Below are 57671 nucleotides of genomic sequence, written 5' to 3'. Positions count from 1 at the left end.
GAACGGTCGCACCGGCCGGCGACGCCCCTGCGGCGCCGGGCCGTCCCAGAGGCGAAGGGAACGTGAACGGCGGCCGCCTCCGACAGGCCGGTGCACGGGCGCCGCTGCCGGGCGGAGGGGCGGTCCGGCCGGCGTCCCGAGGCCCCGTTGCCTCCACCGGCCGCCGACCCGCGCACCTGGCGGCCCCACGCCGGAGAGGCAACGGCCCCCGGGGCGGCGTGGCCCGGCCCGCTCGCGTTCCCCCGGTGGCGACATCGCCGCTGCCACGCCGAGAGGCTCGGCGTGCCCGGATACGCCCCGCTGACACCGGCGACGTGCGAGGCCGCCCGACCGCGTCCCTCCGAAGGGGGACGACGGCCCGGCGGCGCGGTCGGCTGCTACTGCCAGGTGTCACTGATCGTCAGGAGGCCGCCGGTCGGGGTGACCACGGCGCGGTTGGCGCCGCCCTCCCAGGCGAGCGTGCCGTCCGGGTTCTTCTTCAGGTACTTGTACTGGACCGCCGTGTTGGGCGGCAGCGGGATGCTGCCCGTCCAGGTCGGGTAGGTGCCGGTGTCGGTACTCAGCGAGACCGCCTTGGCCGGGTTCCAGCCGCCGAGTTCGGCGATGTCGCCGACCACGTAGACGCCCTGGCCGTAGGCGGTGGCCGCATTGACGTGGAAGACCGTCCCGACGGTCGCGCCGTTCACCGTGTTCCAGCGGTCGCCGGTGGTCGCCGTGCCGACGGTCGGCGCGCTCACCGTGCGGTCCGGGACGCCCTCCCAGGTCACCGTGCCGCTCGCCGAGCGGATCAGGTACTTGTACTGCACCGTCGCACCGAGCGGCAGCTGGACGGTGGCGGTCCACCGCGGGTACGTCGTCGAGTTGGTGCTCAACGGCACGGCGGCGGCCGGGTTCCACGACCCGAGCTGCGCCACCCCGCCCGAGACCAGGACGGTGTCGCCGTACGCGGTGTTCGCGTCCACGTCGAAGGTCACCGCGGCGAAGGCGGCGGCCCGTGCGGTGGCGCCGGCCGGGACGGGCGCGGCGAACAGGCCTGCCGCCAGCGCCATGACGAGCAGCAGCGGACGCCACAGCCGCTGCGGGCGGAAAGAGGAGTACGACACGTTCGAGCCTCCTGTCGGGGACTGACACTGGTCGATCTGGCGGGCTCCGGTGATCGGCTCCCGCGGCGACCATCAGATCATGAAGTGAAGCCAACTCCCCGGGCGGGAAGCTCCGTTGCTTAAGATTCGGCCACTCCGCGCAGGCACCGACGGGACGGCCCGTTCATCCTGTGGAGCCAGGAAGCGGTGGTCGCACTGCGGTGATCAGCGGCTGCGCACGCCCCGCGCCGCTGCTCTGCCCTGCGGACATGTCGGCGCCATCTCGGTGAAACCCAGGGTCTCCGCTGACTGCGGGGAGCGCCTTGCGAAAGATGACGAAAAACCTTGCATTCAAGTCTTCAAGGAGGGCGTCGTGGGGAGACCTTGTTGGGAGTCCCATGAACAGTCTTTATGGCTGGGGCAAAAAACAAGCCTTGGACTCATCCGTGCGGTGGGAGCGAAGGTTGTGGTTGCCCGGCGGGCAGCAGCCGGCACCGATGACGACTCGAAGGAGTTCTCCGCATGTTCGAAGCACATCCGTGATGCCCGTCATCGGCACGGACGGCCCGGCCGCGATGCCGGCCCGGGTGACGGCCCTGCCGCCCGCCGGACGGACCCGTTGTCACTGAAGAGGGCCCTCGCCCAGGGCGCCGGTGCCGAAGGCACCGCCGACGACGGTGCCCGGCACCGGACCTGACACCCCGTCACTCAGTTCTCACCGGCCGGTCGAATTGACCGTCCGGCAACCCCGGCCTGCCCTGCAACAGGGCGTGGCCGGCCGACCCGAGGAGCAACTCCCATGCGCTCGCACACGTTCACCCGCACTGCCGTCCTCGGCGCCGCCCTGGTCTGCCTGGCCGGCGGCACCGTGGCCGCGGCCCGGGCCCACGACAGCAGCCGCCCTCAGGGCTCCCACGCCTGGCCGCAGCGCCTGATCGACCACTCGGCCGACCTGGTCCAGCCCGGGGCGATCACCGTCGACCGCTCGATCGGGGAGAAGCGCGCGGCCCAGGAGGTCCGCCTGGCCCAGCAGTTGTACACCTTCTGGAACACCGGACAGCAGAAGTACCTGGACGCCGCCGTCAGCCCGCAGTTCAAGGACAACACGCTGCCCGCCGGCCGCCCGCAGGGCCCCACCGGGCCGGTCTTCGCCTCGAAGAACTTCCGCGCCGCGGTGCCGGACCTGACCTGTGAGCTCTCCGATCTGCTGATCACCGGCGACAAGATCACTGCCCGGCTGGTCTTCCGCGGACACTTCACCGGCACCTTCAACGGCGTCCAGGGCAAGGGCCAGCGCGTCGACTTCAACGCCATCGACATCCAGCACGTCGGCACCGACAGGATCGTCGAGGACTGGCACATCGAGGACAACGCGACCCTGCTGACCCAGCTGGGCGTCAACGGCTGAGGGCTGTCCCGTCCACCCAGCCGGGGCGGCCCCGACGGTCGCGGTACCGGGAGCCACCCGGCCGGCCACTCCGCCGACCCGGTGCTCCTCGACACCGCGACCGTCGTCCTTGTCGACCTCCGCGATGCGCGCCGGCGAACGGATGGGCTCACGGTCCGACGGCGCCGGGTGGGGCGCAAGGGCGCTCGACGTCGGGCGGGCCCAGCCGGGAGCGGTGGGGCGGGGCCCCACGGCGGGGCCATGGCCGTGGGCCGGGCCGTTGGGCGGGTCAGGCGGCGCGGAAGGTCCGGGCGGCGTAGTCCCGGAGCCGGTCGGCGGCCTCGGGTCGAGGGCGTGGGCAGCCTCACCAGCACCGCACTGCGTCGCTCCGACGACCGGTTGGACGGTACCGCCCGGGTCAACAAGGCTGCCCGGTTCGGGCCCGAAGCCGCCGTCGGTGCGGGACACTGGCCCCTCACACCACCGCCCGCCCCGGGAGGAGCGCGTGCCCGCACAGCCCGACCCCGTCGCGTTCGAACGGGTCGCCCCAGTGGTTCCGGTCCGCGACCTGGCCGCCGCCCTGGCGCGCTACCGACGGCTGGGGTTCACGGCCGAGTCGTACGCGGGCGGCGGCGGGTACGGCTTCGTCTCGCGCGGTGCCGTGGAGCTCCACCTGACCGAGTGGGCGGAGCACGACCCGCTGCGCACCGGCGCGGTGGTCTACCTGTACGTGTCGGACGCGGACGCGGTGCACGCCGAGTGGAGCGCGGCCGATGTGCCCGGGCGGCTGACCGATCCGGCCGACACCCCTTACGGGTTGCGCGAGTTCGGCTATGTCGATCCGGACGGCACCTTGCACCGGGTCGGCTCCCCGGGCCCGTCCGGAACCCCGGCCGCGGCCTGACCGCGGGGAGTGCCGGCGGGCACCGGAGGCGGGCGGTTCGACGTCGTCGGCGGAGCGGTCGCGTGCACCGTGCCGTGCGGGCGGGGTGAGGCGCCGGGATCAGCGTGGACGGTACATCCGGTAGCGGATGTACAGCACCGCGCAGGTGATCGCGCCGACCGCGCACACCGGCAGGCCCAGCCCGACCGCGACGGTCATGCCTTCGCTGACGTTCTGCGCGTCCTCGTCGGCATGGCTCACCAGGAAGGCGACGAGCGAGGCGCCCACTGCCAGGAACAGCGCCGCGCCGGCGAGGTACCAGCCGCCCGCCCGTTCCTGCCACTCGTCCCCCTGCAGGCGGCGGGCGCGGGGACAGTGCTCCACCACCGCACGTCCGAGGCCGGAAGCCCCCGCGGTGTGCCCGTCGATGTGCAGGCGGGTGCCGTCGTCGAGGGCGAGGCGGCAGCGGTAGTCGTTGCCCAGGCGGCGGGCGAGGCCGTGGATCCTCGGGGCCTCCGGCGTCGTGATCGACACGACCCGGCTCCACTCCCAGCCCGCCTCACCCCGGCGGGAGCCGTGGACCAGGCCCCGCTCACGGACCTCGAAGTACTCTCCCGACCCGCCCCGCACCGCGCGCCACGCCTGCGTCGCGGCGATGTACAGCGCACCCAGGGACAGGCCGATCACCAGGCCGATCGCCCGCCCGCCGCCCGGGCGCCCGTCGTCCGCGCCGAGCAGGGCCCACAGCCCGAGCCAGCCGGTCGGCACGGCCACCGCCAGCGCCCATGCGGTGTTCCGCCATCGTGCCCCGGTGTCCACCCGATGGGTGCTGAGCCTCGCACCGAACAGCCTTGTCATCTCAGCCTCGCCGCTCATCCGCACAGTGAAGCACCGCCCCCTGCGTCCGCTCAAGTGCGGCCGCCCGCCGCCCGATCGGGTCCGCTGCGCGCGAACACCGCTGTACAGCAGGGGAGTTGCGGCTGCGGGGATCCTCGCCGAGTCGGCGGGCCGGCCGGCACACCCCCCATCGGACCGTCAACTCGCTGCCCGGTCAGGTGAGACAGGCGGCCGCGGAGCGCCCGGCGCCCCCGGCCGCTCGTCGGCGGGCGGGAAACGGGGGATCCGGCGACAGCGGGGCCGCTCATACTGAGATCCGGAGTGTGCGGGGAGCGGAGCTGGGGAGGCGGACGATGCGCACCGCGGGACGTGCGGCCTGGAACGCGGCATTGGCGGCGCTGTTGGGAGGAGCGGTGTTCTTCGGCGACCGCAAGCTGGCCGACTTCGCCCACCGCACCCACGGTCAGGCGGCGGTGCCACTGCTGGTGTTGCTCGTCCTGATCACCGTCCATCTCACCTGGGTGGTGCGGCGCGACGACCCGGCCCTGTTGATGACCCTGCTCGGCGCCATCGCCACGGCCATGCTGTTCGTCCACATCTCCGTGCTGGACTCCCGCGCGCTGCGCGAGCACGGCCTGGAGCAGCACGCGCGAATAACCAGGGTGCAGACGAAGTTCAACGCCGACAACACCGACTACCAGGTCTACACCCTGGAGGCCCTGGACGGTCCGCCGATCACCGGGACGGCCACGGGGACGCTCGGAGGTTCGAGGCGGGTCGGCGAGACCGTCACGGTCACCACCGACCCGTCCGGCCAGGTCGCCCCCACGCTGGGCGGACTGCCGAGCGCGGCCGAGCAGCTGTGGATGGGCCGGCTCGACACCGCCCTCGCCGTCCTCCTGGTGCCGGTGCTGATCGGCTGGACGAGGGAACGCACCAGGAAGCACTCCGGCCGGCAACAGGACTGACACGCCGTCCGCCTGCCGGGCCTGCCCTGCGCGGCGAGGCCCTGATCGCCCGTCAGGGGCGGTTCCTGCCGTCGGAGGCGGCGGGGCGCACCCCGGACCACGGGTGTGCAGCGCGCAACCGCCGCACTCCCGTTCCCCTGCCGCCGGCGGAAGGCTCGTGACGACGGGGCAGACCGGGCCCACGGCCATTTGCCGCCGGCAGCCGTGCCGTCACGGTCCGCCGTCAGGGACCAGCGGCCGGCCGGCTCCAGCCGGGCCATCCCCATCCTGCACGCCTCGTCCGGTGCCCGACCCCGCCTCGGCCCGGACCGGGCATCGTCGCTCGACCCGTTGACCCCGTCGGATTGCCAAGTGATCTCGACCAACGACCGGTGGCTTGCCATTCCCTGTCTGCTCCGGGGATTTTCGGGTGCAGTGGTGGGCGCGGTGGGGCTAGCGTGGCGGCTTTGCGGAGCACGGGAAAGGGGGCGGCGGTGCTCGTCATGCCTGGGCGGCGGACGTCGACGATGGAGCTGTTGGCCGTCGAGGCGGCCGGCCGGGGGATGCCGGTCCGGGCGGCGGAGGAGCCCGGCCTGGCGGGCCCCGCGTACTGGTACGGCGGGCCGGTCGCGGGGGCGCGGCTGGCAGGCCGGCTCGGGTTCGCTCTGCTGGAGCCGACGGACGGCTGGCTCGCCGAGCTGCCGGAGGAGTTCACCGGCCGCGAGGTGCGGGCGGGGACCGTCGCGGACGCATGGGCGATCGACCGGCCGACGTTCGTCAAGCCGCCCCGTGAGAAGTCCTTCCCGGCCGATGTCCACACCGACGGGTCCCGGCTGCCCTCCTCCCTGGACCCGGCGGCACCGGTGCTGCTGTCCGACGTGGTGACCTTCGCCGCCGAGTACCGGTTGTTCCTGCTGGACGGTCAGATCGCCACGGCGAGCCGGTACGCGGTCTTCGGCCGGCTCGACCCCCGCCCGCTCGGCACCGACCGGGCGGACCGGGCCACCGCCGCGCAGATCACGGAGTTCGCCGACCGGCTGGCCGCCGCAGCCGGACACACGCTGCCGAGCGCCGTCGTCGTGGACGTCGGAGAGCTGCTCGACCCCTACCGCCCGGGCCACCGCTGGGCCGTGGTGGAGGCCAACATGGCCTGGTTCTCGCACGCCTATGCGTCCGACCCGGAGCGGGTGCTGGACGTGGTCCTGCGGGCGGCGGGACCACGCGAGTACGTGCAGCCGCGAGATCTCGCATTCGAACGGCACTGATCCGCACTCCGCGAACCGGGCTCGCCTTGCGGCCGCCCGGAGCTGGACCGCTTCGCGCTGATGGCCCGTCACGGCCGGGGCGTGGAGGTGCGGCGTCGACGGCCGGTTCCCCGCCGAGGCACTGACGGGCCGTCAGTACCGCGCCCGTTCGCTCTCGTGAGGGAGGCCGCGGGCGGCCGACTCGGCCGCCCGCGCCCAGTACACCCGTCGTTCGCCGGTTGCGGCATGTCACAGCGACAGGGAATGCGGTGCGCCGCCTGCGTGACGCCCGGTCAGGACCGGGAGCGTGGTCCCAGTCACCCGTCCATCGGCGGGTGAGGCAAACCCCCGGGGCGATCGGGGGGCGCAGCGGATGGTGCGGGGTGCGCCGGGGCGGCGAAAGTTGGTTTCATGATCACTCAGAAGGCCCTGATTGCCGCTCTGCTCGTCCCGCTCGGTGCCACCCTGGCCGCCGCTCCCAGCGCTTCCGCCGGCACCCCGTCCGCCCCGCCCGCCGCGTCGGCCTCCGTCGACGCCGCCGCGTTCCGCTCGCCCGAGGCAGCCCTCGACCGGGTGGCGCACCCGTTGCGCACCACCGAGCCCCGGGGCAGCCTGGCCGACCTGCGCCCGTTCGGGCGGATGGTCGGCGACGCCAAGGTGGTGGGCCTGGGCGAGGCCACTCACGGCTCGCACGAGTTCTTCACCGTCAAGCACCGCGTCCTGCGCTACCTGGTCGAGGAGAAGGGCTTCCGGGCCTTCGCCCTTGAGGCCCCGTGGAGCACCGGTGTACGGCTGGACGGCTACGTCCTGCGCGGGGAGGGCGACTTGAAGCAGATCATGGACGAGGAGTTCCAGGGCACCTACCGGTGGTGGAACAACGGCGAGTACCGGGACATGCTCCAGTGGATGCGCGCGTACAACGTCGAGCACCCCAAGGACCCGGTCCGCTTCGTCGGTGACGACAGCGGTTTCGCCGGGGCGGAACTGTACGACAAGGTGAACGCCTACGCGGCCTCGGCGCTCCCCGAACTCCTGCCCCAGCTGGCCGAGTTGTACCGGGGCCTGCGGCCCGCCACCGACGCCGCGACCTACGTCGACGACTACCTGGCGAAGCCGTTGGCCGAACGCAAGGAGCTCGCCGAACGGACCGGCCGGGCGGTCGAGCTGCTCAAGCAGCAGCCCGGCGCGGACGCCGACGCGCACGCCTGGGCCGTCCAGCACGCCACGGCGATCCACCAGATGACCGCCCAGTTCGCCTTCGACCTGGACAACGACCCCCAGGGCCCCGCCGAAGCCATGATCTACCGCGACCGGGTCATGGCGCAGAACGTCGCCTGGTGGCAGCAGCGGACCGGCGACAAGATCCTGCTCGCCGCCCACAACAGCCACGTCGCCCTCAAGACCTACGCCCCCGCCAGCCACCCGAAGGCCCAGGGCGACTTCCTGCGCGAACAGTTGGGCGCCGACTACCTGAGCGTGGGCCTCACCTTCGACCACGGCTCCTTCAACGCCTTCGACCAGGCCGGTGCCGTCCAGCGCTTCACCGTCGGGCCCGCCGAGCCGGGCACCGCCGAGCACACCCTCGACAAGGTCCGCTACCGCGACTTCGTCGTCGACCTGCGCAACACCCCGGAGCCGGCCCGCGCATGGCTCGCCGCGCCGCACACCGTCAAGAACATCGGCACCACCCACCCCTGGCCCGGAAGCGCCCCGCAGATCCGCCTCACCCAGACCCACGACGTCCTGATCCACCTCCAGCAGGTCGAGGCGGCCCGCATGCTCAACTGACAGCGCGCAGCCCGCCCGGCTCCTACGCCGCGGGTGCGTGTCGCGGCTGCGACGGCCGAGCCGAACCGCTTCGGGCGGTCCGGTGGCTGGCGGTGTGCTCGGTCCCGTTCAGTCAGCCGCGGACGTGAGCGTCGGCCCGCGTTGCCCCCGGAACGGTTGGCGGAGACGAGGGGAGCCGATCCGGGGCTGCTGCCGTGCCGTGCCGTGGCCCCGGCCGGGTCTGTCCAACACCTCGTCCGGTCCGTTCCGTTGGGTCCGTTTCCCTCGGGACCGGGACCGGGGACGGCGGGCGGCTCTGCGGGTCGGCGGGTCAGCTGTCGGTGGTCTTTTCGGGGTCCTTGTCTGTGGTTTCCTCCGGGTCGAGGTGTCGGCTTCTGCTCGGATCGGCAGTGGTGGCGTCGCCCTGTTCCTCGGTGTCCGGTTCGGTGTCCGGGTTGAGGGGGTGTTTCTGGTCGGTGTCGTGGAGTGGGGCGCCACCGGCTCCGCCCTGGGGTGTGTCTTCCACGGTTCTTCCTCCTCCGGTTCGCCGGGTGGTCGGCTGTCAGCGTGTACCCGCCCGGCGGCGGTGAAACCCGGGTGGGCGGGTCGGGGCTGGTGCCGGTGGCCTGGGCGGCGAAGGAGGGCCGGGGACGTTGTCCCCAGTCTGCGGGTGCGCCAGGAGCGCCCAGGCCGGGGTGCGGGCCGACCGACCGGGGAGCCCGGATCCGCGTTGTCACCTCGGTGAAGGCGGGTGCGTCGCGGAGCTGGCCGGGCGTGGCGGGGAACGCGAGCGGACGGCTGCGCCCGTCGGCGGCGAGGTGCGCCTTCGTCGTCAGTCCGCCTCGGGGCGTCCGAGGGCGTGGCCGGGGGGTTCGGCCGGGCCCCGGCGGCGCGCTGGTGCGCGCACGATCGCCGAGTCGACCGACACCCACCCGGTCAAGGTCACGGCGTCCGCCTGCGCGAGCAGCACGGTGACGCCTTCTTCCGCGACCGACGGGGTGTCCGGTCCGGCACCAACGGCTCTGCCCGTGCCCGCTGCGCGTCGGTGAACGGCCCATCGGCTCCAGCGATCTGATGGCCCGAAAGGCGCGGCCTACTGGGTCAGGTGGTGGAGTTCGTTGGTGTAGAGCTCGGCGGGGTCGAGGCCCATGCCGGTGAAGTGGCCGGCGAGTTCGAGGGAGAGGATGCCGTGGAGGCGGGTCCAGAAGTGGAGGGCGCGGCGTAGGGCGGCCGGTGGGGCGGGGTGGTCGCCGGTCTGGTGGGCGTGTTCGGCGAGGTGGGCCTCCAGGTGGGCGTCGGGGTGGCCGTCCGGGCGGTCCCGGGGGGTCGGGGTGCGGGCCGCGCCGAGGAGGGCGTCCATGATTTCGGAGGCGATCGCTGTGGTGTCGTCGGGCGCGCGGTAGCCGGGGACGGGTGTGCCGTAGAGGAGGAAGTAGCGCTGGGGGTCGGCGAGTGCCCAGCCGCGTAGGGCGTGTCCGAGGCCGGTGAGGTCGGCGCCGGAGTCGGCGGCGGCGCGGATGGTGTCGGCGAGGCTGCGGTAGGCGTCGCGGATGAGTTCGGTGATGAGTTCGTCGCGGCCGGCGAAGTAGCGGTAGAGGGCGGGGCCGCTGACGCCCATCTGCTTGGCGATGGCGTTGAGGGACAGTCCCGCGGCGCCGGCGGCGGCGATCTGCTCCCAGGCGCGTTCCTTGACCTCGGTGCGCAGTTGGGCGCGGTAGCGCTCGCGCGGGGTCTCCTTGCCGGGAGTGGTCACGTGCTGGTCCCTTCGTTCCGATCGGCTGCAAGTTAGAGGGTATTACGGATGCGCTTGACTGTCACGGACAGGAGTAGTTATAACTTCTAACGGAAGCGCTACCCGCTAACAGGGCAGGTGGCAGTCGAGGGAGGCCGTGATGGGCACCGAGGAACTGATCGAGGTCGTACTGCCGGGCAAGGTCGAACCCGAAGGCCTGCAGGTGCGGCACGGAGACGTCCCGGCTCCCGGCCCGGGACGGGTGGTGGTCCGGATGGAAGCCACCGGCGTCTCCTTCGCCGAACAGCAGATGCGCCGCGGCCGCTACTACGACCAGCCGCCCTTCCCCTTCGTCCCCGGCTACGACCTGGTCGGCACCGTCGCCGCGGTCGGCGACGGCGTCGACCCGGCGCTGGCCGGCACCCGGGTCGCCGCGCTGCTGAAGGTCGGCGGCTGGGCCAGCCACGTGGCCGTCGACGCCGCCGACCTGGTCCCGGTCCCGGACGGGATCGACGCGTCCGAGGCCGAGACGGTGGTCGTCAACGGCATCACCGCCTGGCAGATGCTGCACCGCAGGGCCCGCGTCCGACCCGGCCGGACCGTCCTCGTGCACGGCGCGAACGGAGGCGTCGGCTCGATCCTGGTCCAACTCGCCCGCGCCGCCGGCGCGACGGTGATCGGCACCGCGTCCGCCCGCCACCACCAGACCCTGCGCGCACGGGGAGTGATCCCGGTCGACTACCGCACCGAGGACGTCCCCGCCCGGGTGCGCCACCTCGCCCCCCACGGCGTGGACGCCGTCTTCGACCACATCGGCGGCCGCAGCACCGTCGACTCCTGGCGCCTGCTCGCCCCCGGCGGCACCCTCGTCGCCTACGGCAGCGCCTCCACCCGCGACGACGACGGCTCCAAGCAGTGGCCCGTCCTCAAGCTGCTCGGCCGCGTGTGGCTGTGGAACGTCCTGCCCAACGGCCGCCACGCCTGCTTCTACAACGTCTGGGCCGGCCGGGCGACGAACCGCGACCGGTTCCGGGCCCGGCTGCGCGCCGACCTCACCGCCGTGTTCGAGGCACTGCGCAGCGGCGAGATCACCGCGACCGTCGCCGCCGAACTCCCCCTGGTCCGGGCCGCCGAGGCGATGCGCCTGGCCGAGTCCGGCACCGTCGCCGGGAAGGTCGTCCTGCGCGCCTGATCAGCCGGGCGCCTCTCCCCGCACCTCCGCGGCGCCGTCCGCTCCCGGACCGCGCCCACCGGCTGCCCCGGCCGGCCCTGCCGGCCCATCCCGTCGAGGTCGATGCCCTCGGGCGGCGTGCCGCCTGCCCTGATCGCGCAGTCCACCCTTCGGGGCGGCCGCGAAGGCGACGGCCACGGCAGGTCCTGCGGTCCGCCCTGCGTCCGGGACGCCACCAACCCGCGCCCTGACCACCCGTGACCTGCCCGCATTCCGGCACCACCTGCACCGACTGACACCCCGTTCGCTCCCGCGAACCACTGCCACCGACAATCGAGGAACCGTCATGACCACCGCCCGCCGTGCCCGCCTGCTCGTCCCCGCCGCCGCCGTCGTCCTCGCCCTCGGCGCCACCACGGCCGCCACCACCGCCACCTCCTCCGCTGCGGCTGCGCCGTCCGCCGCCGCCCACGACCACCGGGCGGCGGCGAAGAAGCCGAAGGCCATGATCGACGCCTGGCTGAACGTGTGGAACGGCGACTACACCCAGGCCCCTGCGATCATCTCCCCGGACTTCACCGTCCACGCCGCCATGCTGGACGGCGGCGACGGCAGCAGCATCCGCGGCGCCGAAGCCCTGGTCGGCTGGATCGCCCAGACCCGCGCCGCCTTCCCCGACCTGCGCTTCTCCGTCCAGACCGGCCCGCTGATCGCCGACGGCCACGCCTCCCTGCGGTGGACGGCCACCGGAACCTACGCGGGCGGCTTCCCCGGCGCCAAGGCCCGGCCCGGCACCACCGTCACCTTCACCGGCACCGACACCCTGCGCATCAGCAACGGCAAGTTCGTCGAGTACTGGCTCAACTCCGACACCCTCCAGCTCCTCGCCCAGCTCCAGGCGCTGTAGGCACCGCGCAACGGCCCGCGGCCCCGAGCAGCGTGGCGCTGCCCGGTGGGGTCGAGGGCGGCGAGGCTTCACCGCAGCCGTGGCTGCTCGGCCTTGCCACGACCACTGCCCGCAATCAGGCGCGCGGCGACCGCCGTGCCGTTTGCGCCGTGACCTGCTTGTGGAGCAGTGCGGGCTCGGTGCGGTGAGCGGCGCTGTCCGGGATGTCGGGCGGGGTCGCCCGATGGCCGGGCCGAGTGAAGGCCTGCTCGGCAGGTGTCAGGTCGTCCCGCCGTCGCAGGACGGCCGCGCGGTGTCGAGTGCGTCGCGCAGCGCGTACAGGTCGGCGATGGTGGCCAACTCGGCGAAGCGGGCCAGTAGTCGACGGACGGTGCGGTCGTCACCCTCGTGCACGGCTTCGGTGATCGCCTTGATCAGGGCCGTCTGCCCGTCCCGGACCGTCTCCGGTGCCGCGGGCGCCGGGTGTCCCACTGCCGCCTCCCTGCGCGGTGTCGCTCGTCTCTGGCGGCGCGGCCCGGGGGGTCCCCACCACCGCGCAGCGGGAGATTACCTCAGCCGTAGGCGCTACGAAATCTATGCTCGCCAAAGTAGACATTGCGTGCGGGCGGAGCTAACGTTTCTCTCGAAGGCAGAAGTCGGCGATACCGGCCAGACACGAACTGGCAGGGGTTGTTGAACAGAGTTCGCAGATCGGTCCGGCAGTGGAGTTCCGAGGCCAGGCAGGTGCAGAGGGCAACGGGACTGGCTGCCGGACCGGGCGGCCCGCAGGTATCAGGGGCCGCCACCGGCCGTACGCAGGACAGTGCGGGCGGTACCGGCAGCCGTGAGAAAGGCAGGACCCGGCAAAGGCGCCAGGCTGCGGCGCGCGTGCCGGGGGTCCGACAGCGGGGTTCCGACGCCGAGCAAGTGAGCAGGACGGGCGGCGGAGCCGGCCGGCGGACCGAACGGCCCGTCAGGGCCACAGCAGTACAGAATGATCGCTTGACAGCAGTACCAGTCCGTTGAAGAGGAAGAACGGAGGGACAGAGCGCCATCAGGATCGCCCGGCCCGTGATGCATTCACCCGGGCGGACACCGCAGACCCCCTTTTTTGAGCAAGAGGACGGTGGTTTCCGGTCACGCATACGCGATCCCCGCAGGTCCCCTCCCGAGGGGCAGAGCGGAACAAGGAACCCGGCCAAGGCCGGTAGATGGTGTTGTTTCCCCTTCGGGGCCCCGGAGCCGCCACGGCGCCGGGGCCCCTCGACGCGTTCCTCGGGAACCAAGAGAGGTGCAGTGACTAAGACGACCGACAAGCCCCACACCCCAGACCCCGTCAGCTCGCTCGACGACGACGACTACCCCGCGTACACGATGGGCCGCGCCGCCGCGATGACCGGCACCACCCCCGGCTTCCTGCGAGCCCTCGGCGAGCACCGCCTCATCACCCCGCTGCGCTCCGACGGCGGCCACCGTCGCTACTCCCGCTACCAGCTGCGCATCGCCATGCGCGCCCGCGACCTCGTCGACCAGGGAACTCCCATCGAGGCCGCCTGCCGCATCATCATCCTCGAGGACCAACTCGAGGAAGCGCTGCGCATCAACGAACAACTCCGCAGCTCCCGGCGCGCCGAAGAGCCCTCGGCGGAGACCTGACCCGCCGTCCGGCCCACCGCCGGGGGTGAAGGGGCGGCCCGCGCCGGGCCGCTTCGTCGCCGGTCGCGGGTGGCCCGCAGGCCGGTCCGTACGTCGGGCGGTGGAGGGGGTTCGGCCGGTGCGCCAGGTCGCCCCTCCGTGTGCCTGTCGACGGCGGCGGGCGGCAGCGACCGCGTCGCCGCGGACCCGGCCGAGGCCGACGATGCCGGGGCGGCGGGGAGGACCGCGGCCGACGTCGACATCGAGGTCGGCTCCTTCCGCGCCGTTCGGCGGGTCCGACGCGCGCGCTTTCGGCGCAGAGGGCCCGGGTGGTCGGCCGGGTCGCCGCGGCGCGTGGCGTGCGTCGGCAGGGCACGGAGCACGCCACCGTGGACGTTGCCGAGCCGCAGGGTGCCGGGGTGGGAAGTAGTCGGCTCCGGCCGACTTGGCCGTCGAGTTGCTGAAGGTCAACGCCCGTCGGCGCGCTGCCGGGACACACAGCACGGGCGTCCCGAGTGAGATCGCCTGGCCGAGCGGCGTCAGGGACCAGGACGTCCACCACCGCCAGGGCCAGGCGATCGCGGCCATCACCCGCATCCTGCGCGCGCCCGGCGTCCGAAGGACTGCGGCGTGTGCCCCGGAGCCGCCGATTGGGATCCCAGAGCGAAGAGGAGGCCCGGGCGAAGGCCCCCGGCTGGAGCCCAAGGCCCGACGAAGGTTGTTCCGTCGCCTGACGTGCCTGTCGCGTCCCGCCCGGGCGGTGAGACTTCAGGCCCCGTTTCCGCAACGGCCGGGGCCGTTGCAGGCAACGCTGCACCGGGCCGTCCAGTCGTCCGGCTGTGTCCTGCCGAACAGCCCGCCGGGCTCGGCCGGGCGGATCGGGCGGTGTACGGCCGCGTGCTCGCGCAACTGGCGCTGCCTGGCACGGCGGTCGGCCGGCCCCGCCCTGGTCCTCCCACCGCACAACCCGACAGGTCTGCGCCGCTGGCTCTGCGACTGTCAGCCCGCCCGGGCTGCGTGGTGGCTTCCTTCGGATTCGGTGTCCCGTACCCGCGTAACCGCTGACGGCGACGACGGCGGTCGATTGCGCGCGTCGGCGCACTGCGCCCCCACCGGAGGCGGGTTCTTCGCTGGTCAGCCGCTCCGCTTGCTGAGGATGCAGAACTCGTTGCCCTCGGGGTCGAGGAGGGTCACCCAGTGCTGGTCGTCCTGCACGGTGTGGGCGCGCCGGGCGCCGAGGGAGAGCAGCCGGGCGACCTCTGCCTCCTGGTCGTCGGGTCGGAAGTCGGGGTGGAGCCGGTTCTTCGCTGTCTTGCCCTCGGGCACGGGCACGAAGAGCAGTCCGGGCATCCGGTCCGGCTCGGGCCGGATCTCGATGATCTCCTCGGTTTCGTCGACCACGACCCAGCCGAGGGCCTCGGCCCACCAGCGCCCGAGAGAGACGGGGTCGGAGGAGTCGACGATGATCTGTTCCCATTCCAGTGCCATGAGCGTGATCTTAAACAGGGGCGGCCGGCTGTTCCGGGGCAGGGGGGGGCTGGCGTCGAGCGTCGATCCGCAGAGCCGTGCTCCGCACGAGTATCGGCCTCCCACTGGTATCGGGGGGCGGCCACGTCTCGTTGCCCCCTCGGTAGTGGCCTGAGCCGGCGTGCTGCGGTACCCGGGCTGCGCGGTGGTCGCCGGCCTGTGCCCGCGTTGGACGTGGCGGGGCTCGATCGGTGGGAAGGCAGGCTGGTTGCCGCTGCGGGCCCGGCCAACACGTGAACAGGAGCGCGCTGCCGAGGACTTGGGGCCGCTGGTGCTGCCTGCTCCCGATCCGGCGCGCGCGGGCGGCGGGGGTGCGGGTGCTGCACGTCGAGTTCTTCCCGCCGAAGGCACGGGTGTGACCTTGGGGGGTGTCCGGGGGTGTCTCGTGGGACGCGGGGGACGACGGCCCGGACGGTCCGCGAAAGCTGCTCGCCGGTGGCTGAGTCGGGCTGCCACCACCGGGCCGTGGCGACGCTGTTCCTGATGGCACCAGCTGCAAGCCGGGGCCACCGGCACGACGGACCGGGTGCCGTCGGCTCGGGCGGCGTAGGCCGTGCCGGCCCACGGAGGGGTGAGCCAGTGCTGTGCGGCGACGCGCCGGCGTGCCACGCGGAACTCCGTGGGCTCAGACCAGCCCGTGTTCGGCTGCCCACCCGATGATGGCAACGAAGGCCTGATCGAGACTGTTGGCGCGGCCCAGACGCACGCCGTCACCGTCACCGCTCCGCCCGTATGCGCCCCACCCGCCGGCGTAGTTGATGGCCCATCCGATGGCCATGAACCCGTCGTGGTAGGCGGGATGCCACAAGAAGATCGTCTCTTCTCCGGATTCGACTTCTCTGGTGGTCCGATAGCCGGCCCGAGACAGTTCCTTCTGCATCTTCCGCGACGGCTCTGTCACATCTCCCCCTGAGTAGACAAGCGATCCCAGATTAGGCGCTCGATGCGAGCCGGGAAAGAGAACGCCCTTCGCTTCATGACTACGCCTCAGCCTGCCGGTGCCGGCGCGAGCAACGGGACACCCGGCTCCCTGACCACTCCGTGCGGCAGCTCCCGGGTCGAGAGCAGTGGCAGGAGCGGTTCGTGCACCGGGCAAGCACCAGTCGTCTCCGTCCGTGGGGGTCGTGGTGAGGTGGCGTGAAGGAGGTCGGACAGCCACCCAGCGGGCGGAACCGCTCGGGTCGCTGTTCGAGGCGTTCCTGACGCCGGCGAATACCGGCGGTATTCACCGTGCACCGCTGCTCAGGGAAGTGCCCCCGGCACGGGGCGGGCCCTCGGTGCCGGACCCCGCGTCGGCTGATCGGCGACCGAATAGTGCGCGAACTCGTCCGCCGTGGCCTACCCGTGGGCCCTGCCACGGAACGGGGCGATCACGACAGGCAGCCTTGCCGTACGGGCCATGCGGGTCACGGGTGGATGTGGGAGTGCCAGTAGAGGGCGATGTCCAGGTCTCGGGCGGTCCAGGTGGCGGGTTGGGGGCCGGTGGCGAGCAGGTGGTCGAGCAGCGCGATGTAGCGCGCGTAGCGGCCGGGGGAGTTGGTGAGGTGCAGGCCGATCCGATGCAGGCTGCGGTGGGTGTGACGGTCATAGACAGCCATGCGGCTGGGGGCCGCGGCGGTGAGTAGCGCGGAGGCAAGGGCGTCTCCGTGCCCGAAACCGGGAAGGGAGGTCAGCGCCCTCCGCCCATTGCGGGCGGCCGTGCTGCGGTCGACCGAGGTGTCGTGTACGGCGGCCACCGCTTCGCCGGTGATCGCGCGTACCTCGGCGTCGGACAGAGCCATGAGGTCACCGACCCAGGATGCGTCGGCGCGCAGCCGCTTCCACAGCAGCAGCGCGCCGATGTCGGCCTTGCCGATGGTGCCGTTGGCCCGGACGCGGTCGGTGATCTCGTGCAGGACCTGGTCGTAGTACTGGCTGACGGCAATCGAATAGGCGCCTCTGGCGGCGATGAGCTCCGCCCAGGCATCGGCATCCGGCGCGGAGGTGGTGGTCGCGGTCACGGGTGTCATCTTGGCCGGTCCTGCCGACGGCAATGTGCTGAAGGAGGAGACTGCCTGCGTTCACGTGCTCCGGCCGGCCTGGCGCCCGTCGGCGGACGGTACCTGTCGGAGACGTTCACCTGCGGCCGGTAGCCTGGGCGGACCGCGGACGTTTCGACAACCCGGGCGTCGTCACCGGGATAGATCCACCTGGTGGACGCCGTCTCAAGGCGGCGCTCAGATCCAGGCCCGCGGCCCCGTGCCGGTTCGAGTCCGGCGGCGGCGACGGTTCGGCCCGTGGGACTCCCCGCTGGCCGGGGCAGACCCGTCGACGGCGAGGCGACCGCCCAGCCGCTGCGCAGGCGAGAACCGGGCCCAGCCCAGGCCGATCTCCCGATTGACGCCCCGTCTGGCGGACCCAGGGGCGGCCTTCTCGACGGCCTGCTGCAGTTCGTTGTGGGGCATGGTCGACCGGTTGGGCGGTCTCGTACTCGGTGGCCTGTTCTACAGCTGCATTGCCTCCGGCTCGGCTGTCCGGGCTCCTTCCGGCTCGACGTGGTGGTCCTGGTCCGAGACGGCCGCCAGGGGCTCATGGCCGAACAGCGGAGCGGAGCCGGTGCCCCCGCGAAAGCTTCGGTGCGCACAGGTCATGCCGCAGGGTGCCGGTAGGTGGTGACGCGGCCGGGTGAGGGCAGGGGAGCGGTGGTGACGGGCTTGCCGCGGCCGGGGGCGTGGATGACCTGGCCGTCGCCGATGTACAGCTGGACGTGGGCGCCGCCGTTGGTGATCACCAAGTCGCCGGGGACGAGGCGGTCGCGGCCGGTGGCGGTACCGGTGGTGCGCATCGCCCAGGTGGTGCGGGGCAGGGTCAGGCCGGCGGCCTGCCAGGCGCGCAGGACCAGGCCGGAGCAGTCGAACGCGGCCGGGCCGGTACCGCCCCAGGCATAGGGCTTGCCGAGCTGTGCGCGGGCGTAGGCGACGACCGCCTCGGCACCGGAGCTGCTGGTGGTCCCGGGGTGCTCGGGGTCGCCGCCGGCCGGGGTGCTCGGGGCCGGATCCGTTTCCTCGGCCGTCGGCTTCTCGCCCTTCTCGGCCTCCGGCTGTTCGGTCCTCTCCTCGCCCGCGGGGGCGGCGGGGACGCGCAGGGTGGTGCCGGCGTAGATGAGGATGGAGTCGCCGAGGCCGTTGAGTTCCTGGAGGGCCTGGACGGTGGTGCGGTGGAGCTGGGCGAGGTGCCACAGGGTGTCGCCCCACCGCAGCACCACCTCGCGGGTCCCGGTCTTCGGCACTGCCGGCGGCGGGGTCGTACCGGTGGGGTCCGGCTCGCCGGGCGCGACCGGAGCCGGTGCCGGAGCCGGTGCCGGAGCCGCGGCCGTCGGCTCCGAGGACGCCGACGGCGCGGGCACCGGGCTGGCCGGAGCGGAGGGGGCGGCCACCGGACCGGCCGGCACCGAAGGGGCGGCCGCAGCGGCCGGGAGCTGCGCGGCGGTACGGGTCTTCGGGGTGTCCCGCAGGAGGTCGGCGGCACCGGCCAGGACCGCGCAGACAACGGCGAGCACGGCCGGCGCGACCCACCACCGCACGCCCCGCCCGGGGCCGATCCCACGTCGCGGGGAGGAGAGCCTGCGCACCGGTGGCAGCTCTACCACCGCCGGACCGGCACCGGTCGGCCCGCTGCCCCTCGGCCGGGGGGCCAGGCTCGTCCGGGCCGAGGGCCGGCTCGGCGCCACCCCCACGCCGCGGATCGTGCCGAGGCGCACGCTCGCGTCCGGGACCGGGAACTGACCCGCCGTCATCCCGCCGGCGATCCCCGCCACCAGGTGACCCCGTGACACGAGGTGGGCCGCCGGACCGAACTGCTGCTCCCACCAGAGCCGCTCCGCGATCTCGGCCCACTCCTCCTCCGCGCCCTCCACCGGGCCTCGCCGCGCCACCGCGGTCTCCTCTCGCTTCCGTTCGGCCGCGGGTGCGGCCCCTGCCGGAAGGCTCTCGGGCGTGCGGGGTGTCCGGCCAGGCTTCAGGGCGTCCCGGACTGTCCGGACCCGTCCGACAGCCACTCCTGCTGACGGAAGGTCAGCCCCACGAGCCTGCCGGAGGCTCCCCGGCCGGCCGGGTGCGGCCAGGTGAACAGCGCCCTCGCGGGAGCCGTCCCCGGCCGGGCGGATCGGACGGGCAGCTCTCGGCTCCCCGCCGACCCGACTCACCCCGGACACCCCGCACTCCGTGGCTGCGCCCGTCGGCGGACCGACGGACGAGAACGGCTGTGAGCTGGGCGGACATCGCCGGACAGTCCGGGACGGCGGACCTGGTTGCCGGACGCCGCGGCGGGTGGCGAGGCTCTTGGCCACCGCCCGAACCGCTCGCCCGGCGCCGCAACGAACGCCGCCGGCCGAGCGCGGGCCGGATCGTCGGGCAACCCCGTGCCGAACCCCTCCCGCCAGCCCCCGGCTGCGGGCTGCCGGGGACGGGGCCGTGGCCGGCCGGTCCCTCAGCCCACCCGTCCGAAGGAGACGACTCGTGACCAACCCCGTGGGGGCGCTGCGCCCCACCTCGGCGGAGGAATCCGTGATGAAGGAACCCGTCGACCGGCCGGCCGTGAACTGGTCGCGCAAGGCGGTGCTGTCAGCGGCGGCCGTGGCGGTGGCAGCGGGCGCCGCCGTGGCGCTCCCGGCCTCCGCCGCCACGGCCGCCCCGCTCAACCCCAGCACCGGGCCCGCGAGCCGGCCGGACCCGTCGGGAAAGCCGACGCTGACCCAGCGGGCCTGGGAAGCCGTCCGCTTCGCGGTCGGCGAGACGCTCGACCAGAGCGACCCGAACTACCGCGCCAAGCTGCGCCTGCAGCACGTGATGAAGACCGGCCTGGAGCGGATGAAGACGGACAACACCACCCCGGTCCCCGCAGACGTGCTCACCGCGCTGCGGGCGTACACCGGCTACCGGGCGGAGTGGAAGACCTCCCTGCCGGGATCGGAGAAGGAACTCGCCGCCAGCCGGAAGAAGCTCGCCAAGGCGCAGCGGAAGCTGCAGGACTCGGAGCTGTCCGGCAGGAAGCGGGAGAAGGCGGAGGAAGCGGTGAGGAAGGCCGAGACCCGGGCCCGCGAGGCGGAGGCCCGGTACGACAAGGCGCTGAAGGCGAACACGCACGATCCGCTGGCGATGGTGCGGAACCTCGAGACGAAGAAGGCCCAGCTGGCCAAGGAGCTGAAGGGGGCGACGAAGGGTACGGCCGCGTACAAGAAGCTCGACAAGAGCCTGACCGCCACCACGCAGCAACTGGCCGACGCCAAGCGCGTGTTCGGCGGGCCTCACGGGCCCGAGGGCGACGCCGACGGAACGACGAGCGGACGCAAGCCCAGCGACCCGCCCAAGACGCCGCCCGGCAGCACGTCCAAGTCCCCCGGTCCCACGAAGACGCCGCCGGGCAGCACGTCCAAGACGCCCGGTCCCACGAAGACGCCGCCCGGCAGCACGTCCACGTCCTCGACAGGCAAGCCGGCCACCGCCACGGCCGAGAAGCCCGCCACCACCGCCAAGACCCCGGCCACCACGACGGGCAAGACCCGTACCGGCACCGCGGTGAAGCCGCCGACGACGGTGAAGGCGCCCACCGGTGTGGCCCAGCGGCCCGGGGTGACGACCGTCGCGCCGCCGCTCACCGGAAAGCTCCCGACGGGCACCCGCACGCCGCGTGTCGGCGGCCGAGGCATGGGCCTCGCGCCCGTGTTCGCCGACCTGGCCACCCAGGCGACCCTCGACCACTACGAGCGGGAGCACCAGGAGCTGCTGGAGAAGGCCTACAAGGACCCGGCGCTGCGCAAGCGGATCCTGGACGACTACCACCAGATGAAGGGCGCGAACCCGATCGAGACGCTCAAGCGCGGCTTCGACGGTTCCAAGGGCTTCACCCAGGGCGCGTCGGCGGCCATCGGCCCGGCGCTGGAGGCCTATCAGAAAGCCCTGGACGCCAAGGCGAAGGAGCAGGCGAAGGCGGACGCCGCCGACCGGGAGTGGCAGCGCAAGGCCAAGCAGGCGGCCGCCCGCGCGCAGGCCCAGGGCGCCGACAAGCAGCACGGGTCGGCGGGGAAGGCGAAGACCAAGAACGGCAAGGCGTCCGACGACAAGAGCGGCAGGGCCGCCGAGAACGGCGCCGAGGGGAAGAAGGACAAGGCCCCCACCGGCTCCGACCAGCACGGGGAGGCGACCGGGAAGACCAGGAAGGACAAGCCCGCCACCGGTAAGGACGAGCACGCCGGGCCGGGAGCGAAGGACACGAAGAGCAAGACGGACACCGGCCAGGACCACCAGGGCGCGGGCGGCGGCAAGGGCGTCCCCCCGAAGCCGGGCGACGCCAAGGGCGGCGGGAAGAAGCCGGCCGGCACCCAGAAGAAGGACACGGCCAACGACCGGGCCGCCGAAAAGAAGGACAAGCCCGCCGGAAAGGACAAGCCCGCCGGAAAGGACAAGGCCACGGACAGGAAGGCCCCGACCAAGAGCCCGAAGCGGACCGCGTAGCCACGCCGGCACGGCCGAGGCCGGAACACCGGAACCGGGGTGGGCGCCACATCGGCGCCCACCCCGTCGGGCCCGTGTCCCGGGCGGGCTACGGGTCCGGGCATCGGGGCGGTCGGAAGCGCCGGGTCAGAAGCAGGGGTCGCGGGCCTCCGATCCGCCGCACTCCTCGGGGAACGTGGGATACGGGTCGCGGGAGGAGGACGGCGTGGAGGACGAGGACGGCCTGAAGGTCCACCCGTTGGAGGTGGGGCCCGGACCGGGCCAGGGCAGGTTCGGTTCCGGGTCGGTGGTGACGGTCGGCGGGGAGGTGCGCTTCGTCGGGGGCGGCGTCGCGGCGGGGGCAGTCTTGGCGGGCGGAGGAGCCGCGGGCGGCCCGGACGATGCGGCCCGGGCGGGAGACGTGCCGGCGCTGCCGCTCTCGGCGGAGCTGGGCGGCGGGGACGCGGCTCCCGACGCCGGGGTGGCGACGTCGGACGGCGCGGCGGTCACCGGGTCGGGCGGGGAGTGGCCGTCGCGGTGCTCGGGGGCGAAGGCGAGCACGGCGGCAGCGATGACCAGCACGACCGCGATCGCGGAGACCACCACGGAGCGCCGCCAGAGCCCCTGTCCCTCCTTCGGGCCGTCTTCGGCCGCCCTCCGCCGCGGCCGAAGACCGGCGATGACGGCCGACCGTGCGCGCTCACGGCTCACCAGTTCCCGGCCGGCCGGTCCCCCGTCCGGGACGGCGGCCCCGGGCACGCCGCCCGGAACACCGGGGGCGGCAAGGGAGTTGCCCGGGGGATCGTCTGCGCCGGGCATGGTCGGCACGGCGGTGTCGGCGGCTTCGGGCGCCGCCCCGTCGCCGGCCTGGGCGGGGAGCGGTTCGGCGGCGACGGCGAGGCGCCGGCGGGCTTCCAGCCACGCGGCGGCATCAGCCCCGGTGAGGCCGCAGGCGTGGACGAACGCGGCGAGCAGATCCTCGCGGGGAAGGTCCTTGCGCGCGAGCGCCCCGGAGAGCGTGGCCCTCGGCAGGATGTGACCGGCCGCGGCGGCGCGCTTCTCCAACTCCCGGTAGGAGAGGCCGGCCCACTGGCGTAACTGCCGCATCACCGCGACGAACTGCTCGGCACTGCCGGCGTCGTCGGGCCGTGGTCTCCCCGACGACGCCGGTGCCGCCTCCATCGATGATTGACGTTGCGTCATGACGGGCAGCGTAGAGGGAACATCTTCGCCCGGGGGGAGTGTCAGCCGGACCAGCACCGGCGTTGCGGCCCGGCTCGTCATCGTCGGGCGTACGGCGGCAAGCGCACCCGGCCCGGCGCCAAGCCCCCACCGCATCGCCGTACTCGGCCGGCCTCCCCGCACTCGCTGCCCGGCGGCCCGGTCGAGGAGAAGGACGGCGAAGACCCGATCGATGCGCTGCGCCGGGAGTTCATCGAGGAGTTCGGCCTCGGCCTGGCGGTAATGCCCGCTGTGCTTCGTGCAGGGACCAGGAGGCCGAGCGGCCGTGAGAGGCGGGCTGTTCCGGCGCCGGCATCCGGTCCACGCGGCCCGCTCGCCCGCCGCCCGCCTCGCCGGCCGGCGGAACCCTCGGCGGTGGCCGCTGTCGGCGAGCGGCTCCTTCGGCACCAGGCCCCGGCCGCCCGGGTCGGGGCCTGGACAGCCGAGGCCCGTGCACGGTCCGCCTGCGCGGGAGGAGGAGGGCGGTCGCGCACCGGTCCGCCGCGCCGGGCCGGAACGGCGGGCGGCCGCTGTTCGAGGCGCCGCGGTGAGAGGCTGTTCTCGTGCAGGATCGCCCCGTCGACGACCCAGAGTCCGCGCTGTCCCGCCACGTGCTGCGCGCGGCCATGGCCGACCCCGGCCACCTGCCCGAGCTGCTGGCCAACTTCGCCGTCGACCACCTGGGGCGGCGCGCCGCCACCTCGGTCGCCCGCGCACGCCGGGAGCACCCCGGGGCGGACGAGGCCGAACTGTCCGCCATGGTGATCACTCGGGGACGGCGGGTCAGCCAGAGCGAGGGAACCTTCGTGGGCGGCCCGTTCATGGTGCTCGTCCCGTTCGCGTTCTGCACCGCGCTGCTCACCCAGAGCCGGATGATGCTGGAGCTCGCGGCGGTGGCGGGGCGGGATCCCACCGAGGGAGCGCGGGCGGCGGAGCTGCTGGTGATCCAGGGCGTGTACCCGGACGAGGAGCAGGCCGCCGCCGCGCTGGAGGCCGCCGCAGCGGCCCGGCCCGGCACCGCCCCCGGCCGCATCACCGCCCTGTGGACGGTGGTGAAGCGGATGGCCCGCCTACTCGGAGTGGTGACGCCCAGGCAGCGGCCGGTGCCGGGCGCCGTCCGCGTCGGACAGTGGGCCCTGCTCGCCGTGGTGTTCCTCGTCGGCCTGGTCGCCCCGCTGGTCTGGCTGCCCTACCTCGGCCACTCCTACCACCGGGCGGGTCAAGAACTCGGCGAGCGGGCCCGGGCCCACTACCAGGGCGGGCACACCGCACGGCCGGCCCAGCCGGACCGGGCCCGGCGGGTACAGCCCGGTCAGGTCGCCTCCGTTCTCAGGACACTGCTGTCGCTTCTGCTGCCGGCCGCCGCGGTGGTCCTCGTCATCGCCACCGACGCCACACTCGCCGGCAGCCGGTACCCGCTGCTCGCGGTCGTGCTGGTCACGCTGTCCGTCCTGGTCGGCACGCTCTGGTACCTGCGGCACCGGCACCGGTCGGACACCTGAGCCGCTGCCCGGACCGGATCGAACCGCCTTCGCCGAGCGTCCAGCAGAGCGGCGACGTGCTGTTCTGGGCCCGGCGACCGGACGGGCCCGCCGGACGATGCGGGGCGTCGGAGCGGGCGTTGGACGAGCGGCTCCGGGCTTCCGGGCTGACCGGCGGCGACAGCGGCGGCGAACGCGTCAGCCGAAGTGGAGGCCGCCCTGGGTGGTGCCGGTCCGGATGACAGGACCGCGGACGCCGCCTCCGCCGGTGGCGTTCGGTGGAGCTCCGCTCCGTAGCGTGCCCCGCCGCTTCGATCAGGGCACGCAGCTCGCCCACCGCGGCCGGACCCTCGCGAGCAAGAGCAGGAGCAGCAGCACTTCTGGATGCCGGCCCGGGCCCTTGTGGTGGGTGGCCGGTGCGGTCGGGGAGCCGTACGGCCCCCGGAGCACGGTCCCGGGGCCGACGTCGGACCGGAGCACGTTCCCGGTGCGATCTCGTGCCCTGTGCGGACGGATTGACGGAACGTCAGATGGTCCTCTTGGAGGGCGTCGGGAACAGCTCCGGCGCCCTACTCCGAGGAGAGCTTCCCGTGAACGGAAACGCACCGCGGCACCACCGCCCGAACCGTCCCCACCGCCTGCGCCGGCGCGCGATGGCGGCAACCGTGACCGCCGTGGCCGCCGCCGCGGCGGCCGGCGTGCTGGCGCCGGCCGCGGCGTCCGCGGCACCGCGCCCCGACGCCGTGCAGCAGCGCCTCGACGCACTGGTCCGGGAGGACCGGGTGCCCGCCGCGCTGGCCACCGTGAAGGGCCGCGACGGCCGCAGCCGCGCCTACACCGCCGGCGTCGGCGACCTGGCGACCGGGGCCAAGGCGCCGGTCGACGGCCGGATACGGATCGGCAGCAACACCAAGGCGTTCACCTCGGTCGTCGTCCTGCAACTGGTCGGCGAGGGCAGGGTCGGTCTGGACGCGAGCGTGGACACCTACCTGCCCTGCCTGGTGCGCGGCGACGGCATCGACGGCCGGAACATCACGGTCCGTCAGCTGCTCCAGCACACCAGCGGCCTGCCCGAGTACGTGGACACCGAGGGCGTGCTCGCCCACCCCGACCGGTACTACGAGCCGCGGGAGCTCCTGGATGCCGCGCTGGCGCAGAAGGCCCACTTCGCGCCCGGCACCCGGTGGGAGTACAACAACACCAACTACCTGCTGGCGGGCCTGATCGTCCAGAAGGTCACCGGCCGCCCGCTCGGCGAGGAGATCACCCAGCGCGTCGTCGACCGGGCCGGCCTGCGCCGCACCTACTTCCCCGCCCCCGGGGACATGACGATCCACGGCGCCCACCCCCAGGGATACGTGCGTGCGGCGGACGGGTCGCTGCGCGACTACACCGAGCTGGACCCGTCCTGGGGCTGGGCGGCCGGCGCGATGGTGTCGACCACCACCGATCTCACCCGGTTCTACGAGGCGCTGCTCGGCGGCCGTCTGCTGCCCGCCGCCCAGCTCGCCCAGATGCGCACCACCGTCCCCGCCGAGGCACTCGGTCCCGGCGTCCGCTACGGCCTCGGCCTGGTGAGTCGCCCGCTCTCCTGCGGCGGGCTCTCCTGGGGACACGGCGGGGCGCTCCCGGGCTACGAGACCTTCGGCGGCACCACCGACGACGGCCGCTCCGCGAGCATCGCCGTGACCGCGTTCCCGGACGACGAGAACATCGGCAAGCACGCGGACCGGGCGGTGGACGAGGCGCTCTGCCGCTGACCGTCCCGGGCGGTCGGCGCCGTCCCCCGGCACCGGCCGCCCCCCCTTCGAGCCCCCTCGCCCTCCCGGAAGCAGAGCCCCGATGAAGACACCCGCCCAGCAGGGCACGACACGCCGCCGCATCCGCACGGTGCGGCACGCCATGGCGGCCACGGCCGCCGCCGGACTCGCCCTGACCACCCTCGTCCCGGCCGCGGCGTCCGCGGCACCGCGCCCCGACGCCGTGCAGCAGCGCCTCGACGCACTGGTCCGGGAGGACGGCATGCCCGCCGCCCTGGCCACCGTGAAGGGCCGCGACGGCCGCAGCCGCACCTACACCGCCGGCGTCGGCGACCTGGCGACCGGGGCCAAGGCACCGGTCGACGGCCAGATCCGGGCCGGCAGCAACACCAAGGCGTTCACCTCGGTCGTCGTCCTGCAACTGGTCGGCGAGGGCAGGGTCGGTCTGGACGCGAGCGTGGACACCTACCTGCCCGGCCTGGTGCGCGGCGACGGCATCGACGGCCGGAACATCACGGTCCGTCAACTGCTCCAGCACACCAGCGGCCTGCCCGACTACCTGGACGCCCCCGCGCTGGCCGACTTCACCGCCATCCAGCACCGCTACTTCGAGCCGCGCGAACTCCTCGACGGGGCGCTCGCCCAGAAAGCGCTGTTCGCCCCCGGCACCGACTGGATGTACAGCAACACCAACTACCTGGTGGCCGGTCTGCTGATCCAGAAGGTCACCGGCCGCCCCTACGGCGAGGAGGTCACCAAGCGCGTCATCGACCGGATCGGTCTGCGCCACACCTACGTCCCGGCCACCGGGGAAACCGCCCTGCGCGAACCGCACCCGCACGGCTACCTGAGCACCGGCCCGGACGCCCCACCGGTCGACTACACCGAGATGGACTCGTCGATGGCCTGGTCCGCAGGTGCGGTCGCGTCCACCAACACCGACCTCAACACCTTCTACGAAGCGCTCCTGACAGGCCGTCTGCTGCCAGCCGCCCAGCTCGCCCAGATGCGCACCACCGTCCCCGCCGAACTCCTGGGCCGCGGCGTCCGCTACGGCCTGGGGATCCAGAGCAGGCCACTGACCTGCGGCGGCCTCGCCTGGGGCCACGGCGGCACCATCCCGGGCTTCCGGACCCGAGGAGGCGTCACCGAGGACGGCCGCGCCGCCACCATCACCGTCACCACCGTCCCGGACGCGACCACCGCCCAGCACCTGACCGACGCGGTCGACACGGCCCTCTGCCGCTGACCCCGACCGGGGGCCGCCGCGTCAGGCCCTCAAGACGCCCCGGGCCGTCTCGTGGCACCCCGTTCCTGACGAGCGTGCCCGCCGGGGAGATGGCCGAACGGCCGTGGCAGGCGCGCGACGTCACCTCCACGGCGCTCCGACCCCGGTCCGGGGCGGGCCGTCCCAGGTCGAACTCGCCTGTCAATCGGTCAGGACCGCCTGCCGACGGTCATCCGATGTCCCGTCTCACCGAAGTCCGGCGAGCCCGGGCGAAGTTCGACCGACCGGTGTTCGTCCCGGCGAAGCCTGGCCGCCGTTGTCCGGTACGTGCTGTCGGGGGCGGCGACTAGGGTGCGGGGCCATGGACGCTGCCGATCTTGATTACCGGGCCCGGACCTTGTCGGGCTGCATTCCCTCATCCCTGGTGACCCGGCTCGTGGAGCTCGGACACGAGCGGGAGGTGGAGTTCCAGGCCGGGCGCGGGGAGTGGTTCTGCGCGCGGGAGTGGGCACGGCTGCTCGGCGACCGGCAGCAGTACGAGCAGGCGCTCCAGGTGCTTGCCCCGTACATCGCGACGGGCTGGTGGCCGGCCGCCCGGGCCCGGGCCGAGTTGCTGGAGGACTGGGGGAGGGCGCAGGAGGCGATCGAGCTGTCCCGCCCCTGCACCCAGACCGGCGACCGGCTGGTCCTGGACTTCGTCGCGCGCCTGCTGGCCCGCCACGGCCGGGCCGCCGAGGCGCTCGCGCTGCTGCGGCCCGGCGTCGAGGACTGGTTCCTCGCCCAGGCACTGGTCGACGTTGCCGACGCCGCAGGCCGGGACGAGGACGTCGCGGCGCTGCTGGAAGCACGGATCGAAGCCGCGGTCCCGGCCTGCGACGACCCCGACTGCCGCCGGCTCCGCCTGGAACCGTCCAACGCCTTCGACCTGCTCGCCACCGTCCGGGAACGCCAGGGCCGCATCGACGAGGCGATCGCCCTGCTGCGCCGCCGGGAGATCACGTCGGTCAACGGCCGGGACGCGCTGGCCGACCTGCTGGCCAGGCACGGACGGATCGGGGAACTGCGCGCGTACGCCGACTCCGAGTACCACGGGCACGCCGCACAGAGTCTGGCCGAAGTGCTGGAGGAGCGCGGCGACGCGGAGGGAGCGATCGCCGTCTACCGGACCTTCGCCGAAAAGCCCCACGGCAGGTGGCGCGTTGCCCACCTGCTGTCCCGGCTCCTGGTGCGGCACGGTCGCGTCGACGAGGCGATCGCAGTGCTGCACGCTCTGACGGACACCCCGGGCAGCGCGGACGGCTGCGCCGTCGACGCGCTGTGCAGCCTGTACGCCGAGCACGGCCGCGCTCGGGAGGCGCTGGCCCACCTCGACGCCCTCAAGGAGCGGCGCGACGGTGAGGAGGAGTGGGACTTCTTCCAGATCCGGCTGCGGCTCATGGCCGACTGCGGCCTGCTCGACGAAGCGGTCGAACAGGCCCGGACGCACCCCGAAGGAGACACCTGGTACGCGGCCTGGTCCCTCTCGCACCTGCTCGCCGAGGCCGGCCGCACCGAGGAGGCCGTCGCGGTCCTCGAGCAGCACCCCGGTGACAACGACACGGTCCTGGCCGACCACCTCATCGCCCTCGGCCGCATCGAGGAGGCCGTCCACCTCCTCCAAGCCCGGCCGAGCAACGCCCCGGATCCCGATCCCTCGGGCGGCACCTACTCCGACGAACCCCCGTTCTGACGCCGATCCGCACCCCTGCGGGTTGAGACCGGATCGGGGGCCGTTGAGACCAGGACGTCCCGCAGAGCTCCTCGGTCCGGAACTCGGTCTCCGCTGCGCGATCGGCGTGCGGCGTCAGCCGGTCGGGTCGGTACGGAAGGCGATCATGGCGACGTCATCGCGGGCGTCGGAGAGGCTCTGCAGGTGGCCGAGCAGGTCCGGGAGGGATTCGCCGCGGTGACGGGCGGCGGCTTGCAGGAGACGCCGCTGTCCCGTGTCGAGGGACGAGGCGGGGGTCTCGATGAGGCCGTCGGTGTAGTACAGGAGGGTGTCGCCGGGGGCGAGGGCGGCCGTGTGGGTGGTGCGGTGGATTCCGGGGTCGACGCACAGCGGGGGGTCCTCGCCGGTGCCGGTGAGGAAACGAGGCGTTCCCTCGGCGGGGACGAGCAGGGGCGGCGGGTGTCCGGCGTTGGACCACGCCATCCACCAGGTGCCGTCGCTCCGCTGCCGCAGATGGGTGTGGACGGCCGTGGCGAACGAGGCGATGGCCAGCCCGTCGGCGGCGTCGTCGAGCATGGCCAGGACTGCCCCGGGCTCGGATCCGGGCCCCATGTTCCAGGCCAGGCCGCGGCACATGCTGCGCAGCTGGCCCATCGCGGTCGCCGCGGCGAGGTCGTGGCCGGCGACGTCACCGATGTCCAGGGCCAGGGTGCCGTCGCGGTGGACGATGGCGTCGTACCAGTCGCCGCCGATCTCGTGGGCCGAGCTGGCCGGTTGGTAGCAGGCGGCCAGCGACGCGCCGGGCACGGCCGGCGGCTCGATGAGGTGCGAGCGCTGGAGACGCAGGGCGATGCGACGGGCGCGCTGCAGGTCGAGCACGCGGTGGATCGGCCGCTGTGCGAGGTGGAGGACCTCGCGCAGCAGTTCCACGTCGCGCGGGCCGGGCACCGGAGTGTCGCCGTTGGTGCTCGTGGCGGCGTAGCCGAGGACCGTGCCCTCGACGACCAGCGGGACGAGCGTCAGGCTGGTGGCGCCCGCAGCGATCAGCCAGCGCTCGGTGACGGCCGGCAGCAGGCCGTCGGGCAGCCGTCCGGCGGGGATGAGGCGGAAGGTACGCGGGCCGCGGCCCTCCAGCAGCTCCCGCACCGCGTCCGTGACGACCACGCTCTCGCCGCGAAGGGTCGGCGCGGCCGGTAGTCCCGGGCGGACCTCGGAGGCGACCCGCCGGGCCGTGACCGTCGTATTCCGCGGTAGCGGCCACTCCTCGTGGGAGAGCAGCAGGATCACGCAGCAGTCGGCGAGTTCGGGCACGACCGTCCTGGCGACCACGGCGAAGACCTCATCCAGACTGCCGGCGGCGACCTCCGCCACCCGGGCGAGAACACGTTCGTGCAGCGTGGCGCGCCACGTCTCCTCGACATCGACCGTCGCGGCGACCCACTCCTCGGCCCGGCCGTGACGCAGGACGGGCACGCAGCGGGTCGACATGTGGTGGTAGGAGCCGTCGGCGGTCCGCACCCGGAAGGTGCCCTCCACCACCCCCGGAGGCGCCTGGGCGGCGGCGGCGCGCCAGGCCCGGCCGAGCGCCTCCCGGTCACGCGGGTGGATGTACGCGTACCAGTCCTCGTCGGTACCGCCGTGCCAGCGCTCTCCGGTCAGCTCCTGCCAACCCGGGACGACCTCCTCCGCGGAGCCGTCCGCATGCAGGACCCACACCATCTGCGACACGGCCGACACCAGGGCCTGATACCGCTCGAGCGCCAGCGTCTCGGCCGTGGTGTCCAGCGCCACCACCATGACGCCGGGCCGGCCGGACAGCGTGACGGGCGTGCAGGAGTACACGAAGTACCTGGCCTGCTCCACAGCGCCCGGATCGGGTTCGCGCGACTCCGCCATCCGGCGAGGCCGGCCCGTGGCGACGACGTCGTCCAGCACGGTCATGAACTCCGCGGCGTCCGGTTCGGCGAACGCCTCCCTGGCGGGCAACCCCAGAGGCCGCGCGCCGAGCAGCCTGCAGGAGGCCGCGTTCTGGTAGACCAGCCGGTGTTCGGGGCCGGCGAACAGAGCGACCGCCGCCACCGTCTCGTCGAACAGCTTCGGATCCAGAAAGGTCCCCGGGCTCACGATCGACGTCTTCCCGCCCACGCCGACACCCACGCCTGCCGACGACTCCTTCGCCGGGCCGGCGTCGTCACCGCGTCACCCCGTCCACTGCCGGCGCCGAGCACCTCCCCATCCTCCCGCCTCGATGCGAGGCGCAGCGCGCACGCCACGCTGACGATCCCGCTTCGCCGGCCGCCGGACCGCCTGCCCCCGATGCCGACGGAGACGGCTGGCGCGGGTACGACGACGCAGTACCCCCATCTCGACCACCCTGGCCTATTGGGCCCCGCCGCCCCGGCCGACCGGCTCCGGGGGAGGGGTGGGAGACAGCGCGTAGCGGTCACGGCTCAGACAGGTGGGCCCGGGCGACGGCGATCGCCCGGGCGAGGAGCGGTGCGGCGTCGGCCGGCTCGAGCAGCGTGTCGCGCCGCCCGGTCAGGCAGTGGTGGAAGACTCCCGCAAGCGTGGCAGTTCCGCGAACGGCTCGCCCTGCACGTCCTGCCGCACCACACTCGGGAATGCGGCCTTCGCCTCAAGTCCCGTACGCCTTGGGCAGGTTAAGGATCATGGGAGGGCCGGACCGCCGACCGGCGGACAGCCGGATCGTGTGCCCGTCGGCCCTTCCGTCGATGGGGGAGCGGGCCTAACGTACCGTCATGAGCCGGGTGAGGATCGACCGTTCGAATCCCGACGTGGTCGACGTGGTGCTGCGGGAGGGGGCCGGGCCGCTCGGGTTTGCGGTCCGGCGTTGGGCCGAGGGGGCGTTCGGTTCGCTCGTGATCGGCGTGGTCTGTGGAATCCCGGTCTACCTGGGGCTGGCGTCGTACGGTGCGGGGGCCGGCCGGATCTGGGCCGCCGTCGGCGCGGCCGCTCTGCTCGGGCTGGTCGTCACCGCGGTCGCGGACGCCCGCGGCGCGTACCGGGACGCGCGCCGGCTGCGCTTCTCGCCCGCCGCCGCCCCCGACACCCTGACCGTCCTGCGGGCCACGCGTACGGACCCGCCGAGGCCGCTCACCGACGTCCGGCAGATCTGGCTGGAGCACTCCCTGGTGGAGTCGTACCGGGACGACGGGAAACCGCCGTCCGCCCGCCTCACCCTGTTCGTCCTGCTCGCCGACGGCCGCCTGCTCCGCCCCACCACGCTGCCGCCGTTCAGCACCGACACCGAGGCCCTCCACCGCGAACTGGAACAGCTGCTCGCCCCGGCCGGCGTCCAGGTCGACCTGGTCGTCAAGCGCACCCGGCGGTCGTACCTGTCCTGAGGCCTCCGCACGGTCCCGTCCGGCGCTGTGCCGTACGGGGCCGTAGGTCGGGGGAAAGCCCGTTGCCCGCGGTCGGGCTTCTGCCGCAGAGTTTCGACGTCAACCCGGCATCAGCCGGCGGGGAGGGACGCGAGATGAGCAGCAGCCGGTCGTATCGGCGTTCTTCAAGTTCCCGGCAGGGAGTTCCCTCCTCGCGGTGACGGGCCCGCCGGCGCCTCGCCGCCCGCGGGGGTTTCCCCGTCCGGGCGGTCTTCCTGTCTGCCGCCCTCCCGCAGCGCCGGACGGTGCAACCGGCGACACGCCTGACCCTGGATCAGGAAGGTCGGGGTTCGAACCCTCGGCCGGCAGCGGAGCACCAGGAGAGTCGGCCGAGCGGCAAGGCAGCGGCTTGCTGAGCCGTCATCGGGCAAGAGCCCGCGCGCGTTCGGGCCGGGCACTCCCCGCGACGGACGCAGTTCCTGGAGGAGCCGGCCGACAGGCGGCGCCGGCCTCGGTCTCGGTCTCGACAACCGCGGGGGTGCGGGTTCGACCCCCTGCTTCCTCCGCCGAGGGCGAGCTGGGCACTGGAGCGCCCAAGGGCCTGGAGAGCCCCCGCTTCGGCTGTGCCGGTCCGAGAGTCCGGCCTCGCCCACCAGAACCTGATCTCCCGGCCCGCGGGTGCACCGCGGTGCGCTCCGACAGCCCGGGGCAGCGGTTGATCTCGCGTCAGGAGGCGCGGGCCGAGGCGGAGGAGGGCGGCCACGATCCGGCGATCCGTCTCGTCGAGCGGGCGGCGCACGAGCTGCACGGCGGGTCGCAACCATGGCGTACGTCCTGCGCGTTGGGTCGCCAAATGCGGGTGAAACCGCTTCCTGGCCCCTATAACGGTCTGGTCGGCGCAGGTGCGGAACAGCGGCGGACCGGTCGCCGCCCCGGCAGGTCCGGCAGGTCCGGCCCGTGGCCCTGCGATCGAGAACGTCGCGTGGATACGGGAGAAGACCATGACGGAACACGGTGCCGATCTGCTGATCCGGGCCGCGGCGATCCACACGCTGCTGCCCGGCCAGGAACCCCAGCGAGCGGTGGCCGTGCGGGGCGATCGCATCGCCGCCCTCTCCCCGGACCCGACCGGTCTCGACCACTTGGTGACCGCGCGCACCACGGTCCACGACCTGCCCGAGGCCACTGTCCTGCCGGCCTTCGACGACACCCACACCCACCTGATCTTCGCCGGGCTCGGCGCGCACGACGTCCCCGTCCACCAGGCCCGCACCATCCCCGAGTTCCTGGAGCTGATCCGGCAACGGGCGGCCGTCACGCCCGAGGGCCAGTGGATCCGGACCACCACCAACTGGCAGGAGCTCAACCTGGCGGAGCGGCGCATGCCCACCGCCGCCGAACTCGACCGGGCCACCGACCGCCACCCCGTCCTGGTCAAGCGCGGCGGCCACAACGACGTCGTCAACACTCACGCGCTGCGCCTGGCGGACATCACCGAGGACACCCCCGCTCCGCCCGGCGGCGTGATCGGGCGCGACGCCGACGGTCGGCTCAACGGCCGGCTGATCGACAACGCCATGGGCCTGGTCGAACGGCTCGTCCCCGCGGCCGACCGGGCCCAGCGCATCGACGGGCTTCGGCTGGCGAGCAGCCAGTACGCCGCCACGGGAATCGGCACCGTCCGCGACTGCGCGGTCTCCCTCGACGACTACGCCGTCCTGCTCGCCGCCCGCGACGCCGGCGCGCTCAGCACCCGGGTCCGCGCGCTGATCTCGGCCCTCGGCCTGACCGACGCGGCGCAGGTGGAGGACCTGCTCGACGCCATGGAGGACCGGCGCTACAGCGCCGACCCGTGGCTGCGGGTGTGGGGGGTGAAGTTCGGCCTCGACGGCGGCCTGGAGGCCGGAGCCACCGAAGAGCCCTACGCCTGCGACCACGGCTTCTCCGGCACGCTCACCTGGGAGCCCGACGCACTCGTCGAGGCCGTCGAGGCCGTGGTCCGCCGCGGCTGGCGGGTCGGCACCCACGCCTACGGCGACCGCGCGGTGCGCATCCTCCTCGACGTCTACGAACGTGTCCTCCAGCGCGTTCCCGGCCTGCCCGCCGGCACCCTCGTCATGGAACACGGCGGCCTGGCCGGCCCCGACCAGCGCGCCCGCGCCGTCGCCCTGGGCGTCCCCGTCACCATCCAGCAGCCGCTGCTGCACGACACCGCCGAGGTCGAGCGGGAGTTCTGGGGTCCCGAGCGCGTCGCCGCGCTCTTCCCCGCCCGGGGCTGGCTCGACCAGGGCGCACTGGTCACCGCCGGATCCGACTTTCCCGTCGGCCAGTTCGGCGCCATGCGCTCGGTGTGGGGCATGACCACCCGCCAGACCGTCATCGGGGTCCAAGGACCCCAGCACGCCATCACCTACGACGAGGCCGTCGCCCTGCACACCGCCAACGCCGCCCGCCTGCTCGGCGAGGACCACCTGCGCGGCGCCCTCACCCCCGGCCGCCTCGCCGACCTCACCATCTGGGCCCAGGACCCCGCCCGCAGCCCTGCCGAGGACCTGCGTGACCTCAACCCCACCCACACCCTCCTCGGCGGCCTGCCCGTCCATCACCCCGAACCGGCCCACTGACGTCCGCCGGGTGAAGCAGGCCCCGGCGGGGTCGGTTCTCGCCGGCCTCCTGTCGCACAGGGCTGCCCCCGACGTCGGAGCAGATCCCTCCGACTCCTGAGCCGCGGGGAACTCCCGCTCGTTGTGCATGTGGTGGGCCGCCTGCGGTGTGGACGGGGCGGGCAGCGGCGGGGAGTGAGGAGTCGGCGTGGGGGATGTGGCGGTTGGCGCGCGGTCCGGCAGCGGCGGCGAGGAGCACCGCGGGCTCCCGGCGGACGTGGCGGCGCCCGCCGCGGACGGCGCCGTGACCTCCGGGTACGGGCGCGCGAGGGCCGAGGACGGCACGGTGACGGAGCACGACCGGAGCGGTGAGCGGGCCCCCGGCAAGAAGCCGGAGAAGAGGAAGCCGCGGTCGTTCTGGAAGGAACTGCCGGTCCTGGTCGCCGTCGCCCTGGTGCTGGCACTCGTGATCAAGACGTTCCTCGTCCAGGCGTTCTCCATCCCGTCCGACTCGATGCAGAACACCCTGCAGCGCGGGGACCGGGTGCTGGTCGACAAGCTGACCCCGTGGTTCGGCTCGGAGCCCGGCCGGGGCGAGGTCGTCGTCTTCCACGACCCGGACGACTGGCTGGGTGGCGAGCCGGCGGCCAAGTCCAACGCGCTGCAGACGGCGCTCGGCTGGGTCGGCCTGATGCCGTCCGCCGGGGAGAAGGACCTGATCAAACGCGTGATCGGCGTCGGCGGCGACACCGTCGAGTGCAAGGGCACCGGCCCGCTGACGGTCAACGGCAAGGCGCTGAACGAGCCGTACGTCTACCCCGGCAACACCCCGTGCAGCCAGGACGGCCAGGGCGGTCAGTTCAAGGTCACGGTGCCCGAGGGCTTCATCTGGGTCATGGGCGACCACCGGCAGGACTCCTGGGACTCGCGCTACCACCAGGCCGACAAGAACCACGGCATGGTCCCGGTCGAGGAGGTCGTGGGCCGCGCCATGGTGCGGGCCTGGCCGGTCGACCGCTGGGGCACCCTGCCCGTCCCGGACACCTTCGACCAGCAGGGCATCGGACAGCAGCCCGCGGCGGCCGGCGCGCTGACGGCGGCCCCCGCCGGCGTGGCCCTCACCGCCGCCGTGCCGCTGGTGATCCGGCGGCGCCGGCGGACACCGAAGGCGGAAACCGGCACCGGCACCGGCACGCCCACCACGCCCACCACGGTGATCGGGAGCCGCTGACCGCTGACGCCGGCCCTCCGGTGGCGTCCGCCTCCGCTCTGGCGTTCGGGACCGCGCGGCGGCCGTAGCCGACCGGGCGTCTCGGGGAGCCGGCGGGATGGCGCCGGTGGTATTTGGGCGTGGAGGCGATGACCGGTCCTGGGCCGGGCGGGGTCCGTCTCGGCCGCCGGAGTCCGACCGCTTCCGCGTCAAAGGCCGGCGGCGCCGACAACGCCTGCCAACTCGTCAGCCGACTCAGTGGTCAGACGGTAGAACCCCTGAAGGCTGACGGAGCGTCCGAGGCGCCCGTCCACCACGTACTTCAGCTTGCGGGTCTGATTGCGGCGGTTCGCCAGCTGAGCCGTCCCAGGAGGTCGCCGGGTATCGGCGCAGCGAAGTCCACCGGCGTGACGTCCACGTGCACCGGCGCCGCACCGCAGCCGTCGGCGCCCAGCATCCACCAGTCGCCGTGGCCGCGACGGGCCGGCTCGCGCCACGTCGCGGGAGCGCCACCGCAGCAGTCACGCCGTTCCATGCCGAGCACCCGCATCCGACTCACCACGAAGACCTCGCACCGGTCCACGTGCAGCGCGTACACCGCGTCGCCAGCACGAGCACCCGACCAGGCCGGAAGAGAGGAGCGAACCCCGCTGAAGGCGACCGGCGGCCGCTCACCCACGAGCCCCGCTTCGCGCAACGCGCGGCACGTGTCATGGCTCCGCAAGACGGTGAAGGCATCACACATGCCGTGACCGTAGGAACGAGGACCGACAACCTCCCCCCGTCACACCTCGTCGAGACGGGCCAGCCGTGCCCTGGCCCGCGCCCTCGCCGTCCTGCTGCGCCCGGCCCCCGGCCCCCGGCCCCGTCGGGCCTCTGGTTCCTGGCTGCGCTTTCCGGGCGGCGTTCGGTGCGGCCGTCTCGATGGAAAGGGCAGAAGCCCCGGTGGAACGCGAGTCTGTGGCTTGTTCTGACTGGGGGTCAGTCGGTGTCGCCGGCCGTTCACGAGGATGGCGTGCGGGGGGGGAGTGGTGGGTGTCACCGGGGTGTGGATGTGTCGTGGCATCAGAAGACGCTGCCCGGTGACATCGGGATGCAGATCTCTGGGCCGGCCGCCGGCACGCAGAACCCGGGCCCCCGGGACCCCGGGCTCCCGGGCCCCTGGGTGTCGGGTGTTCAATAGCGGCGTGGTGGACCGGACACGCATACGCGACAGCAGATTCGAGGTCGATCGCGTCCCCGCGCTCCTGGCACGGCTGGCACGCCGGGACGAAGCGGATGCGTGGCAGGAACTGCACTGGCGGCTCGTCCTTGAGGGCGATCCGGTCTTCCCGGCCGGCATCGCCGCTCTGCCGCAGCTGGTCCGCCTCGCGCCGCGCAGCGCGCAGGCGCGCGCGTTGGCGGGGCGGATCCTTGAGCGGGCGGCCGCGACCCACGGCTGCGACGACCTGCCGGCCGACTGCGCAGGCACGATCAGGGAGTTCGGCGAGGTACTTGACCGGCACCTGCGGTCGCGGCCGGCCGGCCGGGTGGGGGTGGCCGTGGCGGGGTGTGGGGAACTGTGCTGTGGTGGTCGGGGTGCGGGCGAGGGTGACGGTTTCGGGGTAGGTGACGGCGTCGCGGGCCAGGAGTGTCCAGGAGCTGGTCACGGGCTGGATACCGGGGTTGGCGTGTTGGAGGAGTCGTCGGCGGCCGGCCAGCCGTGGCGCCGAGAGCAGAAGCCCCTCCCGCAACGAGCCGTGCTCTTCCAACTCGTCCAGCAGCGTACGGCAGGCTTCCGGCCGGGCGGTGCCCACAATCTTCTCCACCGCAGCCTCGACGGCGCCCTCAACGTCGAAGCCGACGTGCGGCAGGGCGGGTCGGTCGGAGGTGCGGTTCACCGGGCGACCGTACGCCCGGGTCGGCGCGGTGCTGGCGCACCTGCGGGCGCGAGTGCTGTACAACCTGGCGTTCGCGCTGGTGTTCCTGCTTCTGGCGGTCGTCTCGGCCGTGCACTTCGGGTGGACTCCGCCGTGCACGTCGGGGTGAACTCGGCTGTGGCACCCGCAAGGTGCTGTCCGATCGGTCTTGTCGGGCAGTCGCTAGTCGGAGGCGGGCTTCCAGCCCAGCAGGGGGCCGAGGCGGGTGGCGAGGTCGGTGAGGATCTGGGTGTAGTCCTCGGGTGCGAAGGTGAACGGCAGGGCGATCGCCACCTCGTCGACCTCGCGGAACGAGGCGTTGGCGTAGAGGAGTTCGGCGAGCTGGTCGGCGCCGCCCACCAGGTCGGGGGCGAACAGCAGCCGGGCGGGGCCCTGCGGGGTGCGGGTGCGGGCGTGTCGCGCGGCGGCGTACGCCCGGTACTTGGCCCGCTGGGTGGGGGTGGCGCTGTCGGTGGGGAGTACCACCAGGCCCTGCGAGACCCGGGCCCGTTCGCCGTCGGGGTGTGCGGCCCGGAAGGCGCGGATCTGGGCGTGCTGGATGGCGTCGAACTCGGTGCCGGTCTCGGTGCCGGTCTCGGCCTTCACCACGTTGCTGGTGAGCAGCCGGAGTCCGTGCTGCCCGGCCCAGCGGGCGGAGCGCAGGCTGCCGCCGCCGTACCAGACCCGTCCGGCCAGGTCGGGGACGTGCGGTTGGACGTGCCGGGAGTACGACTCGATGCCCTCGGTGCCCTGGAAAGCGCTTGCCGGGTCGCCGCGCAGCAGTCCGAGCAGCCGCTCCACCCGGCCGTAGCCGAAGTCCTCCCGGTCGGCGGAGTCGGGGTACAGCGCGTCCTTCACGTCCTCGTAGTGCGCGGGGACGCCGACGCTGACGCCCGGGTTGAGCCGGCCGCCGGACAGCACGTCGACGGTCGCCAGGTCCTCGGCGTACCGCAGCGGGTTCTCCCAGCCGAGCGGGGTGACGGCGGTGCCGAGGGCGATCCGGCGGGTGCGCTGGCTCGCGGCGGCGAGCACGGTGAGGGGCGAGGAGATGCCGTACTGGAGGTGTCGGTGGCGCAACCAGGCGCTGTCGAAGCCGAGTTGCTCGCCGAGTTCGATCAAGCGCAGCGTCGCTTCGTGGCCTTCGGCAGGCCGGTGTTCGTCGAACAGTCCGATGGTCAGAAAGCCCAGCGAACGCAGTGGCCGGTCGGGGGTGGGCACCGGGTTCCTCCTTGCGCGGCGGCGGCCCGCACGGCCGCCCGTTCCGTTCCTGCCACGCTCACACACCTGCGGCGGGACGATCAACGGTGCGGCAGGTGATTGTCACACGGCGTCACCGCACCGCAATGGCGCGAAATCCCCTGCCGGGCCGGGGCCGTCGCCGGGCCCGGCCACCGCGGTGCACCAGCCGTGCCGCGTCGGGTTCTTCGGGAGAAACGATGGTGCACTTCGACGGGGCCTGCCGGCGGCCGCCCTGCTGCTCGCCGGCATATCGAGCAGGAGTGGGGCCTGGCCCCCGAGGGCTACCTGCAGCGCCGGGACGCGGTGATCACCGGCCTGCTGGCCACCGGCCCCGAATGGGCCGAGGACCTCTGGAACGCCCAGCCGGTCGCCGACCGCCTCGGACTGTGCAAGGAGCGGGCCGAGACAGACCCCTGGCCGGTGACCCCCGACAAGGACCGGCCGCGCTGGCAGTGCGCGCCGCAGGAGGGAGTCGGCCCGCTGCGCTTCGGGATGACCCCGCAGCAGGTGTCGTCCGCACTCGACAGCGAGGCGCCGACCGAGAGCTGGGGCCACCACCCCTTCCCGGCGGGCGCCCCTTGGGCGGACCAGGGCACCCCCGACGAGTGGCACATCAGCAAGGAGTACTACGCCCGGGCCGGGGTCAGCGCGTACTACCTCTACGCGTCGCAGGACCGCAGGGGCTCCGCCCTGGTCCAGGTGAGCGTCCACGGTCGCACCGGCCCCCAGGTCCTCCTCGACGGCATCGAGCTGATCGGCCGCCGGCCCTCCCCTTCCGGCGGACCGCGATGGCCACGGTCGGTTTCTGCGTGGTCACGCTATCGCCCGTGGCCGTGGCCGTTCGTGGAACTACGGAAACCCGGGTGGGCGGAGGGCCGCTGACTGGGTCGGTGGCCGTGGTGGTGTCCGCATCGGCCGTCTGGGGAGACCGGCTGTGTCGAGCAGCGGGCGCGGGGGTGAGGCCTCGTTCGGGTTCGGGGCGCGTGGAGCAGGGGCCGGTGGCTTCCATGCTGTGGGCGGTGGCGAGCAGGCCGGGGCAACCAGGTGGTGGACGCCCACTATCGTGGAATCTGCGCAGGACAGGACGGGCGAGGGGGGAACCTTGTACTACAGTGGCTTGGGGCTTGACCGGGTTGGCGGCCGGCGTACTGACCCGGAGTGGGTCGCCGGGCTGTTGACGAGTCCCAGTACCCAGGTGATTCCCTTGTGGCGGGACCACTGTCTGGTCCGCGGCGACAGGCCCATCCGGCTGCCGCTGGCCGAGGCGCGGGGCATCCTCGACGCCGCCGACGGCCAGGTGTTTCTCGGCCTGGACGGAGAGGCCGCGGTGTTCGCGGCCGACGTGTCCCGCGTCGACCGGTCCAACGCCGTCGAACTGGCCACCGCGGACACGGTGCTGGAGGTGCGAGCCATGGTTCCCACCATCACGCCGGACGAGGCGGGCCTGCTCGCGTATGCCCGTGGAATCCTGCACTGGAACCGGAATCAGCGGTTCTGCGGCGCGTGCGGCGGTCCGGCCGTCCCCGGCAACGGTGGCCACCTGCGGACCTGTCAGGACTGCGGAAAGCTGCTCTTCCCGCGGATCGAGCCGGCCGTGATTGTGCTGGTCGAACTACCCGGCACGCCTCGGCGCTGCCTGCTCGGCCGGCACGCGGGATCCGGTCCGGGCCGCTTCAGCACGCTGGCTGGGTTCGTCGAGATCGGGGAGAGCCTCGAGGACGCGGTGCGCCGCGAGGTCGCCGAAGAGGCCGGTGTCGAGGTGGGGACGATCACCTATCAGGGATCCCAGTCGTGGCCGTTCCCGTCCGGGATGATGATCGGGTTCCGCGCCGAGGCCGTTTCCGACCGGATCGAGGTGGACAACGTGGAGGTGGTGGAGGCACGTTGGTTCACGGCGGCCGAACTTCGGTCGCGAATTACGGACTCCGCTGTCGGCGGGCCCTACCGGGTCGACTCGATCGACAAGGTGCTCATCGACCAGTGGCTGGCCGACGTGGAGTGAGTCAGCGCGCCCCCCGTCGGGGGGGATGTGAGCCGAACTCGACATCCGCCGTCAGCCGAGGCATGAAGCGCCTCGTCGACCGGCACCTCGTCATCCGCAGCGGCGACGGCCGCGGCCACAACTACTGCCTGCCGCCTGCACCCCTTCATCGCCAAGTACCGCTCCCATCCAGGGCACAGCGGCGGTAGCCGCTGTCCCAGGAACGTCTGCGGCTCGGCCACATGCGTTGCTGCCCGGATGAACGCGGCAGCCCTGCTCCGCACGGCTCGTTCGGCCACCTGCTGCTGCGGATCCGGCCGATCGGCCCGCCTGCGACGCTCGGTGCGGCCTCCCTCTTCGCCGGATTCCTGTCCGAGGGGGGCTGCTGTGGTCGCCCCGTTCGACGCCGCTATGGCGCCAAACGCTGTGCGGGCCCGCGACGACGGCCTTTCTCCTCTTCGCCCCCGCTCAGGTTGGTGGGTGAGGCTTGTGGGCGTCGGAGGCGGCTGAGCGGCCAGCTCCGATTCGACTTCCCTGACCGCTGCATCGAGCGGCGCATGGCAGCACGGAGCCCGGTCAGCACCGAGCGGTGCTGACCGGGCTCCGTGTACGTCAGTCGTTCAGGTCGGACCAGACGTTGAGGCATCCGTCGTCGACGACGAACAGGTGGTAGCCGAGGCGCTCGCCGATCTCGTCGAACCGGGCCATACGAGCCGGGCCGATGGGTACGAAGTAGGCCTTCATGGCGCGGAGGAACAGCCGGAATCCGAGGTCGGCCCCAATCACGGGAATGGCTGCTTCGAGCGCCGGGACCACCGTGGGCAGGGGCGGGGCGTAGCTGGAGGTGATTGCCTTCTCGGTGAGGGCCGCCGATACTCCGGTCAGTTCCGCCAGCACGGCCGCTTGCAGGTCCGGGCGGAGGTCCTCGTCCTGCATGCCCAGCTCCGGCGGCAGGTCCTGGCCTGTGAACGGAAGGCAGGCTTCGGCGATCCGCTCCAGCCACGCCCGGATGGCGATGCCGTCGGCCTCCGGGTCGAAGTGGGCTCTCGTGGCGGCCAGCCACAGGATGGACAGCACGTCGTCCGAAAGTGTGGATTGGGTGAGGCGGTGGATGTCGTTCACCATCTCCACCGCGAAGTCCTCCCCGTCGTTTGCGAGCAGACTCTCGGTGATGAAGGCGAGGATTCCCTCGGCATTACGGGGGACGGCCCCCACGCGAAGGAACTTTGTCAGTCCGCTGAGTCCGAAGTCGATCTCAAAATCGGCGCGTGGTCTCATTCTGTAGTCCTCATTCCGGGTGCGAGGTGAACACGACATATTGCGGGTCATGGTTCTTTGCGAACCTGATCGTGATAACCACGGTGTTCCCGGTGGCTTTACTGATCAGATCAGGCTCGCCCGGCTGACCGGCCTTGGGGTTCTTCGTGTATTCGGTGCCGAGTGATCCTTCGTCTCGCAGTACCCAAGAGATGTCGATCTGGTCACGCTTGGGGTCGAACGGGGGATTTACTCTCGGGCGTTGCTTGTTGAGAAATTTGGAGAATTTTGCTCGGTTGGTCGGATTTGACATCCACTGCGCGAAGGCCTTGTCAACGGCTCGTGCGGCAGTCGCCGCATCGGTCCAGATGCTGGCTATGCCATCCCTCCTTACTTTGTCCAGCAGAGCGGCCGGGGAGAGGCCAGTAGGCGATCCAAGTGTGTGCTCTGCGAGCGTGTGCGGGGGTCCGAAGGTGGTTTTCAGGCCCTCGTCCGCGATGATGTCCACGCAGTTGTGGACCAGGAGGTCCCGTTCGGCGCCGCCGGCGGTGCCCACGTAGAACGTGTGCAGTCCGTCGACCGTCAGGTCGTACACCGGGCGCCCGAGCCCTGCCCGGTCGTTCACGCTGGTGATCGTCCGTGTGGTGTTGTCGGACGAGCGCAGCCGGTCGCCCTCGTGCAGTTCGGAGGCGAGCTTCCACCCTGCGGCCTCGATGTAGAAGCGGTGGCCGGCGGTCGTGGAGATGCTGCCGCCGTCGTCGGTGCCGAGATCGACGAGCCGGTCGGCGTCGTGCGAGAACGTGGCCGTGACCGCCGCAGCCTGCGTCGTTCCTTCGGTGGGGTCCGAGGCCAGGACGCGGTCCCCGACCCGGATCTCCTCGATCGGCCGGCGCGAGCCGTCGGCGAGGACCACCGGGGTTCCTGCAGGGAAGCTGTTCCACTTGCATGCCTGGCCCGCAGCGGTGGCCAGTTCGATCTCGGTCTCGGCCAGGGGCACGAGCATTGGGTCGACGTCACGGACCGATTTGAGGGTGTTCAGGGCTTCTTGAGGGCTCTTCCCTTCGTTGAGAGCGGTCCGGACGTCGGTGATTGCCTTGGTGGCGATGTCGAGCCTGCCGAGGGTTCCCGCGCCGGCCTTGCCGAGGGCTGCTTCGACGGCGGCCCTGGCGCTGGGGATCTCTGCGTCTATTTCGAGCGCGAGCCTGTATGCAAGGACTTCCTTTCCGGCGGTGAGGAGTTCCCCGACGGGCAGGAAGAGCGACAGGGACCATGCGCAGTCGGAGTTCCAGCCCCAGGTGTTGCACTTCCCGAGCCCATCGGCCCAGTGGTCGATCATCGCATCGACCATGCCATTGGTGGTGTGACTCTTGCGCCAGTCTTCCCACTTGACCTGGAGGGTCACATCGGGGATTTCCTTGTCCTTGATTACATCGGTGCGGAGGAAGAGGAGATCCCAGCTCCTGTATTTCCCTTGGCACTCCGCCATGGTGAGGTTGGCTTCCGGGCAGGTGCGCAGGTACTGGTCGACCGTTCCGGTGACCTGAATGGTTGCCTGGTAGTCGCAGACAACAGCGCCGGAAGCGTCTTTGCGCCAAGGCCCGAACGGTTTTCCGTCCGGTCCCTCAATGTACGGCGGCTGAGCTTGCAGGAGATTATAGCCGAAATTGCAGCGCTTCTCGGAGTTGTCGCTGATCCTCTTGTACTTCATCTCCCCGCGGGGGATGCTCTGAACGAAGGCCACACGGCCGTCTTCGTCGACGGTCGTGGTTCTGGCCTCCATCTCTCCCGCGGTGCCGGCGTCCTGCATCCTCTTGTAGGCGGCGAGGAACGCCTCGGTCGCGGCCCGCTGGGCCTCTGCGGCGCTCTGGCCGGCCTTGATCGCGGAGTCGCGTGCTTCGGTGGCCGCCTTCTGGGCGTCGGCCGCGTACTTGTGGGTCTGCTCGGCGGACCCGGCGGCCACGACGGCGGAGTAGTCGGCGCTGCGGGCGGCGGCGTCCGCGCGGGCGGCGGAGGCACGGGCCTGCGCGGCGTAGCCGGATGCCTGGTCGGCGCTGGCTTTTGCCTGGCGGGCGGACTCTGCGGCCTGGGCCGCCCAGTTCGCGGCCTCGGTGGCGGAAGCCTGGGCCTGGCCGGCGTAGGTGGCAGCTTCGTTGGCGGCGCCGCGGGCGATGGCGTAGGACTGGGCTGCCTGGGCTGCCGACTGCCGGGCCTTGGCTACGTTGCCGTCGATGGCTTGCAGGTAGGACGCGATGGTGGCGACGTGCGCGGCGGTGGCGGCATCGCGTTGGCGCGCCTTCGGCAGACCGGCCTGCAGGAAGGGTTCGAAGCCGGAGTCGGGGCCGGAGAGGACTGCCTGGGCGGCGGCGTGGACCTCGGGTCCGCCGGTGGCCATGGCTTGGGTGATGAGGATGTCGTTGTCGTCGTTGCGGGCGATGTACTGGCCGGTTGCGATGAAGGCGCGGATGTCTTCGATGGTGCCGTTCATCGCGGCGTTGGCGGCTTTGCGGACCTGGGGTCCGCCTGCGGCCATGATCTGGGTGGCCAGGATCTGGTCGTCGTCGTCCTTGCCCGGATAGGTTCCGTTGGCGAGGAAGTCGCGGACCTGCTCGGCGGTGCCGACGGACGCAGCTTCGGCGGCCAGGCGCTGCGGCAGTTTGGTGGAGGCGTTGGCGAGGGCGATGACGCTGGCGCGGTCGTCTCGAAGCTTCGCTTCCTCCAAGTCCGTGGTCAGGAATCTCTGGACGTCGGCATCATGGCCTCCCAGGGCGGTCTGCGCGGCGACCTGGACCCAGGGGCCGCCGGCGGTGAGCAGACGGATGGCGGCCTGGCGTCCCTTGGCGACAGCGATGGCCTGGTCGACACCGGGGGCGGTGGCTTCGGTGAGGAGCTTTTGGGTGTCGGTGGAGAGCTTGCTCGCCTTGCCCGCCTCCCATGCGGCCTGCTTGGTCTTGGCGGCTTCGTCGAAGTAGGCCTGCTGGGCGGCGGCAACTTCGGCGGCCTGTTGGGCGGCGAGGCGTTCGGTGTCGGAGGCGCGCGCGATGTCGGCGACCTTGTGGGCCTGCGTCGCGGCGTTCGCGGCGTTGTCGGCCGCGCTCTGGGCAGCGGTGGCGGCGGCCTGTGCGGTGGCGGCGGCGGTAGCCGCGTCCCCGGCGTGGGCTGCTGCTTGCTCGGCTGCTGTCGCTGCGGCGGCGGCGTGGCCGGCGGATGCTTCGGAGGCGCGCTGTGCCTCGGTGGCGGCGGCCTTCGCGTCGGCGGCGATCTTCTGGACCTGGGCGGAGGCGCGGCGTGCTTCGGCGGCGGCGTTTTTGGCTCGGTTTGCTGCTGCCCGGGCGCGGTCCTTGGCCTCGTCGGAGACGCCTGCCTGTTCCGCGGCATCCAGCGAGGCCAGCGCGGCGATGTCGGCGTTGTCGCCCGCCTGCTTGGCGGCCGTGGTTGCCAGGTCGGCCTGGGAGGAGGCGCGGATGGCCCATGCGGCGGCTTCGCCGGCGGTTTTCGCGTCGGCGCTGGCCTTCTTCGCGATGACGGCGGCGTCCCTTGCCTTCGCGGCGTCGTCCTTGTTGCTCGAGGCTGCGGCGGCGGCGCTCTGGGCCAGTGCGGCGGCGTTGCCTGCGAGGGTGGAGGCGCGGGCTGCGTCGGCGGCCGCGGCAGCGGCCTGGCGGGCCGCTTCGTTGGCGCTGGCGGCCGCGGCGGATGCGGTCTGAGCGGCCTTCGCGGCGCGCTCGGCGGCGTCCGCGGCCTTGCCGGCGGCGTTGGAGGCCTTCTTCGCGTCGCCCTGTGCGGCTTTGGTTTCGGCGGCGGCGGTTTCGGCGGCCTGCTTGGCGAGCGCGCTCGAGGCCAGCGCCTTCGCGGCGGCGTCCTGCGCGGTCTTGGCCTGCTCGCCGGCCTGGCCGGCGGCATTGCTGGTCAGGTCGGCGAGCTGGGAGATCGTCAGAGTCTCGGCGTCGTGCGCGGCGGCGGTCTGGTAGCCGTAGCGCAGGAATTCCCGGACGTCCTCGATACCGCCGTTCATCGCAGTGTTTGCGGCGGCGCGGACTACGGGCCCGCCGGTGGCCATCAGCTGGGTGGCCTTGATCTGGTCGTCGTCGTCGCGCGCCGTGTACTGGCCGGTGGCGAGGAACGCGTTGACGTCTTCAAGGGTGCCGTTGAAGGCCTTGTTGGCGGCCTTGCGGACCTCCGGCCCGCCAGCAGCCATGATCTGGGTGGCCAGGATCTGCTGGTCGTCCGCGAACGGGGTCTTGTAGCCGGTGTCGAGAAACGCCTGCAGGTCGGCGGCAGTGCCGGCGAGTGCCTTGGTGGCGGCCTTGCGGACCTCCGGCCCGGCGACTGCGACCAGCTCCTCAACCCTCGTGCGCGGATCCGCGTCGGCCGCCGTCTGCCGGCCGGAGGTTACGAAGGTGTGCACGTCGCTGTCGTTGCCGGCGAGGGCGATCTCGGCGGCGCGCTTGACGGCGGGACCGCCGTTCTTCCACACCGCCACCGCCGTGACGCGGTCTGCGACCGGTCCGACGGGAGGCGCGTCGTCGGCGAAGGCCGGTGTGGCCAGCAGGCCGGCGAGCAACCCGCCGACCATCATTCCGACGGCACCGTGCCGCCACGGTATCCGTTGACTACTGGTGATTCTCATGGAGCGTCTGTGATCCCCTCATATGGTGGCGTTGTCCCGGCCAGCGATCAGGAGTCGGTGGGCGCTGTGAACGGTTCGTTTCGCCAGTTGTGACCGGCGACTGACCCGGTGCGCGTTTCGGGTCCGCCGGTCGGGGTCGTGGGACGTGCGCGGCCTGCGTGCCGGAGAGTCCGCTGCCAGCGTGGCCCCCCGTGAGCTGGAACTTTTTGTTGACGGCTGCGGCAGATTGCCGTGGGGCGGTCAGACGCCTGAAGCGACGGTTCCCAGGTCGATCCAGCCGCCTCCGCCGGCGACGTCGCCGCCGTTGTGGGCCCAGGCGTTGACGCTGGTGGCTCCGTTGGGGCCGGTGATGAGGTAGTCGGCGTGGCTGTCCGCGGTGAAGTCGACGAACTGGACGCGGTTCTGATCCGAGGTCAGGCCGGCTGCCACGGAACCCAGGTACTGCCAGCCGCTGGTGGTGCTGACGGTGTCGCCGCCGCGGTTGAGGGAGGTCGTGACGCTGTTGTTGGTGTTGATCACCCAGTAGTCGGCCTTGCCGTCGCCGTCGAAGTCGGCGAAGCGGACGCGGCTGCGGTCGTTTGTGGCGCCCTTGGCGACCTTGCCGACGAGCTGCCAGCCGTTGGCGCCGGCCGGGATGCCGCCGCGGTTGAGGTAGGCCGTCACCTCGCCGCCGTCGCCGATCACGAGGTAGTCCGTCTTGCCGTCGCCGTCGAAGTCGGCGAAGCGGACCTGGTCCGGGTTGAAGGTCGCTCCGCTGGCGACGGTTCCGACGTTCTGCCAGCCGGTGGTGGTGCTGACGGTGTCGCCGCCGCGGTTGAGGAAGGCCGTCACCTCGCCGCCGTCGCCGATCACGAGGTAGTCGGCTTTGCCGTCGCCGTCGAAGTCGACCAAGCGGACGCGGCTGCGGTCGTTCGTAGCGCCCTTGGCGACCTTGCCGATGAGCTGCCAGCCGTTCGCGACGAGGTTGCCGCCGCGGTTGAGGTAGACCGTCACCTCGCCGCTGTCGGCGATCAGGTAGTAGTCGGGGCGGTGGTCTCCGTCGAAGTCCGCCCAGCGGACCGGGCTGCTGCCGCCGGCTTCGTTGGCCGCGTTCGCCGGCCGCTGCAGGAGGGGCTTGACCCACGTGCCGAGGTTGTCGATCCGGTCGGCCTGCGCGCCGGTTCGAACCTCGCTGGAGGCGGTGCCGAGGCAACCGGCCTGCCAAGCACGGGAGACCACGCCCGCGATCTCACCGGCAGCATTGAGAACCGGTGCACCCGAGTCGCCGGCGCACACCGGTACGGCACCGCTGGAGGGTGCGAGGTCCATGCCCGTGGCGGAGGTGGCACCGACACCCTGGGAGGTGGTGCGGGGACCGTCGCCGGTACCCCAGGCAGTAGCGGTGCGTCCGAAACCGGAGATCTTCACGCTGGCGCCGGTGGCGGGGGCAGCAGCCGCGAGCTTGGCCGCAACGACGTCGTACACCGGTGCCGCCAGGCGTGCGAGGACGACGTCACGATCGGTGCGAGGGACCAACTCGACGAAGTCCGTCGACCGCCCGCCGACGGTGAAGGTGTTCTTGGCGGTGGGGGAGCCGCCGGGGAGGGTGGCGGGGGTGTCGGTGAAGCACCCTGCGGAGGTGAGAACCCAGAGCGGGCTGACGAGGGTACCGGTACAACCGCGGGAACCGGCCCGGCCCGGGGCACCGACCGTGATGGACCCGACGGCCGGGAACACGGGGGCCGGTGTGGACACAGCGGTGCCGTCGGTGGCGGTCAGGTCCAGCAGCATGGACTCCGGAGCGTTGGCACCGGTACCGACCTCCTTCCACTCGTTCTTGATGAGGTCGACGCTACTGGTGGCACCGCCGGCAGACATGGTGGCCTTGACGGTGTGACTGTCGCTCATGATCCTGAAGACCGCCGGGATCTCCATGGACAGATAGCCGCTGGCGCCCGTCACCTTGAAACAGGTCTCCCGATTCCCGGTGTACCGGACGCGAAGCAGCGCCGTCTCCGAGGTGCAGTCGGCGAGCTTGATGTTGCCGTCGCCGGTCTTCAGAGTGACACCGTGTTCGGCAAGGACTGTCGACGCGTTCGGGTAGGCGAAATTCTCTACCGCAAGTGGTGCGGTGGGCTCCGTCGCCGCCGCCGGGGCCGAAACAACAGCGCCTGGCACGGCCAGCAATGCGGCCAGAAGCAACGCTGGTCTCTGAAATTTACGCAAAATAACCCCCCAGAAAAGGAAAATCGGACATTCGGTAGCGATCAAGCATTGGGCAGTCGCACACTATCGACAGGAAATGGCAACAGTCAAAAGCTTTAAAAGAGGCGAAAAGGGGACTTGCGGACAATTTTAGAAGGCATTCTCATGTCAGGTTTATCCCTGTTTCTGGCATTTGGTAGACCGGGATAGGCCCACATTCACGGGCCGGTGACGACGTCCGCCGAGCGCTTCTGAACACCTGGCAGCTGCCTGTGGCCGGCGCCACTACCAGGTGTTCGTACGCACCCCCAGGCCGTGATCCCGCTCGGAGCCACCCGCGTCGGCGCGCGACATCGAGCCCGCTGGGCGTGGGTGTACCAGCGGCTGGTGCGGGGGCTGAGCGCGGTGGCCTACAGCACCGCCGCGTTGACGGCGGCCAGCACCACCAGCACGGCGAGCGGGACTGCGACGTCCGCCGGTTCAGGGGTGAGGAAGCCGTCGCGCTGCGGGTGGGCGAGGGCCCAAAGCTGGACGGCGGCGGGCAGGATGGCGGCGAGGGACAGCGAGGTGAGGGTGACGGTGTAGGCGCGACCCACAGCCGGCCGCCGAGTACGGCGCGGGCCGCGACGGGGTGCAGGGCGATCATGCCAAGCGTTGGTAGGGCTGCGACCAGGGCGAAGTCGTCATCCACACGTAACCATCGCTGAGCACCATCCGCGAACGGACGATCACAGGGGGCACCAACACCACTCCCGCCGTCCGCTGCCGAGGGCCGGAGCGCCGTCGGCCTGGCTGAGCATGGTGTGGCAGGAAGCTGGGACTGGAGCCGGTGACGACCGGTCAGACTGGGGGCCTGAGTAACGATCGCCGCCCGCTGGGGCTGCACTTCTCCGAGTCCGCCGTCGACCGGGCCGCGCCGGCCGACACCGCGGCGCGCCTGCTGCCCGCCGAGCGCTCGCCGTTCCTCGAACCCGCCCCCGCGCCGGCGGCACCGGCCGTACCCGCCCGTCAGGATGCGCCGACTGGGCGCCGCAAGCTGGGCCGCGGCTACCTGGCCGAGAAGGCTTGACCCACGCTCATCACCGGAAACACGGCGGGGCCGCCACCTACAGGAGGTGACGGCCTCGCGCTGGTCTGCGCTGGCTACCCGAGCACCAAGCCGTGCTCGGCGAGGGCGGCGATCTGCTCCTCGCTCAGCGAGGCCCGGCGGGTGCGCTGGTTGCCGACCCAGCTCCCCAACTTGATAGGGGTGCTCTCGGTGGTCTCCACCTCGTCCGGACCGACCACCACCCGCTCCAGCACCTCCATGTGCGAGCGGAGGACGGGCTTGTCCCGGCCTTCGCGGGCGACGAACTGGGCGAGCGTGGCGAGGCCGAGCGCGAACCGGTCCGCCCGCGACACCGCCGGCTTCTTCGGCCGGTCCGCGGCCGCCGCCCGCTTCGCCTTCTTTACCGCGGCGGCCTACGCCAGCACCGGGTCCTCCTCGATGTCGATCGCGACGAGCAGGTCCTGCTGCTCGTGCTCCACGTCGGAGAACACCCCGCGCTGCGCGGCGACCCAGCGGCCGAGCTGCTCCCCTCGAACACCGTCTCCGTCGGCAGCGCCGGCCAGTCGACCCGGCCGCCCGACTCCTGCCACCAGGTCCGCGCGGCCACGTAGGCGCGCTGCCAGGCGATCGGCCAGCGCGGCGCCCAGTACGGGATCGATCTCCTCCTCGCCCGGCTCGCCCCCGCCGGCACCTCGGCGGCCCTGCGCAACCGGGCCAGCCACTGCCCCAGCGCGAAGTCGGGCCCGATCAGCGCCCGCGCCGGTGTCGCTTCTCGATCCCAGCTGCGCCCGTGCTGGACGAGCCGGGGCTCGATCGGCGGCGAGGAGGACTCGGAACTGGAGCTGGCGGAGAAGGCCGGCCACCGGCTGGAGTGCCCGCAGTGCGAACGCGACCGGGAGGATCAGGAGCTGAGGCCGCTGGTGCTGCCCGCCCCGACCCGCCGCGAGCTGCTGGCTGCCCGCGTCTCTGCCCCGGCTGATCCGTGGTGGAAGGATCGGGTGCGGCACGCTGAGCTCTACCCGGTGAAGGACCGCACCGGCTGAGGTCCAGCCGGTGCGGCGCCCGCCGCGGGTGTTTTCCCGCGGAGCCGCCCCCAACTTCGGTTATCGCCGGAGAATACCGGTGATCAAAACCAGAGCCAGGATGAATCCGAACTCGGTCAGCATCAACGTAGATTCCCTTCGCGGTTGATTTGCCGGAGAAGCTCCGGTGCCGCTAATGCTGCCCATGGCATGGCCGTGGAGGCAAACCGCTCGCCGGGGACGCCGTTTCCGTGTGTTTCCGCAGGTCAGAGACCATCGTTTCCGGGGGCTCGGAAATGGAAACGGTGACGGAAACGCTGTGACCTGGCCGTTTCCGGTGGAGGTAGGAGAAAGTTTCCGCATGGAAATTTTGGAGCACCCGTTTCCGGAAACGCTTCCGGAAACGTTTCCGGGATCCGGGGAGCTTGGAAACACGGAAACGAGCAGTTCAGCCCGAGTGCAGCCCGCGTGGGACGAGCTGGGCCTCGGTCGGCGGAAACGAGACCGGGTCTGGTCGGCGGCGGCGTGCTGCCGGTGGGCGGGGTCCTGATTGCGCCATATCCGGTATGTCTGGCTGACTCGAGAGGCTCGATAGTGAGGGACGCGTGCCGCACTATCGGACACTTACGCACGGTAACGAGATTTACCGTGCGTTAAAATTCGCAAATAGGGGCTAATCGGTCGCCTTTCTTGTTTTGCGGCGGTCTGTCTGAGACGAGGTAGAGGAGCAAAGGGTGCGTTCTAGGCTCGGGCCATCTTCCGTTGAGGCGGCGCTACTGCCGTACCTGACGGCTTGTTCGGAGAGAGGTGTGAACGGTGGAAGATCGTGTTCGTCCAGGTGGGCTGGCTTCTCGTTCGCGGCGTTCGCAGCGAACGGCTGGTGTGCTCGGGTCCTTCCGGCTGGTGGCAGTGATCGCCGATGCGGGCTTGAGCGGTGGGTTGGTGTGGAGCGGGATGGGACTGCTGCAGGCGACTCTTCTGGCGCTCGGGCTCCTGATCGTTCCTGAGCTGGTGGTGCGAGCGGTTCTGGCACAGCATCTCGCCAGCGTGCGTTGAGGCCTGCCAAGTTCTGGCTCGGGCGCCGGCTGGGAGGGCGGGGGCGGTGTTTCGTGCGGGTCCGGCTCCCTGCTATTGCCGTCTCATGCCGAGTTGGGTGAGGTGTTGGGCGCGGGTGGCCGGGATGGTGTTGCGTCGGTTGCGGGTGTTGGCGATGAACAGGCCGAGCGAGATTTCGACGGTGGTGTCCCCGGTGCCGGTGTCGTTGTTGAGGGTGAGGGGTTCGCGGTGGCTTCTGGGGACGTTCAAGTGGCCTTCGCGGGCTCGGTATTGGGCGGCGGCCAGGAGGTTGCGTCGTTCTTTCTCGGCGTGGGTGACCTTCGCGGCCGGCTTCTCCTCCGGTGCGAGGGGCCCGATCCCGAGGACGTGCTCGATGGCTCACTGCTGTGCCGGTGAGAGCTTGTCCCAGCCGGTCTGCTGCGCGTGGGCCCAGGCGGTGAGGTCTTCGCCCTGGATGACGATGCTGCCCGGCTCGGCCCCGGCCAGCTCGCCGCCGTCGGTGACGTAGCGCCAGGCGAGGGTGAAGCAGCGCTGCCATTCGATCGGCCAGGTGGGGCACCAGGCGGGGTCGATCTCGTCCAGGGCGGCCTTGCGGTCGGGACTCAGCGCCCCCGTCCGCTTTCTCCTTCACACCGATGATCTTGCGCTGGTCGCTGACGCCGACCAGCAACAGCCCGCCGGAGGCGTTGGCCAGCGCCGCCACCCCGCGCGCGAGGGTCGGTCCAAGCTTCTCCTTGTATTCCACTGTCGGTGCCTCCGGTCCCACCTGCTGGACCAGAGTGTGGACCCGCTCGATCGTGAACGCCGAGGGGGCTGCTTACAGGAGGGGCTGCGTCGAGGTCACACCGGCATCATCCACCTCCGTAGCACCGCCGTGCCGGCTCTGCGGCTCCCGGGGTAGAGCTACGTATCCCGCTGACCCGGAGCAGCCGGTCAGCCCTGACCGGCCATGGCGAGGTCTACCCGCTCGTCGTGGCCGGTCCGGGGCTTTCCGAGGGTGGTGGCGCAGGCGTGTCCCCGCTCGGCCTCGCAGGCCGGGCAGCTGACGATGGTGACGTCGTTGGTCAGCCGCCAGAGGCTTCGGCGCAGCTTCGCGGCCTTCCGCTCGGCTGCAACCCGGTGTTCCTCGGCCAACTCGGCACTGGCCTGGGCCGTCCAGTCCTCGAGCGGATCCGCCAGCAGCTCGCGTAGATCCGCGTCGAGCGGCGGCGGAGGGGGAAGCGGGACCTGGGCAGGGTTCCCTCGGCGCCCGTCGAAGTAGGACTCCCGTTCGTAGAGGACGAACTCCTTCGGCCAGGAAACACCCGCGAGCCTGCGTCGGTCCGCGTGGATCGCACGCTGGGCCACCCCGCGGGGAGCACGGCACACCTCAGCGACGGGGGCGGAGCAATGCGGGCAGGCGACCGAGAACATCAGCGCCAGGTGCTGGCGGTTCCGGTCGGCGGTCTCCTCCCGCTTGATCAGCCGCTGCGCCTGTTCCTTCCGCTGGCGCTCCTCCTTCGCCGCCCGCTCGACGCGTGCCTGCTCCTCCTGCTCGGGCGTGAGGTGATTCGGGCAGGGCTCCTCATTGGTACGCCACCTGCACGGTGTGCCGTCCTTCTTGGGCCGGCCGCACAGCCCCGGTCCTGCAGACAAGGCGGCGCCGACGCGCCAGAGTCCATCGTGGACCGTGCCGCAGGTCGTGCAGGCAGGTAGCTCCTCTGGTTCGACCGGATCCACCCTGTAGTCGTAGCCGTTGATCCTCACGGTCAGGCGGGGCTTGGCACAGCAGTGTCGGTCTTCGCGCATGCCGCCATGTTCGAGGTGCGGGCTTCTCCCTTCCAAGTAGTCATACCGCTGAACGGGTGAGCCCGGCTACCGAAGCGGTCTGGCGCGGCCGTACCGACGGGCCAGGCGTTATCCGGTCACCTCATCGGGGGATCGAGTGAGCGTCCACGCGTCCGGCAAGACGCTCCTCAGCCCGGTCTGCCACTGACCCACCTGACGTTGGTGTGAGGAACCAGCGCGCGCTCGTCGGTGTCAACAGCGTCACGTCGAACGGACACGTGCGGGGCCACCATCGGCTGGTCAGAGCGCGGCACCCGGCGGTGCCCTGGTGGGGCTTCGAAGGTGCAGATGTCGACTCCACAAGCGCCCTCCTCGACCAGTCGACGTCTCGCGGGCACAACGCCTTGGCAGCCGCGCAGCCGGCGAGTTTCGCGCGGCTGCTGGAGAACGCTTGCGCCGAGTAGCCTGCCGGCGCTTCTGGACGCCGAAGCGGCCGCCCAGGCCGCCGTCGGGGGTTTGAGTGTGAGGCAGTTGCAGTCGCTGCTGCTGCGGGTACCGGACTTCGCCCTGACCACGACGGCGATCGCCGCGCCCGGCCCGGACGACGATCAGGCCTCCGACCGCCACGAGGATCGGGCGGCGAAGGCCTCGCCCGACCGGGACAAGGGGTCCGGCAAGGCCTCCGCGGGCACCTCCGTGCCTCCGGCCGCCGGTGAGGCTGTTCCCGCAGGCCAGCAGTCCCGGACAAGGGGCCCGCGGCGCGGTGACAACCCTCTTCCTGCCGCTGCCGAGGTGCGGTGGAAGCCGGACTCGACGGAGCCAGTGCGGCGCGGGGTCTTGGTGCCGCTCGGCCTGTTCCGGCGCGCTACCGCTCGTGAGCTCTGGCATCTGGTCCTGCCGGGACAGCGGAACGACAAGGCGACCCGCGACGCCCTGGTTGACCTGGAGGCCGCCGAGAGGGTGCGGGAGGAACTGCGCCTGCCGGACAACTGGAAGCTGTGGACCCTGACCGCGGCCGGCCGCCGCGAAGCCGCCCAGCTGCTCCTGGCCGGGACGAGGCTGTCCAAGCTGCGCACCGAGCGCGACGGCGGGGCAACGGCGTACTCCGAGCACACCCTGGACGTCGTCGCACTGCCGGCCTCCTCGCCCGCGCCGGGTTCGGGCACCTGACCGCGTTCTCCACCGAGGTCGAGCACCCGATCCCGCACCGCCGTTCCCTGTTCACCGACCTCGTGCTGCGCGACCCCAGCGCGGATGTGCCGGTGCTCCTGGTCGAGGTCGACTGCGAGAACGAGGGCGTCGGCACCCTGGTGGAGAAGCTCACCTCCTACCGCGCCTGGTGCGAGTTCCCGCGAAGGGCACGGCGAAGGCCGCGTTCGAGGCCTCGCTGCGCCGCCACGGCGCCGACGCCTCGGTCTTGTACCGCTTCGGCCGGGAGGGCCGGCACACCCTCACCGACGCGCTCGACAACCCGGACGGCGACGAACTGCTGGCCGTTGAGTGGGCGGAGGCGGACCGGGGCCGCCGGGCGCGAGAGGCGGCGGAGCGCGAGCGGCTCCATCCACACCGCCACATCTTCGCTCCGTCCAGAACCAGGAGACCGGGCGAGAGTACGCCGTGCCAGCGCCGATACCTGGTCTATGCCGCGCACCTGCCCGACCGCCTGGCAGAGGCCGTCGCCACGGTCGAGCAGAACGCTCCCGACGAGGCGCCGGTGGTGTGGCTGCCGCTGGCCGACGCGGCCGGTCTCCATCTGCACCCGGACATCGGCACCGTCCTCGACCAGGCGTCCGGCCGGACCGCGGCTGCTGGCGGTGCATCAGCGCCCGCCGGGCCGAGGGCCGGTATGGCGAAGCGGCAGGGCGGCCCGCCACCAGTCGATGCCCGGCTTCGAGCTCACTGTGTTCGGTCTCGCTCGTGCTGCGCTCGGCCCGTCCGTTCGGGCCGAGGTTCGGCCGTGAAGCTGCGTGTCTTCGTCGTTGGTTGTGGTGGGCCGCGTGTCGTGGGGGTGTGGTGGTGTTCTGGCTGGTCAGTGACTGTGGGGGGTGATGGTGCGTCAGGTTGGTGCGATTCCCGCTGCGCTGACAACCCCTGCTGCACCCGCCTCGCAGCGCCGCGCTGCTCCGTCTGCCCGCTGCGCCTCTGCTACACGTGCTGCAAGCGCTGCACGGGCCCCGCAGCGCGGAGCTGCGTGCCTGGCCGTCGTGTTGCGCCTGCCCGCTGCGCTCGGGTGGCCGCCCTGCTGCTGAGACTGGTTCTGCCCGGGTTGTACTGGGCGAGGCCTGTGAGGGGTGCGTTGTCTCGCACGGGCCGGATTGTGGTGTTCGGGCGGAGGGTTTCCAGACGCCGGTTTGGGGGCTGTCCCGGTTGTTGACCGTTCCCGGTGTCCGGTATGGCTGCTCGGTTCTGCCGGTGGTCGGCCGTCAGGAGGATCGAGAGGTGGCTCTCGTGGGGGATCGTGATCGTGCGTGTGGTCGACGCCTGGCTGTTGAGGCTCAGGCGATGGTGGGGTCATGTCGATTACACGTCTTGCCCTTCCGCTCGGCGACACCGAGCGGCCTGTTCCGGTCTGGGCCCTCAGGCTCGCCAAGGCTCTTCCGTTCATCGTGCTGCCGCACTGTCTGTGGCGGCTCCCGTTCGCCGTCGGCTTCCAGATGGGAACGATCGATCCGCACCTCCCGCCCATGCCCTGGTGGGCGCCGGGCTATGTCGTCGGGCTCAGCGTGCTCACCGAAGCGCTGTGCCTGCTGACCACCGGGCTGGTGGCCGGCTGGGGTGAGGTGCTCCCGCGCTGGATACCGTTCATCGGTGGCCGTCGCGTTCCGCCGCTCGCTGCCGTGATCCCGGCGGTCCTGGGCGGGTTGATCCTGGTGGCACTGTTCGACCAGTACCCCCTCGCCTGGGTGGGAGCCATCCCCGAGGTGGGATACAGCAACGGCTGGTGGATGATTCTGGCCCGTGTCTGCGTCAGCCCGGCGATGCTGTGGGGGCCGATCGTGCTGGCCCTGGCCTGGGCCTACTACCAGCGGCGCCGACCTGGGCTTTTTGGTTCGAGGGGCGAAGCCCCGGTGGAATGAGTATTAATCCTCTTACTCAATTCCATATGTCTACCCGGAACTCCGATCCGACCCGTCTGCCCGGATTTCTGATCGTGCTAAGAGCCTCGGGGAGCCTCTTAAATCCCAGGCTTGAGCGGGTAACAGGATTGATGCAACCCATCGAGGCCACCTCGTCCCGGCCCAGGGCCGAAAGCCCCCACCCCCCGACGCACCCCCGTAGCACCGCTCGGAGGCGAGCGTGAGTCTCCAGCCACCCCACATCCCGTCAACTCTGCGCGAACCAACAGAGTTGACCTCACCTCACTTCATAAACACCGCACACCCCACCCATCGGGCGAAGCCCGAACGCCCGGCGAAGCCGGGCAGTCGGCGGCGAAGCCGACGAGCCACCCGAGGCGAAGCCTCGGAAGCCG

The 57671-nt window shown here is 72.2% G+C and carries 44 protein-coding genes, 2 tRNA genes and 3 pseudogenes; 26 read left to right on the top strand and 23 right to left on the bottom strand.

What is annotated here, in order from left to right; genetic code table 11:
- Window positions 1-377: 377 nt before the first annotated feature.
- The gene (locus ACFV1L_RS24630) at window positions 378-1103 is read right to left on the bottom strand and encodes a CBM20 domain-containing protein (protein WP_380369297.1); all 726 of its coding nucleotides are present in this window, start codon (window positions 1101-1103) and stop codon (window positions 378-380) included.
- A 778-nt stretch (window positions 1104-1881) separates the two neighbouring features.
- On the opposite strand from ACFV1L_RS24630, the gene ACFV1L_RS24625 reads away from it, so the two are divergent.
- Together ACFV1L_RS24625 and ACFV1L_RS24620 are read left to right on the top strand one after the other, a co-directional pair.
- Window positions 1882-2490 (top strand): ester cyclase, encoded by a 609-nt coding sequence (locus tag ACFV1L_RS24625; protein ID WP_380369295.1) that lies wholly within the window; start codon window positions 1882-1884, stop codon window positions 2488-2490.
- A gap of 484 nt (window positions 2491-2974) precedes the next feature.
- The gene (locus ACFV1L_RS24620) at window positions 2975-3373 is read left to right on the top strand and encodes a bleomycin resistance protein (protein WP_380369292.1); all 399 of its coding nucleotides are present in this window, start codon (window positions 2975-2977) and stop codon (window positions 3371-3373) included.
- A 99-nt stretch (window positions 3374-3472) separates the two neighbouring features.
- Here ACFV1L_RS24620 and ACFV1L_RS24615 read toward each other — a convergent pair whose 3' ends face one another.
- A complete protein-coding gene (locus ACFV1L_RS24615; protein WP_380369289.1) occupies window positions 3473-4228 on the bottom strand; it encodes a hypothetical protein in 756 nt (251 codons plus the stop codon).
- Between the two features lie 314 nt (window positions 4229-4542).
- Between ACFV1L_RS24615 and ACFV1L_RS24610 the strand changes: the two genes are divergently transcribed.
- The 3 genes from ACFV1L_RS24610 (at window position 4543) to ACFV1L_RS24600 (ending at window position 8168) form a co-directional block, all read left to right on the top strand.
- The gene (locus ACFV1L_RS24610; RefSeq protein ID WP_380369287.1) at window positions 4543-5157 is read left to right on the top strand and encodes a hypothetical protein; all 615 of its coding nucleotides are present in this window, start codon (window positions 4543-4545) and stop codon (window positions 5155-5157) included.
- A 506-nt stretch (window positions 5158-5663) separates the two neighbouring features.
- The gene (locus tag ACFV1L_RS24605; protein ID WP_380369285.1) at window positions 5664-6401 is read left to right on the top strand and encodes an ATP-grasp domain-containing protein; all 738 of its coding nucleotides are present in this window, start codon (window positions 5664-5666) and stop codon (window positions 6399-6401) included.
- Window positions 6402-6791: 390 nt separating this feature from the next.
- A complete protein-coding gene (locus ACFV1L_RS24600) occupies window positions 6792-8168 on the top strand; it encodes an erythromycin esterase family protein (protein WP_380369282.1) in 1377 nt (458 codons plus the stop codon).
- A gap of 310 nt (window positions 8169-8478) precedes the next feature.
- Here ACFV1L_RS24600 and ACFV1L_RS24595 read toward each other — a convergent pair whose 3' ends face one another.
- From ACFV1L_RS24595 to ACFV1L_RS24585, 3 genes and pseudogenes are all read right to left on the bottom strand, one after another.
- Complete coding sequence (locus tag ACFV1L_RS24595; RefSeq protein WP_380369348.1) at window positions 8479-8673, bottom strand: hypothetical protein; 195 nt, start codon at window positions 8671-8673, stop codon at window positions 8479-8481.
- Between the two features lie 158 nt (window positions 8674-8831).
- Window positions 8832-8992, bottom strand: a pseudogene (locus ACFV1L_RS24590) (IS5/IS1182 family transposase); the annotation flags it as partial.
- 248 nt (window positions 8993-9240) lie between these two features.
- Window positions 9241-9900: a TetR/AcrR family transcriptional regulator gene (locus tag ACFV1L_RS24585; protein WP_380369279.1), complete on the bottom strand. Its 660-nt coding sequence runs from the start codon at window positions 9898-9900 to the stop codon at window positions 9241-9243.
- Between the two features lie 139 nt (window positions 9901-10039).
- Between ACFV1L_RS24585 and ACFV1L_RS24580 the strand changes: the two genes are divergently transcribed.
- Complete coding sequence (locus tag ACFV1L_RS24580; protein ID WP_380369276.1) at window positions 10040-11071, top strand: medium chain dehydrogenase/reductase family protein; 1032 nt, start codon at window positions 10040-10042, stop codon at window positions 11069-11071.
- Window positions 11072-11396: 325 nt separating this feature from the next.
- Complete coding sequence (locus ACFV1L_RS24575) at window positions 11397-11957, top strand: ester cyclase (RefSeq protein WP_380369274.1); 561 nt, start codon at window positions 11397-11399, stop codon at window positions 11955-11957.
- A 258-nt stretch (window positions 11958-12215) separates the two neighbouring features.
- On the opposite strand, the gene ACFV1L_RS24570 is transcribed toward ACFV1L_RS24575, so the two are convergent.
- Complete coding sequence (locus tag ACFV1L_RS24570) at window positions 12216-12428, bottom strand: hypothetical protein (protein ID WP_380369273.1); 213 nt, start codon at window positions 12426-12428, stop codon at window positions 12216-12218.
- Window positions 12429-13310: 882 nt separating this feature from the next.
- On the opposite strand from ACFV1L_RS24570, the gene ACFV1L_RS24565 reads away from it, so the two are divergent.
- Entirely contained in the window at window positions 13311-13592 is a 282-nt protein-coding gene (locus ACFV1L_RS24565; protein WP_380369345.1) for a MerR family transcriptional regulator, read from the top strand.
- A 1113-nt stretch (window positions 13593-14705) separates the two neighbouring features.
- On the opposite strand, the gene ACFV1L_RS24560 is transcribed toward ACFV1L_RS24565, so the two are convergent.
- The 4 genes from ACFV1L_RS24560 to ACFV1L_RS24545 form a co-directional block, all read right to left on the bottom strand.
- Window positions 14706-15059 carry a VOC family protein gene (locus tag ACFV1L_RS24560; RefSeq protein ID WP_380369271.1) on the bottom strand — a complete coding sequence of 118 codons (354 nt, stop codon included), beginning with the start codon at window positions 15057-15059 and terminating at the stop codon, window positions 14706-14708.
- 664 nt (window positions 15060-15723) lie between these two features.
- On the bottom strand, window positions 15724-15978 hold the full coding sequence (locus tag ACFV1L_RS24555; RefSeq protein WP_380369269.1) for a hypothetical protein: 255 nt from the start codon (window positions 15976-15978) through the stop codon (window positions 15724-15726).
- Between the two features lie 526 nt (window positions 15979-16504).
- Window positions 16505-17098: a hypothetical protein gene (locus ACFV1L_RS24550; protein WP_380369267.1), complete on the bottom strand. Its 594-nt coding sequence runs from the start codon at window positions 17096-17098 to the stop codon at window positions 16505-16507.
- Window positions 17099-17724: 626 nt separating this feature from the next.
- A complete protein-coding gene (locus ACFV1L_RS24545) occupies window positions 17725-18366 on the bottom strand; it encodes a C40 family peptidase (RefSeq protein WP_380369264.1) in 642 nt (213 codons plus the stop codon).
- A 1228-nt stretch (window positions 18367-19594) separates the two neighbouring features.
- Between ACFV1L_RS24545 and ACFV1L_RS24540 the strand changes: the two genes are divergently transcribed.
- Window positions 19595-21589, top strand: coding sequence for a hypothetical protein (locus tag ACFV1L_RS24540; RefSeq protein WP_380369262.1), 1995 nt, complete (start codon window positions 19595-19597; stop codon window positions 21587-21589).
- A 126-nt stretch (window positions 21590-21715) separates the two neighbouring features.
- Here the strand turns inward: ACFV1L_RS24540 and ACFV1L_RS24535 are convergent, their stop codons facing one another.
- Window positions 21716-22771, bottom strand: coding sequence for a helix-turn-helix domain-containing protein (locus ACFV1L_RS24535; RefSeq protein WP_380369259.1), 1056 nt, complete (start codon window positions 22769-22771; stop codon window positions 21716-21718).
- On the opposite strand from ACFV1L_RS24535, the pseudogene ACFV1L_RS24530 reads away from it, so the two are divergent.
- From ACFV1L_RS24530 to ACFV1L_RS24510, 5 genes and pseudogenes are all read left to right on the top strand, one after another.
- Window positions 22757-23014 (top strand): annotated as a pseudogene (locus tag ACFV1L_RS24530) (hypothetical protein); the annotation flags it as partial. The gene ACFV1L_RS24535 and the pseudogene ACFV1L_RS24530 sit on opposite strands and share 15 nt — an antisense overlap.
- 338 nt (window positions 23015-23352) lie before the next feature.
- Window positions 23353-24291: a hypothetical protein gene (locus ACFV1L_RS24525; protein ID WP_380369256.1), complete on the top strand. Its 939-nt coding sequence runs from the start codon at window positions 23353-23355 to the stop codon at window positions 24289-24291.
- A 632-nt stretch (window positions 24292-24923) separates the two neighbouring features.
- Window positions 24924-26030 carry a serine hydrolase domain-containing protein gene (locus ACFV1L_RS24520; protein WP_380369342.1) on the top strand — a complete coding sequence of 369 codons (1107 nt, stop codon included), beginning with the start codon at window positions 24924-24926 and terminating at the stop codon, window positions 26028-26030.
- 82 nt (window positions 26031-26112) lie between these two features.
- The gene (locus tag ACFV1L_RS24515; RefSeq protein ID WP_380369254.1) at window positions 26113-27279 is read left to right on the top strand and encodes a serine hydrolase domain-containing protein; all 1167 of its coding nucleotides are present in this window, start codon (window positions 26113-26115) and stop codon (window positions 27277-27279) included.
- A gap of 403 nt (window positions 27280-27682) precedes the next feature.
- The gene (locus ACFV1L_RS24510; protein WP_380369253.1) at window positions 27683-28987 is read left to right on the top strand and encodes a tetratricopeptide repeat protein; all 1305 of its coding nucleotides are present in this window, start codon (window positions 27683-27685) and stop codon (window positions 28985-28987) included.
- Window positions 28988-29101: 114 nt separating this feature from the next.
- On the opposite strand, the gene ACFV1L_RS24505 is transcribed toward ACFV1L_RS24510, so the two are convergent.
- Window positions 29102-31090, bottom strand: a complete 1989-nt coding sequence (locus ACFV1L_RS24505) for a SpoIIE family protein phosphatase (RefSeq protein WP_380369250.1) — start codon at window positions 31088-31090, stop codon at window positions 29102-29104.
- Between the two features lie 635 nt (window positions 31091-31725).
- Between ACFV1L_RS24505 and ACFV1L_RS24500 the strand changes: the two genes are divergently transcribed.
- From ACFV1L_RS24500 to lepB, 5 genes are all read left to right on the top strand, one after another.
- Window positions 31726-32331 carry a hypothetical protein gene (locus ACFV1L_RS24500; protein ID WP_380369247.1) on the top strand — a complete coding sequence of 202 codons (606 nt, stop codon included), beginning with the start codon at window positions 31726-31728 and terminating at the stop codon, window positions 32329-32331.
- A gap of 274 nt (window positions 32332-32605) precedes the next feature.
- Window positions 32606-32681, top strand: a tRNA-Gln gene (locus tag ACFV1L_RS24495).
- A gap of 199 nt (window positions 32682-32880) precedes the next feature.
- Window positions 32881-32965 (top strand) — tRNA-Ser (locus tag ACFV1L_RS24490).
- Window positions 32966-33311: 346 nt separating this feature from the next.
- A complete protein-coding gene (locus ACFV1L_RS24485) occupies window positions 33312-34934 on the top strand; it encodes an amidohydrolase (RefSeq protein WP_380369245.1) in 1623 nt (540 codons plus the stop codon).
- Window positions 34935-35121: 187 nt separating this feature from the next.
- On the top strand, window positions 35122-36144 hold the full coding sequence (gene lepB, locus ACFV1L_RS24480) for a signal peptidase I (protein WP_380369242.1): 1023 nt from the start codon (window positions 35122-35124) through the stop codon (window positions 36142-36144).
- A 301-nt stretch (window positions 36145-36445) separates the two neighbouring features.
- Here lepB and ACFV1L_RS24475 read toward each other — a convergent pair whose 3' ends face one another.
- Window positions 36446-36868, bottom strand: coding sequence for a hypothetical protein (locus ACFV1L_RS24475; protein WP_380369240.1), 423 nt, complete (start codon window positions 36866-36868; stop codon window positions 36446-36448).
- A 1124-nt stretch (window positions 36869-37992) separates the two neighbouring features.
- On the opposite strand from ACFV1L_RS24475, the gene ACFV1L_RS24470 reads away from it, so the two are divergent.
- Window positions 37993-38151, top strand: a complete 159-nt coding sequence (locus ACFV1L_RS24470; protein WP_380369237.1) for a hypothetical protein — start codon at window positions 37993-37995, stop codon at window positions 38149-38151.
- A gap of 53 nt (window positions 38152-38204) precedes the next feature.
- Here the strand turns inward: ACFV1L_RS24470 and ACFV1L_RS24465 are convergent, their stop codons facing one another.
- Window positions 38205-39239 (bottom strand): LLM class flavin-dependent oxidoreductase, encoded by a 1035-nt coding sequence (locus tag ACFV1L_RS24465; RefSeq protein WP_380369235.1) that lies wholly within the window; start codon window positions 39237-39239, stop codon window positions 38205-38207.
- Window positions 39240-39428: 189 nt separating this feature from the next.
- Here ACFV1L_RS24465 and ACFV1L_RS24460 point away from each other — a divergent pair, with 189 nt between their 5' ends.
- A complete protein-coding gene (locus ACFV1L_RS24460) occupies window positions 39429-40142 on the top strand; it encodes a hypothetical protein (protein ID WP_380369232.1) in 714 nt (237 codons plus the stop codon).
- Window positions 40143-40362: 220 nt separating this feature from the next.
- Window positions 40363-41262: an NAD(+) diphosphatase gene (gene nudC, locus ACFV1L_RS24455; RefSeq protein ID WP_380369230.1), complete on the top strand. Its 900-nt coding sequence runs from the start codon at window positions 40363-40365 to the stop codon at window positions 41260-41262.
- A 591-nt stretch (window positions 41263-41853) separates the two neighbouring features.
- Here nudC and ACFV1L_RS24450 read toward each other — a convergent pair.
- The 4 genes from ACFV1L_RS24450 to ACFV1L_RS24435 form a co-directional block, all read right to left on the bottom strand.
- Window positions 41854-42519: a hypothetical protein gene (locus tag ACFV1L_RS24450; protein ID WP_380369228.1), complete on the bottom strand. Its 666-nt coding sequence runs from the start codon at window positions 42517-42519 to the stop codon at window positions 41854-41856.
- A 10-nt stretch (window positions 42520-42529) separates the two neighbouring features.
- Window positions 42530-47122: a polymorphic toxin-type HINT domain-containing protein gene (locus ACFV1L_RS24445; protein WP_380369225.1), complete on the bottom strand. Its 4593-nt coding sequence runs from the start codon at window positions 47120-47122 to the stop codon at window positions 42530-42532.
- A gap of 240 nt (window positions 47123-47362) precedes the next feature.
- Entirely contained in the window at window positions 47363-49372 is a 2010-nt protein-coding gene (locus tag ACFV1L_RS24440; protein WP_380369224.1) for an FG-GAP-like repeat-containing protein, read from the bottom strand.
- Between the two features lie 344 nt (window positions 49373-49716).
- A complete protein-coding gene (locus tag ACFV1L_RS24435) occupies window positions 49717-49902 on the bottom strand; it encodes a hypothetical protein (protein ID WP_380369221.1) in 186 nt (61 codons plus the stop codon).
- 233 nt (window positions 49903-50135) lie between these two features.
- Here ACFV1L_RS24435 and ACFV1L_RS24430 point away from each other — a divergent pair, with 233 nt between their 5' ends.
- Entirely contained in the window at window positions 50136-50375 is a 240-nt protein-coding gene (locus ACFV1L_RS24430; protein WP_380369218.1) for a hypothetical protein, read from the top strand.
- A 74-nt stretch (window positions 50376-50449) separates the two neighbouring features.
- Here the strand turns inward: ACFV1L_RS24430 and ACFV1L_RS24425 are convergent, their stop codons facing one another.
- Together ACFV1L_RS24425 and ACFV1L_RS24420 are read right to left on the bottom strand one after the other, a co-directional pair.
- Window positions 50450-50707, bottom strand: coding sequence for a helicase associated domain-containing protein (locus ACFV1L_RS24425; RefSeq protein WP_380369217.1), 258 nt, complete (start codon window positions 50705-50707; stop codon window positions 50450-50452).
- A 60-nt stretch (window positions 50708-50767) separates the two neighbouring features.
- On the bottom strand, window positions 50768-50944 hold the full coding sequence (locus tag ACFV1L_RS24420) for a hypothetical protein (protein WP_380369215.1): 177 nt from the start codon (window positions 50942-50944) through the stop codon (window positions 50768-50770).
- A 1248-nt stretch (window positions 50945-52192) separates the two neighbouring features.
- Here ACFV1L_RS24420 and ACFV1L_RS24415 point away from each other — a divergent pair.
- On the top strand, window positions 52193-52432 hold the full coding sequence (locus tag ACFV1L_RS24415; RefSeq protein ID WP_380369212.1) for a hypothetical protein: 240 nt from the start codon (window positions 52193-52195) through the stop codon (window positions 52430-52432).
- A 72-nt stretch (window positions 52433-52504) separates the two neighbouring features.
- Here the strand turns inward: ACFV1L_RS24415 and ACFV1L_RS24410 are convergent, their stop codons facing one another.
- The 3 genes and pseudogenes from ACFV1L_RS24410 to ACFV1L_RS24400 all read right to left on the bottom strand — a co-directional run bounded on the left by ACFV1L_RS24410 (window position 52505) and on the right by ACFV1L_RS24400 (window position 54220).
- Window positions 52505-52717, bottom strand: coding sequence for a helicase associated domain-containing protein (locus tag ACFV1L_RS24410; protein ID WP_380369339.1), 213 nt, complete (start codon window positions 52715-52717; stop codon window positions 52505-52507).
- A 343-nt stretch (window positions 52718-53060) separates the two neighbouring features.
- A pseudogene (locus tag ACFV1L_RS24405) lies at window positions 53061-53177 on the bottom strand (ATP-binding protein); the annotation flags it as partial.
- Between the two features lie 188 nt (window positions 53178-53365).
- Window positions 53366-54220, bottom strand: coding sequence for a hypothetical protein (locus tag ACFV1L_RS24400; RefSeq protein WP_380369209.1), 855 nt, complete (start codon window positions 54218-54220; stop codon window positions 53366-53368).
- A 501-nt stretch (window positions 54221-54721) separates the two neighbouring features.
- Between ACFV1L_RS24400 and ACFV1L_RS24395 the strand changes: the two genes are divergently transcribed.
- Together ACFV1L_RS24395 and ACFV1L_RS24390 are read left to right on the top strand one after the other, a co-directional pair.
- Window positions 54722-55369, top strand: coding sequence for a hypothetical protein (locus ACFV1L_RS24395; RefSeq protein WP_380369207.1), 648 nt, complete (start codon window positions 54722-54724; stop codon window positions 55367-55369).
- 1343 nt (window positions 55370-56712) lie between these two features.
- Window positions 56713-57276 carry a hypothetical protein gene (locus ACFV1L_RS24390; RefSeq protein WP_380369206.1) on the top strand — a complete coding sequence of 188 codons (564 nt, stop codon included), beginning with the start codon at window positions 56713-56715 and terminating at the stop codon, window positions 57274-57276.
- Window positions 57277-57671: the final 395 nt, after the last annotated feature.

It is taken from the genome of Kitasatospora sp. NPDC059646, from assembly GCF_042734615.1.
Lineage (GTDB): Bacteria > Actinomycetota > Actinomycetes > Streptomycetales > Streptomycetaceae > Kitasatospora.
This window is presented reverse-complemented; position numbering and strand designations above follow the sequence as displayed.

Bases quoted from the DNA above. Each gene is read 5' to 3' on its own strand.
- ACFV1L_RS24625 (WP_380369295.1), top strand. From the start codon at position 1,882: ATGCGCTCGCACACGTTCACCCGCACTGCCGTCCTCGGCGCCGCCCTG.
- ACFV1L_RS24615 (WP_380369289.1), bottom strand. From the start codon at position 4,228: ATGAGCGGCGAGGCTGAGATGACAAGGCTGTTCGGTGCGAGGCTCAGC.
- ACFV1L_RS24610 (WP_380369287.1), top strand. From the start codon at position 4,543: ATGCGCACCGCGGGACGTGCGGCCTGGAACGCGGCATTGGCGGCGCTG.
- ACFV1L_RS24605 (WP_380369285.1), top strand. From the start codon at position 5,664: ATGGAGCTGTTGGCCGTCGAGGCGGCCGGCCGGGGGATGCCGGTCCGG.
- ACFV1L_RS24600 (WP_380369282.1), top strand. From the start codon at position 6,792: ATGATCACTCAGAAGGCCCTGATTGCCGCTCTGCTCGTCCCGCTCGGT.
- ACFV1L_RS24580 (WP_380369276.1), top strand. From the start codon at position 10,040: ATGGGCACCGAGGAACTGATCGAGGTCGTACTGCCGGGCAAGGTCGAA.
- ACFV1L_RS24575 (WP_380369274.1), top strand. From the start codon at position 11,397: ATGACCACCGCCCGCCGTGCCCGCCTGCTCGTCCCCGCCGCCGCCGTC.
- ACFV1L_RS24565 (WP_380369345.1), top strand. From the start codon at position 13,311: ATGGGCCGCGCCGCCGCGATGACCGGCACCACCCCCGGCTTCCTGCGA.
- ACFV1L_RS24560 (WP_380369271.1), bottom strand. From the start codon at position 15,059: ATGGCACTGGAATGGGAACAGATCATCGTCGACTCCTCCGACCCCGTC.
- ACFV1L_RS24555 (WP_380369269.1), bottom strand. From the start codon at position 15,978: ATGCAGAAGGAACTGTCTCGGGCCGGCTATCGGACCACCAGAGAAGTC.
- ACFV1L_RS24535 (WP_380369259.1), bottom strand. From the start codon at position 22,771: ATGACGCAACGTCAATCATCGATGGAGGCGGCACCGGCGTCGTCGGGG.
- ACFV1L_RS24520 (WP_380369342.1), top strand. From the start codon at position 24,924: ATGGCGGCAACCGTGACCGCCGTGGCCGCCGCCGCGGCGGCCGGCGTG.
- ACFV1L_RS24515 (WP_380369254.1), top strand. From the start codon at position 26,113: ATGAAGACACCCGCCCAGCAGGGCACGACACGCCGCCGCATCCGCACG.
- ACFV1L_RS24500 (WP_380369247.1), top strand. From the start codon at position 31,726: ATGAGCCGGGTGAGGATCGACCGTTCGAATCCCGACGTGGTCGACGTG.
- ACFV1L_RS24485 (WP_380369245.1), top strand. From the start codon at position 33,312: ATGACGGAACACGGTGCCGATCTGCTGATCCGGGCCGCGGCGATCCAC.
- ACFV1L_RS24475 (WP_380369240.1), bottom strand. From the start codon at position 36,868: ATGTGTGATGCCTTCACCGTCTTGCGGAGCCATGACACGTGCCGCGCG.
- ACFV1L_RS24450 (WP_380369228.1), bottom strand. From the start codon at position 42,519: ATGAGACCACGCGCCGATTTTGAGATCGACTTCGGACTCAGCGGACTG.
- ACFV1L_RS24445 (WP_380369225.1), bottom strand. From the start codon at position 47,122: ATGAGAATCACCAGTAGTCAACGGATACCGTGGCGGCACGGTGCCGTC.
- ACFV1L_RS24400 (WP_380369209.1), bottom strand. From the start codon at position 54,220: ATGCGCGAAGACCGACACTGCTGTGCCAAGCCCCGCCTGACCGTGAGG.
- ACFV1L_RS24390 (WP_380369206.1), top strand. From the start codon at position 56,713: ATGTCGATTACACGTCTTGCCCTTCCGCTCGGCGACACCGAGCGGCCT.